The sequence below is a fragment of the Pannonibacter sp. CBAS1226 genome (assembly GCF_055685825.1).
The window spans coordinates 280,347-338,017 of record NZ_JBVOUO010000001.1 but is presented as its reverse complement, the minus strand read 5'-3'; the positions used below and the strand labels follow the sequence as shown (position 1 = coordinate 338,017).

General features: G+C 63.6%; 49 protein-coding genes, 1 tRNA gene and 1 pseudogene (2 of these 51 cut by a window edge). 32 read left to right on the top strand and 19 right to left on the bottom strand.

The genetic code is table 11. From position 1 onward, the window contains the following. Both AC0CMF_RS01575 and AC0CMF_RS01570 read left to right on the top strand, forming a co-directional pair. Positions 1-625, top strand: partial view of a sigma-54-dependent transcriptional regulator gene (locus AC0CMF_RS01575; protein ID WP_374630287.1) — the end only. 800 nt of this gene lie to the left of the window's left edge; only the last 625 of its 1,425 coding nucleotides appear in the window; the start codon falls outside the window, past its left edge; it ends in the stop codon at positions 623-625. Further along, complete coding sequence (locus AC0CMF_RS01570) at positions 618-2,669, top strand: sensor histidine kinase (protein WP_374630288.1); 2,052 nt, start codon at positions 618-620, stop codon at positions 2,667-2,669. Before AC0CMF_RS01575 ends, AC0CMF_RS01570 begins: the two co-directional genes overlap by 8 nt. A 111-nt stretch (positions 2,670-2,780) precedes the next feature. Here the strand turns inward: AC0CMF_RS01570 and AC0CMF_RS01565 are convergent, their stop codons facing one another. Then, positions 2,781-3,248 carry a DUF4265 domain-containing protein gene (locus AC0CMF_RS01565; RefSeq protein ID WP_472480847.1) on the bottom strand — a complete coding sequence of 156 codons (468 nt, stop codon included), beginning with the start codon at positions 3,246-3,248 and terminating at the stop codon, positions 2,781-2,783. A 709-nt stretch (positions 3,249-3,957) separates the two neighbouring features. Between AC0CMF_RS01565 and AC0CMF_RS01560 the strand changes: the two genes are divergently transcribed. From AC0CMF_RS01560 to AC0CMF_RS01530, 7 genes are all read left to right on the top strand, one after another. Further along, positions 3,958-5,616 (top strand): OFA family MFS transporter, encoded by a 1,659-nt coding sequence (locus AC0CMF_RS01560; protein WP_374630290.1) that lies wholly within the window; start codon positions 3,958-3,960, stop codon positions 5,614-5,616. Positions 5,617-5,708: 92 nt separating this feature from the next. Beyond that, positions 5,709-6,653 carry a LysR family transcriptional regulator gene (locus AC0CMF_RS01555; RefSeq protein ID WP_123194454.1) on the top strand — a complete coding sequence of 315 codons (945 nt, stop codon included), beginning with the start codon at positions 5,709-5,711 and terminating at the stop codon, positions 6,651-6,653. Positions 6,654-6,709: 56 nt separating this feature from the next. Continuing rightward, complete coding sequence (locus tag AC0CMF_RS01550; protein ID WP_058899668.1) at positions 6,710-7,189, top strand: formate dehydrogenase subunit gamma; 480 nt, start codon at positions 6,710-6,712, stop codon at positions 7,187-7,189. After that, a complete protein-coding gene (locus AC0CMF_RS01545; protein ID WP_374630291.1) occupies positions 7,186-8,730 on the top strand; it encodes a formate dehydrogenase beta subunit in 1,545 nt (514 codons plus the stop codon). The genes AC0CMF_RS01550 and AC0CMF_RS01545 overlap by 4 nt, the downstream gene beginning before the upstream one ends. After that, positions 8,727-11,606 (top strand): formate dehydrogenase subunit alpha, encoded by a 2,880-nt coding sequence (fdhF, locus tag AC0CMF_RS01540; RefSeq protein WP_374630292.1) that lies wholly within the window; start codon positions 8,727-8,729, stop codon positions 11,604-11,606. Before AC0CMF_RS01545 ends, fdhF begins: the two co-directional genes overlap by 4 nt. After that, positions 11,603-12,421, top strand: coding sequence for a formate dehydrogenase accessory sulfurtransferase FdhD (gene fdhD, locus AC0CMF_RS01535; protein ID WP_374630293.1), 819 nt, complete (start codon positions 11,603-11,605; stop codon positions 12,419-12,421). The genes fdhF and fdhD overlap by 4 nt, the downstream gene beginning before the upstream one ends. Then, complete coding sequence (locus tag AC0CMF_RS01530; RefSeq protein WP_374630294.1) at positions 12,411-12,626, top strand: formate dehydrogenase subunit delta; 216 nt, start codon at positions 12,411-12,413, stop codon at positions 12,624-12,626. The genes fdhD and AC0CMF_RS01530 overlap by 11 nt, the downstream gene beginning before the upstream one ends. A gap of 399 nt (positions 12,627-13,025) precedes the next feature. Here AC0CMF_RS01530 and AC0CMF_RS01525 read toward each other — a convergent pair whose 3' ends face one another. Next, positions 13,026-14,150 (bottom strand): AI-2E family transporter, encoded by a 1,125-nt coding sequence (locus AC0CMF_RS01525; protein WP_050473155.1) that lies wholly within the window; start codon positions 14,148-14,150, stop codon positions 13,026-13,028. Positions 14,151-14,540: 390 nt separating this feature from the next. Between AC0CMF_RS01525 and AC0CMF_RS01520 the strand changes: the two genes are divergently transcribed. The 8 genes from AC0CMF_RS01520 to mgtA all read left to right on the top strand — a co-directional run bounded on the left by AC0CMF_RS01520 (position 14,541) and on the right by mgtA (position 24,657). Continuing rightward, positions 14,541-15,371 (top strand): bifunctional allantoicase/(S)-ureidoglycine aminohydrolase, encoded by an 831-nt coding sequence (locus tag AC0CMF_RS01520; protein WP_374630295.1) that lies wholly within the window; start codon positions 14,541-14,543, stop codon positions 15,369-15,371. Continuing rightward, on the top strand, positions 15,368-15,892 hold the full coding sequence (locus AC0CMF_RS01515) for an ureidoglycolate lyase (protein WP_374630296.1): 525 nt from the start codon (positions 15,368-15,370) through the stop codon (positions 15,890-15,892). Before AC0CMF_RS01520 ends, AC0CMF_RS01515 begins: the two co-directional genes overlap by 4 nt. Before the next feature lie 418 nt (positions 15,893-16,310). Next, entirely contained in the window at positions 16,311-16,598 is a 288-nt protein-coding gene (locus AC0CMF_RS01510) for a hypothetical protein (protein WP_374630297.1), read from the top strand. 237 nt (positions 16,599-16,835) lie between these two features. Beyond that, positions 16,836-16,926 (top strand) — tRNA-Ser (locus AC0CMF_RS01505). A 227-nt stretch (positions 16,927-17,153) separates the two neighbouring features. After that, a complete protein-coding gene (locus tag AC0CMF_RS01500; protein WP_374630298.1) occupies positions 17,154-18,002 on the top strand; it encodes an alpha/beta fold hydrolase in 849 nt (282 codons plus the stop codon). Positions 18,003-18,487: 485 nt separating this feature from the next. After that, complete coding sequence (locus AC0CMF_RS01495) at positions 18,488-20,293, top strand: PHA/PHB synthase family protein (RefSeq protein ID WP_374630320.1); 1,806 nt, start codon at positions 18,488-18,490, stop codon at positions 20,291-20,293. Positions 20,294-20,325: 32 nt separating this feature from the next. Next, on the top strand, positions 20,326-21,942 hold the full coding sequence (locus AC0CMF_RS01490; RefSeq protein ID WP_374630299.1) for an MBL fold metallo-hydrolase: 1,617 nt from the start codon (positions 20,326-20,328) through the stop codon (positions 21,940-21,942). A gap of 192 nt (positions 21,943-22,134) precedes the next feature. Then, positions 22,135-24,657 (top strand): magnesium-translocating P-type ATPase, encoded by a 2,523-nt coding sequence (mgtA, locus tag AC0CMF_RS01485; protein WP_374630300.1) that lies wholly within the window; start codon positions 22,135-22,137, stop codon positions 24,655-24,657. 97 nt (positions 24,658-24,754) lie between these two features. On the opposite strand, the gene AC0CMF_RS01480 is transcribed toward mgtA, so the two are convergent. Both AC0CMF_RS01480 and AC0CMF_RS01475 read right to left on the bottom strand, forming a co-directional pair. Continuing rightward, the gene (locus AC0CMF_RS01480) at positions 24,755-26,098 is read right to left on the bottom strand and encodes a sensor histidine kinase (protein ID WP_374630301.1); all 1,344 of its coding nucleotides are present in this window, start codon (positions 26,096-26,098) and stop codon (positions 24,755-24,757) included. Then, positions 26,095-26,754: a response regulator transcription factor gene (locus tag AC0CMF_RS01475; protein ID WP_374630302.1), complete on the bottom strand. Its 660-nt coding sequence runs from the start codon at positions 26,752-26,754 to the stop codon at positions 26,095-26,097. The genes AC0CMF_RS01480 and AC0CMF_RS01475 overlap by 4 nt, the downstream gene beginning before the upstream one ends. A 140-nt stretch (positions 26,755-26,894) precedes the next feature. Here AC0CMF_RS01475 and AC0CMF_RS01470 point away from each other — a divergent pair, with 140 nt between their 5' ends. The 8 genes and pseudogenes from AC0CMF_RS01470 to AC0CMF_RS01435 all read left to right on the top strand — a co-directional run. Beyond that, entirely contained in the window at positions 26,895-27,287 is a 393-nt protein-coding gene (locus AC0CMF_RS01470) for a PepSY domain-containing protein (RefSeq protein ID WP_374630303.1), read from the top strand. Positions 27,288-27,394: 107 nt separating this feature from the next. Next, on the top strand, positions 27,395-28,567 hold the full coding sequence (locus tag AC0CMF_RS01465; protein WP_374630304.1) for a ferredoxin reductase family protein: 1,173 nt from the start codon (positions 27,395-27,397) through the stop codon (positions 28,565-28,567). Positions 28,568-28,672: 105 nt separating this feature from the next. Continuing rightward, entirely contained in the window at positions 28,673-29,017 is a 345-nt protein-coding gene (locus tag AC0CMF_RS01460) for a hypothetical protein (RefSeq protein ID WP_122520266.1), read from the top strand. Positions 29,018-29,080: 63 nt separating this feature from the next. Then, positions 29,081-29,551, top strand: a complete 471-nt coding sequence (locus AC0CMF_RS01455; protein WP_122520267.1) for a DUF2271 domain-containing protein — start codon at positions 29,081-29,083, stop codon at positions 29,549-29,551. Positions 29,552-29,564: 13 nt separating this feature from the next. Next, positions 29,565-31,772, top strand: coding sequence for a PepSY domain-containing protein (locus AC0CMF_RS01450; RefSeq protein ID WP_374630305.1), 2,208 nt, complete (start codon positions 29,565-29,567; stop codon positions 31,770-31,772). Further along, positions 31,753-32,733: an FAD:protein FMN transferase gene (locus AC0CMF_RS01445; RefSeq protein WP_374630306.1), complete on the top strand. Its 981-nt coding sequence runs from the start codon at positions 31,753-31,755 to the stop codon at positions 32,731-32,733. Before AC0CMF_RS01450 ends, AC0CMF_RS01445 begins: the two co-directional genes overlap by 20 nt. A 4-nt stretch (positions 32,734-32,737) precedes the next feature. Continuing rightward, a complete protein-coding gene (locus AC0CMF_RS01440; protein WP_374630307.1) occupies positions 32,738-34,618 on the top strand; it encodes a heavy metal translocating P-type ATPase in 1,881 nt (626 codons plus the stop codon). After that, positions 34,615-34,713: pseudogene (locus AC0CMF_RS01435) on the top strand (VIT1/CCC1 transporter family protein); the annotation flags it as partial. The gene AC0CMF_RS01440 and the pseudogene AC0CMF_RS01435, both read left to right, overlap by 4 nt. A 124-nt stretch (positions 34,714-34,837) precedes the next feature. Here AC0CMF_RS01435 and AC0CMF_RS01430 read toward each other — a convergent pair. The 11 genes from AC0CMF_RS01430 to AC0CMF_RS01380 all read right to left on the bottom strand — a co-directional run bounded on the left by AC0CMF_RS01430 (position 34,838) and on the right by AC0CMF_RS01380 (position 46,998). Further along, the gene (locus AC0CMF_RS01430) at positions 34,838-36,217 is read right to left on the bottom strand and encodes a GntP family permease (RefSeq protein WP_374630308.1); all 1,380 of its coding nucleotides are present in this window, start codon (positions 36,215-36,217) and stop codon (positions 34,838-34,840) included. A gap of 296 nt (positions 36,218-36,513) precedes the next feature. Next, a complete protein-coding gene (locus AC0CMF_RS01425) occupies positions 36,514-37,635 on the bottom strand; it encodes a baeRF11 domain-containing protein (RefSeq protein WP_058899605.1) in 1,122 nt (373 codons plus the stop codon). Between the two features lie 322 nt (positions 37,636-37,957). Continuing rightward, complete coding sequence (locus AC0CMF_RS01420) at positions 37,958-38,992, bottom strand: hypothetical protein (RefSeq protein WP_374630309.1); 1,035 nt, start codon at positions 38,990-38,992, stop codon at positions 37,958-37,960. Positions 38,993-39,176: 184 nt separating this feature from the next. Next, positions 39,177-40,115 (bottom strand): ornithine cyclodeaminase family protein, encoded by a 939-nt coding sequence (locus AC0CMF_RS01415; protein ID WP_374630310.1) that lies wholly within the window; start codon positions 40,113-40,115, stop codon positions 39,177-39,179. A 73-nt stretch (positions 40,116-40,188) separates the two neighbouring features. Then, entirely contained in the window at positions 40,189-40,923 is a 735-nt protein-coding gene (gene arsH, locus AC0CMF_RS01410) for an arsenical resistance protein ArsH (RefSeq protein ID WP_374630311.1), read from the bottom strand. 214 nt (positions 40,924-41,137) lie between these two features. Continuing rightward, positions 41,138-42,361: an NADH:ubiquinone reductase (Na(+)-transporting) subunit F gene (gene nqrF, locus AC0CMF_RS01405; RefSeq protein WP_050472833.1), complete on the bottom strand. Its 1,224-nt coding sequence runs from the start codon at positions 42,359-42,361 to the stop codon at positions 41,138-41,140. A gap of 10 nt (positions 42,362-42,371) precedes the next feature. After that, on the bottom strand, positions 42,372-42,980 hold the full coding sequence (nqrE, locus tag AC0CMF_RS01400) for an NADH:ubiquinone reductase (Na(+)-transporting) subunit E (RefSeq protein ID WP_050472832.1): 609 nt from the start codon (positions 42,978-42,980) through the stop codon (positions 42,372-42,374). Next, positions 42,980-43,633: an NADH:ubiquinone reductase (Na(+)-transporting) subunit D gene (locus AC0CMF_RS01395; RefSeq protein ID WP_058899600.1), complete on the bottom strand. Its 654-nt coding sequence runs from the start codon at positions 43,631-43,633 to the stop codon at positions 42,980-42,982. Before AC0CMF_RS01395 ends, nqrE begins: the two co-directional genes overlap by 1 nt. Continuing rightward, positions 43,633-44,457, bottom strand: coding sequence for a Na(+)-translocating NADH-quinone reductase subunit C (locus tag AC0CMF_RS01390; RefSeq protein WP_058899599.1), 825 nt, complete (start codon positions 44,455-44,457; stop codon positions 43,633-43,635). The genes AC0CMF_RS01395 and AC0CMF_RS01390 overlap by 1 nt, the downstream gene beginning before the upstream one ends. Then, the gene (locus AC0CMF_RS01385; RefSeq protein WP_050472829.1) at positions 44,454-45,650 is read right to left on the bottom strand and encodes an NADH:ubiquinone reductase (Na(+)-transporting) subunit B; all 1,197 of its coding nucleotides are present in this window, start codon (positions 45,648-45,650) and stop codon (positions 44,454-44,456) included. Before AC0CMF_RS01385 ends, AC0CMF_RS01390 begins: the two co-directional genes overlap by 4 nt. Before the next feature lie 4 nt (positions 45,651-45,654). After that, complete coding sequence (locus tag AC0CMF_RS01380) at positions 45,655-46,998, bottom strand: Na(+)-translocating NADH-quinone reductase subunit A (protein ID WP_374630312.1); 1,344 nt, start codon at positions 46,996-46,998, stop codon at positions 45,655-45,657. 189 nt (positions 46,999-47,187) lie between these two features. Between AC0CMF_RS01380 and AC0CMF_RS01375 the strand changes: the two genes are divergently transcribed. Further along, positions 47,188-48,207, top strand: a complete 1,020-nt coding sequence (locus tag AC0CMF_RS01375; RefSeq protein ID WP_374630313.1) for an FAD:protein FMN transferase — start codon at positions 47,188-47,190, stop codon at positions 48,205-48,207. A gap of 19 nt (positions 48,208-48,226) precedes the next feature. Then, positions 48,227-48,463, top strand: a complete 237-nt coding sequence (gene nqrM, locus AC0CMF_RS01370; RefSeq protein ID WP_050472827.1) for a (Na+)-NQR maturation NqrM — start codon at positions 48,227-48,229, stop codon at positions 48,461-48,463. Between the two features lie 73 nt (positions 48,464-48,536). Here nqrM and AC0CMF_RS01365 read toward each other — a convergent pair whose 3' ends face one another. Beyond that, the gene (locus AC0CMF_RS01365) at positions 48,537-48,722 is read right to left on the bottom strand and encodes a hypothetical protein (protein WP_019964767.1); all 186 of its coding nucleotides are present in this window, start codon (positions 48,720-48,722) and stop codon (positions 48,537-48,539) included. Positions 48,723-49,092: 370 nt separating this feature from the next. On the opposite strand from AC0CMF_RS01365, the gene AC0CMF_RS01360 reads away from it, so the two are divergent. Continuing rightward, positions 49,093-50,925 (top strand): SLC13 family permease, encoded by a 1,833-nt coding sequence (locus tag AC0CMF_RS01360; protein WP_374630314.1) that lies wholly within the window; start codon positions 49,093-49,095, stop codon positions 50,923-50,925. Positions 50,926-51,006: 81 nt separating this feature from the next. Here the strand turns inward: AC0CMF_RS01360 and AC0CMF_RS01355 are convergent, their stop codons facing one another. Beyond that, complete coding sequence (locus AC0CMF_RS01355) at positions 51,007-51,759, bottom strand: TetR/AcrR family transcriptional regulator (RefSeq protein ID WP_050472824.1); 753 nt, start codon at positions 51,757-51,759, stop codon at positions 51,007-51,009. A 218-nt stretch (positions 51,760-51,977) separates the two neighbouring features. Between AC0CMF_RS01355 and AC0CMF_RS01350 the strand changes: the two genes are divergently transcribed. The 4 genes from AC0CMF_RS01350 to AC0CMF_RS01335 are packed head-to-tail and all read left to right on the top strand — an operon-like array spanning position 51,978 to position 56,395. Next, positions 51,978-53,426: an aldehyde dehydrogenase gene (locus AC0CMF_RS01350; protein WP_374630315.1), complete on the top strand. Its 1,449-nt coding sequence runs from the start codon at positions 51,978-51,980 to the stop codon at positions 53,424-53,426. Between the two features lie 51 nt (positions 53,427-53,477). Continuing rightward, positions 53,478-55,064 carry a phytoene desaturase family protein gene (locus tag AC0CMF_RS01345; RefSeq protein ID WP_374630316.1) on the top strand — a complete coding sequence of 529 codons (1,587 nt, stop codon included), beginning with the start codon at positions 53,478-53,480 and terminating at the stop codon, positions 55,062-55,064. A gap of 10 nt (positions 55,065-55,074) precedes the next feature. Beyond that, positions 55,075-55,278, top strand: coding sequence for a hypothetical protein (locus AC0CMF_RS01340; protein WP_152967523.1), 204 nt, complete (start codon positions 55,075-55,077; stop codon positions 55,276-55,278). A gap of 1 nt (position 55,279) precedes the next feature. Then, entirely contained in the window at positions 55,280-56,395 is a 1,116-nt protein-coding gene (locus AC0CMF_RS01335) for an iron-containing alcohol dehydrogenase (protein ID WP_374630317.1), read from the top strand. A gap of 146 nt (positions 56,396-56,541) precedes the next feature. On the opposite strand, the gene AC0CMF_RS01330 is transcribed toward AC0CMF_RS01335, so the two are convergent. Beyond that, positions 56,542-57,507, bottom strand: a complete 966-nt coding sequence (locus AC0CMF_RS01330; protein ID WP_050472904.1) for an amidohydrolase family protein — start codon at positions 57,505-57,507, stop codon at positions 56,542-56,544. 8 nt (positions 57,508-57,515) lie between these two features. Further along, positions 57,516-57,671, bottom strand: the 3' portion of a protein-coding gene (locus AC0CMF_RS01325) for a M24 family metallopeptidase (protein ID WP_374630318.1). Its footprint extends 1,011 nt past the window's final position; only the last 156 of its 1,167 coding nucleotides appear in the window; its start codon lies off the right edge, out of view — the gene reads right to left on this strand; the stop codon is at positions 57,516-57,518.

Here is a 57,671-nt window from a genome sequence, read left to right as displayed (position 1 = left end):
GATCGGCGATCTGCCGCTTCCGACCCAAGGCAAGCTGCTGCGTGTGCTGGAAGACCGCAAGGTGCGCCCCGTCGGCGCCGAACGCGAGCTGCCGGTCGATCTGCGCTTTGTCTTTGCCACCAATGTGGATCTGGAGAAAGCGGTGGCGGAAGGGCGCTTCCGGGCCGACCTCTTCTTCCGCATCAACATCGTCAGTCTGCACATGCCGCCCCTGAAGGAGCGCGGACGCGATGCGCTCGATCTGGCGGACCTGTTCATGCAGAAGCTGTCGCTGCAGCTCGGCACCCCGCCGCTGCCGCTCACCGAAGAGGTGCGCCGGGCGATTGCCGCCTATGACTGGCCGGGCAATGTGCGCGAGCTGCGCAATTTCATCGAGCGCAGCCTGATCCTTGGCCGCTTTCCACCGGATTTCCTGCGCACCGCGCCAACGCCCTCCATGGCCGGACAGCCTTCAGGCTCCGGCCCTGCCCCGGAAGCAATTGGCGCCCTGACGCTGGCAGACATGGAGCGCAGCCACATTCTGGGCACGCTGGAGCGCTGCGGCGGCGACCGGGATGCGGCCGCAAACCTTCTCGGCATCTCGCGCAAGACCATCGACCGGCGGCTCAGGGACTGGAATGTCTGAGCCAGCCGCCCCACTGGAGCGCGTACGCCCGTCCCGCTCCGTCCGTTTCCGCCTGCTGGCGATTGCGCTTCTGCCCATGCTGGTCATCGTGCCGCTGGTGGCCGGCGGCATCATGCTGCGCTGGAACACCAAGTTCAGCGAAGTCTTGATCAACAAGGTGAGCGCCGACCTCACCATCGCCCGGCAATATCTCGCAAGGCTGATGGAAACCAACGGCGAGCGGCTGACCGCCATCGCCCAGTCCGCCCGCTTCCAGAGCGCCGCCTCTGGTCCTGCACTGGCGGATCTGCTGGCGCAGGAAAAGACCACCCTCGGCCTCGACTATCTCTATCTCACCGACGCCTCGGGCGCGCTGATTGCCGCCAGCAGCCCGGAACTCCGGCTGCCGCAACAACCGTCCCCGGTCATCGCCAGCGCGCTGGAAGGCACCGCCCGCACCGGCATCACCATTCTCTCCGGCCCGGATCTTGAACGGCTGTCGCCGGAGCTTGCGGCGCGCGCAAAGCTTGACATCGTGCCCACCGCCAACGCCGCCCCCAGCCCGCGCAAGACCGAAGATAGGGGCATGGTCATTCTGGCCGCCACCCCGGTCACGCTTGCCGATGGCCGCAAGGCCGCGCTCACCGGAGGCCTGCTCCTCAACCAGAACCTCGTCTTCATCGACACGATCAATGATCTCGTCTACCGGCAGGGCAGCCTGCCGGAAGGCAGCGAGGGCACGGCGACCCTGTTTCTCGATGACGTGCGCATCAGCACCAATGTGCGCCTGTTCGAGGGCAAGCGCGCGCTGGGCACGCGGGTGTCGGATGCCGTGCGCAAGACCGTGCTGGACGATGGCATCACCTGGCGGGCCAGCGCCTTCGTCGTCAACGACTGGTACATCTCCGCCTATGAGCCGATCCTCGACAGCGAGGGCCAGCGCGCCGGCATGCTCTATGTGGGCTTTCTGGAAACGCCCTTCACGCAGGCGCGGCAGCAGACGGTGCTGCTGGTCGTCCTTGCACTTCTGGCCATCGGCACAATCACCGTTCCCATTTTCCTGCGCTGGGCGCGGGCGATCTTCCGGCCGCTGGAGAAGATGGCCGGCACCATTTCCCGTGTCGAGGCAGGCGACATGGGCGCCCGCACCCACGCCCCCCAGCCGCAGGGCGGCGGGGCCGGTCAGGACGAGATCACCCGCGTGGCGCATCTGCTCGACCACCTGCTGGATCTCGTGCAGGAGCGGGACGCGGCCCTGCGCCAATGGAACGAACAGCTCAACGCCCGCGTCGCCGAGCGCACCCGCGAGCTGGAACAATCCAACCTGCAGCTGGAAGCCGCCACCCGCCAGCTCATCGTTTCGGAAAAACTCGCCGCCATCGGCGAGATCACCGCAGGCGTCGCCCATGAGATCAACAATCCGGTGGCCGTCATCCAGGGCAATCTCGATGTGCTGCGGCAGGTGATGGGTGACCGGGCGGTGGAAGCTGCCACCGAGTTCCGCCTGCTGGACGAGCAGGTGCACCGCATCCACCTCATCGTCACCCGCCTCCTGCAGTTTGCAAGGCCGGAGGAATTCGCCGGCTGGACCGAGCGCACAGATCCCGCCGAAGCCCTCGAAGGCTGCCTGCCGCTGGTGCAGCATCTTCTGAAAAAGGCCGGTGTCAGCGTCACGCTGGAGCCCTTCTCCACCCGGCAGGTGCTGATCAATCGCACCGAGCTTCAGCAGGTGCTGATCAATCTCATCGTCAACGCCGTCCACGCCATGCCCGGTGGCGGACGGCTGCGGCTCGCATGCGAGGACGCCGAAGAAGCCGGCCATTCCGGCGTACGCTTCACGGTGGCAGACACCGGCACCGGCATGAGCGCCGAAGTGCAGGCCCGCATCTTCGAGCCCTTCTTCACCACCCGCCCCGCTCCCGGCTCCGGTTCCAGCGCCACCGGCTCCGGCCTTGGCCTGTCCATCTGCCAGAAACTGGTCGAACGCCAGAACGGCCGCATCACCGTCCAGAGCATCCCCGGCGAAGGAACGACGTTCACGATCTTCTTGCCGGAGGCGGTGTGAGGGGGGGAGGAAGACGGACCTCTTCGAATTCTCCGACACGCTAGATATTTTGAACTTCATTGACGTGAATTATATTATATTCGGAGTTATTATGCCGACTTCTATGAGCTTTCAACTGCGACCGGTTTCATACCGAAGGAGGCCATGCTGCTCCTGTAAATGAAGGTAATCTGCAACCTCCTGAGCGCCGTCGTGAAAAACGCTTAATGCAAGCAAGTTTTCAGAATAAAACTCCATCAATATCTTCATATCTTCAACCTCTCGTAAAATAATTTCTCGATTATTCACCCATCCATCCCCGAACCATACTCGAAATGTTACTTGACCGGATCGCTGAATTACCCGTTGCAATACGAAGTTTTCGTCTATCTCAACTTCATCACCCAGAGACACATCATGTACAAAGAACGGAATGCAGCACACCAGACATCGTGTAGGTGTAATCTCTGCCCCCCATAGCTGCTCCCATTCATTCTTCCCATCCTTTGTACCGTGATGGGCTGCAAAGACAAGGTTTGCTCGTTCACGCCAAATAGGCGTTAAATGTACGGCCATGTATCCACCAGCTTTGTATTTCATGTTTTCTCCCCGTGTGTTGGCGAGTACAGATACGGCATTCCACTGACAGCGCAGCGTTTTGAGGCAGGCTCAAGCGGCACGGATTACTGGTTACATTGAAGCCTGTTCTGGTTTGGTTGTCAGCATCTCTCCTTTCGTTTTTCCGGTGACATGCTGGGCTCTTTTCGGACCGTCGATGCGGTCCTTGATGGGTATCCGCCCGCCCATTTTGTGGGCCTGTTCGGGACATCTTGTGTTGTAGACGGCGAGGCAGTCATCGGAAATTGCATCCCCCCAGCCCCCCAAGACCCTCTGTCCGGACAAGCTGTCCTTGGGCCTCCCAAGTTGTCCGGCGTCAAGGGCGAATGCTGCGGGTGGCGAAGTAACAGGTGCAGGAAAGCAAGGTGCCCTGCGCTGGCATCAGACATTGTGACGGCTCGCGCCACAACACCACCCAATCATATTAGTCACATTATTTCAGATAGTTAACCGGAATATCACGCATTCCGCCATCTCGACAAAACCTGATGCAAACCCCGCCTGCCCTTCAATTCCCTCCCGGCTCCGGCAACTGGCACGCTTCTGGCTAAGTACTTCTGCGGGGAGAGGCGGCCTTCGGGGAGGAACCGGGGCTGAGGTCCGGAAAACGGCTTGCAGAAGCCACCGGTCCGCCATGCGAAGGCGCCCTCCAAGGTCCCCCTGTGCAAGGGGCTCTCGGGAGGAGACAGGAATGACCACAACCACCGGCGTCGAGGGCGGGTACTCCGAAGGAGGACTGCTCGACCGGGAACGCATCATTGCAAAACCCGGCTTCAACCGCTGGCTCGTGCCGCCAGCAGCGCTTGCCATCCATCTGTGCATCGGCATGGCCTATGGCTTCAGCGTGTTCTGGCTGCCGCTGTCGCGCGCCATCGGCATCCAGCAATCCGTCACCTGCGAGGGCATGAGCCTCGTCACCGCGCTCTTCACCGCCTCCTGCGACTGGCGCGTGGCGGATCTGGGCTGGATCTACACCCTCTTCTTCGTCTTCCTCGGCTGCTCGGCGGCCATCTGGGGCGGCTGGCTGGAAAAGGCCGGGCCGCGCAAGGCGGGCGTCGTCTCCACCTTCTGCTGGTGCGGCGGCATTGCCGTGGCGGCGGTGGGCGTGATGACCCATCAGCTCTGGCTCATGTGGCTGGGCGCTGGCGTCATCGGCGGCATCGGCCTTGGGCTTGGCTACATTTCGCCCGTCTCCACCCTGATCAAGTGGTTCCCGGACCGGCGCGGCATGGCAACCGGCATGGCCATCATGGGCTTTGGCGGCGGCGCCATGATCGGCGCGCCGCTGGCCGACCGGCTGATGAGCTACTTCGCAACGCCCACCAGCGTCGGCGTGTGGGAGACCTTCCTCGTCATGGCGGCGATCTACTTCGTCTTCATGCTGGGCGGCGCCTTCGGCTACCGTCTGCCGCCGGCCGGCTGGCGTCCGGAGGGCTGGACCCCGCCGCAGTCGAAGGCCACCACCATGATCACCCAGCACCATGTGCACCTGAACAATGCGCACAAGACGCCGCAGTTCTGGATGATCTGGATCGTGCTCTGCATGAACGTCTCTGCCGGCATCGGCGTGATCGGCATGGCCTCGCCCATGCTGCAGGAAATCTTCTCCGGCAAGCTGATCGGCCTGCCCGAACTCACCTTCAACGACCTGTCGGGCGAACAGAAGGCCGCGATTGCAGCCATTGCCGCAGGCTTCACCGGGCTCCTGTCCCTGTTCAACATCGCAGGCCGCTTCTTCTGGGCCTCGCTATCGGACCGGATCGGGCGGAAGAACACCTATTACACCTTCTTCCTGCTCGGCATCGTGCTCTATGCCCTCGCCCCGACGGCGGCGCAGCTTGGCAACCAGCTGCTGTTCGTCGCCATCTTCGCGGTGATCCTGTCCATGTATGGCGGCGGCTTTGCCACCGTGCCGGCCTATCTCGCCGACATCTTCGGCACCCAGTTCGTCGGGGCCATCCATGGCCGCCTGCTGACGGCCTGGGCAACGGCGGGCATCCTCGGCCCCGTGGTGGTGAACTACATCCGTGAAGCGCAGATCAATGCCGGCATCCCCCGGGCACAGGTCTATGACTTCACCATGTACATCCTCTGCGGCATGCTGCTGATCGGCCTCATTGCCAATGCGCTCGTCCGGCCGCTGGACAAGAAATGGTACATGTCCGACGCGGAAGTCGCGGCCCTGCAGGCCAAGGCCCGCACGGCGGATTCCAGCATTACCCATGGCTCCTTCGGCATCGGCAAGGGCGGGCTGGACGCCAAGGCGGCGCTCGCCTGGGCCGTGATGATCATCCCGATCCTCTGGGGCGTCTGGATCACGCTGGAAAAGACTGCCGCCCTCTTCGGCTGAGGCTTTTTCCTGCTAGAACAGGCTGGCCGGGCGCTCTCTGCCCGGCCGGTTCCCGGAAATGGAACTGCAGTGACCCTGCCGGTAGCGGACCCATGATCGACAAGCTGGAAATGTTCATCGCCCTTGCCAACGAGCAGCACTTTGGCCGCGCCGCCGAAGTGATCGGCGTGACGCAGCCAACCCTTTCATCTGCCATGAAGCAGCTGGAAGATCAGCTGGGCGTTCAGCTTATCCATCGTGGTTCCCGGTATCAGGGGCTGACGCCGGAAGGCGAAAAGGCGCTGGAATGGGCGCTGCGCATCGTCGCCGATGCGAGGGCACTGAAGGCGGACATGCGGCAGGCGCGATCGGTCCTGTCGGGCAACCTGCGCATCGGCGTCATCCCCACGGCGCTGCCGATGGTGACGGACCTGTCAGTGCCCTTCACCGAGCGCCACCCCAATGTGCGCGTCTCCATCCTGTCGCGCACCTCCGCCGAAATCCTCGAACAGCTGGAGCGGCTGGAGCTGGATGCCGGCATCACCTATCTCGACCCGCCGCCCGCCCGCCGCCTGACGGTGACGCCGCTCTACCGCGAGACCTACCGGCTGCTGTGCCGCGCCAGTTCGCAGGTTGCGCGCCGGGGCTCGCTGACCTGGGCGGAGGTCGGCACCCTGCCCCTCTGCCTTCTGTCCGGCGACATGCAGAACCGGCGCATCGTGGACCGCTACCTGCAGGAGGCGGGCATCAGTTCCATGCCGATGGTGGAATCCAATTCCATCATCGTGCTCGCCTCGCATGTGATGACCGGGCGCTGGGTTTCCGTGGTGCCGGAAAAGCTGGCCGTGCATTTTCTGGACCGCAAGGACCTTGCCGCCGTGCCCATCACCGCAGACCTGCCGGAAGACACGATGCCGGGGCAGGATGTGGGTCTCGTCATCGCGCACCGCGAGCCGCTGACGCCCATGCTGGCGGCTCTGCTCGATCTTGCCCGCAAGTACAACGCGGCCCTGGGAGAAGGCCGCAACGATAGAAGGTTTCAATCAGCTGACGAATAGCCGGAATTGAAGTGGGAGAAATTCCGCCTAACATGCGGAATTGAGAGGAAAAACACATGACGGCACATCTGTCTGCCGCCACGATTCGCTCCCTGACGCAGGAGATCGTGACGGCTCATTCGGCTCTTGAAGGGCCGCTTTTACCCATTCTCCATGCTGTGCAGGAGGCCTTCGGCTACGTGCCGCAGGACGCCCTGCCCGTGATTGCAGACGGTCTCAACCTGTCGCGCGCGGAAGTTCACGGCGTGATGAGCTTTTACCACGACTTCCGCCCGGAACCTGCGGGCCGCCACGTGCTGAAGGTCTGCAGGGCCGAGGCCTGCCAGTCCATGGGCACCGATGCACTGGCCGAAAAGCTGAAACAAAGGCTCGGTATAGACTGGCACGGCACCACGAAGGACGGTGATGTGACGCTGGAGCCGGTCTACTGCCTCGGCCTTTGCGCCCAGAGCCCGGCAGCCATGCTGGACGGCGAGCTGTTTGCCCGGCTCGATGACGAAGGCATCGACGAAATGCTGGGAGGGATCGGCAAATGAGCGTCACCGTTTTCGTCCCCCGCGATGCTGCTGCGCTGGCTGTTGGCGCGGACAAGGTCGCCACCGCCATTGAACGGGAAGCCGCTGCCCGCAATCTCGATGTGACCATCATCCGCAACGGCTCGCGCGGCATGCTGTGGCTGGAAGTGCTGGTCGAGGTGCGAACAGAAAAGGGCCGCATGGCCTATGGTCCGGTGAAGGCCTCGGATGTGCCGTCCCTGTTCGATGCCGGGTTCCTGACCGGCGGCACCCACCGGCTCGCCCATGGCCTCACCTCGGAAATCCCCTTCCTCAAGGGCCAGACACGCCTCACCTTCGCCCGCTGCGGCGTCACCGATCCGCTGTCGCTGGATGACTACCGCCACTACAAGGGTCTGAAGGGCCTTGAGGCGGCCGTTGCCATGTCGCCAGCCGATATCGTGAAGCAGGTCACTGACAGCGGCCTGCGCGGCCGCGGCGGCGCAGGTTTTCCGACCGGCATCAAGTGGAAGACCGTTGCGGACGCGAAGGCAGACCAGAAATACATCGTCTGCAACGCCGATGAAGGCGACAGCGGCACCTTTGCCGACCGGATGATCATGGAGGGGGATCCCTTCGTGCTTATCGAGGGCATGGCGATTGCCGCCATCGCCGTGGGTGCCACCAAGGGCTATATCTACACCCGCTCCGAATATCCGCATGCCATCGCGGTGATGCAGGAGGCGATCGAAATTGCCCGGCGCGAGGGCATTCTGGGCGCATCGGTGCTGGGCTCGCCGCATGCTTTCGACATGGAAGTGCGCGTCGGCGCAGGCGCTTACGTCTGCGGCGAGGAAACCTCGCTGCTGAACAGCCTCGAAGGCAAGCGCGGCATCGTCCGCGCCAAACCGCCGCTGCCCGCGCTGGAGGGCCTGTTCGGTAAGCCGACGGTCGTCAACAACGTCATGTCGCTCGCCTCCATCCCGGTCATCATGGACCGCGGCGCCCAGTTTTACCGCGACTTCGGCGTCGGCCGCTCCCATGGCACCATCCCGATCCAGCTGGCCGGCAACCTGAAGCACGGCGGCCTTTACGAGACCGCCTTCGGCCTGACGCTGGGCGAACTGGTGAATGAGATCGGCGGCGGTACGATCACCGGCCGCCCGGTGAAGGCGGTGCAGGTGGGCGGCCCGCTTGGCGCCTATTTCCCGCAGGACCTCTTCGACACCATCTTCGACTACGAGGCCTTTGCTGCTGCCGGCGGGCTCATCGGCCATGCGGGCATTGTCGTCTTCGATGACACGGTGGACATGCTGGCGCAGGCGCGCTTTGCCATGGAATTCTGCGCCATCGAATCCTGCGGCAAATGCACCCCCTGCCGCATCGGCGCGGTGCGCGGTGTGGAGACGGTGGACCGGATCGCCCGGGGCGATGCCGCCGCCATTCCGCTGCTCGAAAGCCTGTGCAGCACCATGAAGGCCGGATCGCTCTGCGCCCTGGGCGGCTTCACGCCCTACCCCGTCATGAGCGCCCTGACCCATTTCCCCGCAGATTTTGACAGGATGAAGGAGGCCGCGGAATGAAGGACTCCCGTTTGCTCGACCGTGACTTCGGCACCCCCGCCGCCCGGTCCGAAAAGATGATCACCCTGACCGTCGATGGCTTCGAGGTCAGCGTGCCGGAAGGCACCTCCGTCATGCGTGCCGCATCCGAAGCGGGCATTTCGGTGCCCAAGCTCTGCGCCACCGACATGCTGGATGCCTTTGGCTCCTGCCGCCTCTGCCTTGTCGAGATCGAGGGCCGCGCCGGAACGCCGGCCTCCTGTACCACGCCGGTGGCGCCGGGCATGGTGGTCCACACCCAGACTGGCAAGCTGAAAGATCTGCGCAAGGGGGTGATGGAGCTTTACATCTCCGACCACCCGCTCGACTGCCTGACCTGCGCGGCCAATGGCGACTGCGAGCTGCAGGATATGGCCGGTGCTGTAGGCCTGCGCGATGTGCGCTATGAGGCCGTGGACACCCATTTCCGCGCCCGCAGTGCCGGGGGCGATGTCAATCCGCAGTGGCTGGCCAAGGACGAGAGCAACCCCTATTTCACCTACGATCCGTCCAAATGCATCGTCTGCTCGCGCTGCGTGCGGGCCTGCGAGGAAGTTCAGGGCACCTTCGCGCTGACCATCGAGGGCCGTGGCTTCGACAGCCGCGTCTCGGCGGGCATGATGAGCGACACGTTCCTCTCCTCCGACTGCGTCTCCTGCGGCGCCTGCGTACAGGCCTGCCCGACGGCAACGCTGCAGGAAAAGAGCGTGATCGAGATCGGCACGCCCGAGCGGGCCGTGGTCACCACCTGCGCCTATTGCGGCGTCGGCTGCTCCTTCAAGGCGGAAATGCGCGGCGACGAGCTGGTGCGCATGGTGCCTTACAAGGACGGCAAGGCCAACCGTGGCCACAGCTGCGTCAAGGGCCGCTTTGCCTGGGGCTATGCCCAGCATCAGGACCGCATCCTCAAGCCGATGATCCGCGAGGCGATCAGCGATCCCTGGCGCGAAGTCTCCTGGGATGAGGCGCTGGGCTTCGCCGCTGACCGGATGAAGGCGATCCAGGCCAAGCATGGCCGCCAATCTGTCGGCGTCATCACCTCCTCCCGCTGCACCAATGAGGAAACCTATCTGGTGCAGAAGCTGACGCGCGCCGTGTTCCTCAACAACAACACGGACACCTGCGCCCGCGTCTGCCACTCGCCGACCGGCTATGGCCTCGGCCAGACGTTCGGAACCTCTGCGGGCACGCAGGACTTCGACAGCGTCGAGGACACGGATGTGGTCATCGTCATGGGGGCCAACCCGACGGATGGACACCCGGTCTTCGCCAGCCGCCTGAAGAAGCGCCTGCGCAAAGGTGCAAAGCTGATCGTCATCGATCCGCGCCGCATCGATCTGGTGAAGTCGCCGCATATCAAGGCCGCGCATCACCTGCAGCTGAAGCCCGGCACCAACGTGGCCGTGGTTTCGGCTATCGCCCACACCATCGTCACCGAAGGCCTGTTCGACGAGGCCTTCATCCGCGAGCGCTGCGACTGGGACGAGTTCCAGGACTATGCCGAGTTCATCTCCGATCCGCGCCACAGCCCGGAGGCAACGGCGGCCCTGACCGGCGTTCCGGCGGAAGAACTGCGCGCTGCCGCAAGGCTTTATGCCCGCGGCGGCAACGGGGCGATCTATTACGGCCTCGGCGTCACCGAACACTCGCAGGGCTCCACCACGGTCATCGGCATCGCCAACCTTGCGATGATGACCGGCAACATCGGCCGCAAGGGCGTGGGCGTGAACCCGCTGCGCGGGCAGAACAATGTGCAGGGCTCCTGTGACATGGGCTCCTTCCCGCATGAGCTGCCCGGCTACCGCCATGTGAAGAACGACCACGTGCGCGAGATCTTCGAGAGCCTGTGGGGCGTGGAACTGGACAAGGAACCGGGCCTGCGCATTCCCAACATGCTGGATGCCGCCGTCGATGGCACCTTCAAGGGCCTCTACTGCCAGGGCGAGGACATTCTCCAGTCCGACCCGGACACCAAACACGTGGCCGCCGGCCTTGCCGCCATGGACTGCGTCATCGTGCATGACCTGTTCCTGAACGAGACGGCCAATTACGCCCATGTGTTCCTGCCCGGCTCGACCTTCCTGGAAAAGGACGGCACCTTCACCAATGCCGAGCGCCGCATCAACCGCGTGCGCAAGGTGATGGCCCCGAAGAACGGCTACGCCGACTGGGAGATCACCCAGATGCTGGCCAATGCCATGGGCGCCAACTGGAATTACACCCACCCCTCGCAGATCATGGCGGAAATCTCGCTGACGACGCCGTCCTTCGCAGGCGTCACCTACGAGAAGCTGGAGGAACTTGGCTCGGTGCAGTGGCCCTGCAACGAGAAGGCCCCGGAAGGCACGCCCTTGATGCATATCGACGGCTTCGTGCGCGGCAAGGGCAAGTTCATCCGCACTGAATATGTGGCAACGGACGAGCGCACCGGCCCGCGCTTCCCGCTGCTGCTGACCACGGGCCGCATCCTCAGCCAGTATAACGTGGGTGCCCAGACCCGGCGCACCGCCAACACGGTCTGGCACGCGGAGGATCTCCTGGAGATCCACCCGCATGATGCGGAAAACCGGGGCCTCAAGGATGGCGACTGGGTGCGCCTTGCCAGCCGCTCGGGCGAGACGACCCTGCGCGCCAAGGTGACGGACCGGGTGTCGCCGGGCGTGGTCTACACCACGTTCCACCATCCGGACACGCAGGCCAACGTCATCACCACCGACTTCTCGGACTGGGCCACCAACTGCCCCGAGTACAAGGTGACGGCGGTGCAGATCAGCCCGTCCAACGGCCCCTCCACCTGGCAGGAGGACTACGCCGCGCAGGCTGCCCAGTCCCGCCGCATTCTTCCGGCGGCCGAATGAGCAGGACCAGTGCCAGCATCCCGCGGCTGCGCATTTCGCGCGGCCGCAGCGGCCAGGGGGAGCGCAGGCTGCCGGCGGAAGTGCCGGTGGCCCTGTCCTACAATGGCTCCACCCATGCCGTGATGATGGCAACCCCTGCGGATCTGGAAGACTTCGCCTATGGCTTTTCGCTGAATGAAGGCATCGCCGAACCGGACGAAATCCGCGAGCTTGAGATCGCGGAAACGGAAGACGGCATCGACCTGCGCATCTGGCTGAGCGAAAGCGCAGGCACCCGCCACACTGACCGGCGGCGCACGGTCACCGGGCCGGTGGGTTGCGGGCTCTGCGGGCTCGACAGCCTGAAGGCCGCCCGCCGCCCCCTGCCCCCGGTGCCGGACACCGGCTTTGCCATGAGCGAAGCGGAGGTGCTTGCCGCCGCCGCGAGCCTTACCGCACATCAGCCGCTGCAGGACGAAACCCGCGCTGTTCATGCCGCCGCTTTCTGGCAGCGCGGACAGATCATCGCTGCGCGTGAGGACGTTGGCCGCCACAATGCGCTGGACAAGCTGACCGGCGCGCTGCTGCGGCAGGACGCCGGCCGGAGCCGCGCCGGAGCCTTCATCATCACCTCGCGCATTTCCATCGACATGGTGCAGAAATGCGCGAGTTTCGGCGCGCCCGTGCTCATCGCCGTCTCCGCCCCGACGCTGGCCGCCGTGGACCTCGCGGAAGGCTGCGGCATCACGCTGGTGGGGCTGGTGCGGGCGGACAGTTTCGAGATTTTCACCCATCCCGACCGGATCAAGCTGCAAGAGGACGCCCATGTCGCCTGACAAGCTCGTCTACATGGCCAACCAGATCGCCAAATTCATGGAAACCAAGCCCCACGCCGAAGGTGTCGAGGGCGTTGCGTCCCATATCAACGACTTCTGGGAACCGCGCATGCGCCGCCAGTTCTTCGAAATCATCGACACCGGCGGCGAAGGCCTGCGCCCGCTGGTGCTTGAAGCTTCAGAAAAGATCAGAAGGCCGCAGTAACACCAACTCCCGATGAGCCTGACTGCGGGAGCTGGTCAAGTCCGCGCGGCGCACGAGCAATGTCGAGGCGTGATGCGTCAGCATCGAAAGCCTTGGTATAAGGAAACTGCAGTTCCTGACGAGGCAGGCTGACCGGGAGATCAACTGCCTGATCCCCCTTCCATCGTCATACCGGACGAAGCGAAGCGGAGATCCGGTACCGGTGAATCAAAGACTATCAGTTGGAATTCGTCGAACCGACACGCACCCCGGCTCACCAGTCCCGGCTCGCGCTGCGCTTGGCCGGGATGACGAGAGTGAGGTTACCGGTTGGTCACCAGTTCGCTCCGGTACCACGCCCAGCTAAAGGAGGCTGATGCGCTCCGCCGAAAGACAGCAAGACATCAACCTCCGCCCCTCTCACCTCACCCGTGACGACACATCAATCTCCCGCTGCCATTCGCGCCACATGGCGACCAGCAGGGCCATGAGCACCGGGCCGACGAAAAGGCCGACGATGCCCATGGTCTTCACCCCGCCGATGAGGCCGAAGAAGGTGGGCAGGAACGGCAGTTTCACCGGGCCGCCGACGAGCAGCGGGCGGATCGTCTTGTCGACGATGAAAAGCTCCGTCGTGCCCCAGATGAACAGGGCAACGCCGGCAACCGTGGATCCGCTGGCCACCAGATAGACAGAGACCAGTGAGAAGGCCAAGGGCGCGCCGCCGGGGATGAGGGCCATGAAGCCGGTGATGACGCCAAGCGTCACCGGTGACGGCACCCCGGCGATGGCATAGGCAATGCCGAGAACGATGCCCTCGCCGATAGCGATCAGCGTCATGCCGGTGACGGTGGAACTGATGGTGGCGGGCACGACGCGGGACAGCCGGTCCCAGCGCTCCGGCAGGATACGCTGGCCCACCCGGTCGATCTGCGCAGCGATCTTTTCCCCGTCCCGGTAGAGGATGAAGAGGGCGATCAGCATGAAAACCAGCGTCAGCGCCAGATGAAACGCCATGGTGCCGGCAGTCAGAATGCCCCGGTAGATGGTGCCGATATTGGCGCCGCTGACGAGCTGGATGAGTTCACCGATGGCGCCCGGATGGCCGATATACTTGTCCCACTGGATGGTGAGCCAGGGCCCCACCTGCGGCAGGTTGGCAATCCAACCCGGCACCGCCTCCCCCTGCTGGTTCACCGCGATGGCCCAGCTGATCCAGGACTGGGATTCGCCCACCGCATAGACCATGGCATAGGTGACCGGCGCGACGATGAAGCCGATGATCATCAGCACCATCAGGCTTGCGGCCAGTATGCGCCCGCAAGCAAGGCGCCGCTCGATCAGCCGCAGCAGCGGCCAGCTGGCAAAGGCAATCACGGTCGCCGCCAGCACCGGCACGATGAAGCCGTGGAAGAACCAGATGGAGGCCCCGAGCACGAACAGCAGCAGCCACCGTGCGGCGGCCATGTCTGTAATCAACGGGCGGCGCACACGGACAGTCACATCCTGTGTGACTGGCACGTTTTCCTTCACTGAATGATCCATGACGGAATCGGGTCCGATCTCTTCCTGCTCCGGCGTCCCGGCCGCCCATTGCGGGCCTCGCTGCGGGCCGTTTTCCCCGCCTGCGCAATCTGCCGCCGCCTCGTGCCGGAAACATGGCAAATCGCGGTGCCGATTGCCACCGCCATCACCCGATCGGGCCAAAAAAATCCAGGGAGTGCAAATGACTGGTCAACGTGCCGCAGACAGACCCGCCGCATAGGCCGCTCCAGCCCGTCCTTCCGCTGGGCAGCCTGCCGCCTTTTTGCGCTGAACCAGCCTTTGAATGAGGCGCCGGGGGCTCGCCAGCCTTCAGCTTTCCGGTCTAAGGTGGCGCGAAAGGCCCGCCAGGGGTCTGCCCATCTTTCATAAAACCCACCTTCGAGAGACATCATGTCCGGTTATCATGTGCCCCAGGGCGGCCTTCCGTCCCAGACGACCCTTCACACGGGCCGCGCCCTCTTCACGTCTGCCTATGCCGTCATTCCCAAAGGCGTGTTTTCCGACATCGTGACGTCGTACCTTCCCGGCTGGACGGGCCTGCGCTGCTGGATCATTGCCCGGCCGATGAGCGGATTTTCCGAAACCTTCAGCCAGTATGTGATGGAACTGCAGCCGGGCGGCGGCTCTTCCGCGCCGGAGCCGGACGCGCAGGCGCAGGGCGTGCTGTTCGTCACCGAAGGCACGCTCAGCCTCACCGTCGATGGCACCACCCACATCATGGAGCCGGGCGGCTTTGCCTATCTGCCACCGGAAAGCGGCTGGACACTGACCAACCCCGGCAGCACGGCGGCCCATTTCCACTGGGTGCGCAAGGCCTATGAGGATGCCCCCGGCATTGCCCGGCCCAGGGCTTTCGTCACCAATGAAAAGCTGATCGAGCCAGTCGCCATGCCCGGCACCAATGGCGCCTGGGCGACCACCCGTTTTGTCGATCCGTCAGACCTTTCCCACGACATGCATGTCAATGTGGTCACCTTCCAGCCGGGCGGGCTGATCCCCTTTGAAGAGACCCATGTCATGGAACACGGGCTCTACGTGCTGGAGGGCAAGGCCGTCTACAAGCTCAATCAGGACTGGGTGGAAGTGGAATCGGGCGACTTCATGTGGCTGCGCGCCTTCTGCCCGCAGGCCTGTTATGCGGGCGGGCCCGGCCGTTTCCGCTACCTGCTCTACAAGGACGTGAACCGCCACGCCAAGCTCTCCGGAGTGCTGGGCCGATGACACGGGCCGCGGAAACGGCATCCGGGGCCACCCTGCCCCGGATCGTCACCGAGCCGCTGACGGCAGAGGCCTTCCGTCCCTTCGGCGATGTGCTGGAGGCGGAGGGCGCGCCGGACCGGCTGATCAATCAGGGCCTGTGCGGCCGCTTTCATGACCGGGCGCGGCTTGATTTCGGACCGGACGGGCGGGCGGGGCTTTCCCTCTTCAAGGCCGAACCGCGCACCCTGCCCTACCGGCTGGAGATGCTGGAGCGCCATCCGGACGGCAGCCAGGCCTTTGTGCCGATGAGCCTCACGTCCTTTCTCGTCATCACCGCAGAGGACCAGAATGGCCGCCCCGGCACGCCCCGCGCTTTCCTCACGCAGCCCGGCCAGGCCATCAACCTTTTGCGCGGCACGTGGCACGGGGTGCTGACACCGCTGGAGGCGCCGGGCCTCTTTGCCGTCATCGACCGCATCGGCAGCAGCGCCAATCTGGAAGAGCACTGGCTCGGCACGGCTTTCGAGGTCACGCGCGGCTGAGCAGATACCGTCCGGCCGCCAAATCTGCCCCAAGCGTTTTCCAGTCTTTTCATGTCTTTCCCCGCTGCCTTCTTCCACCGTGGTGAATAAAGCGTCACCACGGTCCGGAGAAGTGTAAGCAATGGAAGCTGATTCCAAACTGCTTTCAGCCGATTCCTGCTTAAGCGGATGTAAATTTTACATCTGGTTAGAGTCTTGTTTGAATTGCATTAAGTTAAAGTTTTAACGGCCCTTTCAGCCCGCCCGGGCAGTATTTCCCTCAAGGACGCAGGCAATCTCCGCAAAGACGGAGCCGCTTCCAGACCAAGGCACACAGAAGCCTCAAAGAGCGCCGGGCCGAAGTCATCAACAGGGACGACGACAAAACACTGCAAGGGCAGGACCTCCGCAAGGCGGGGTTTGAAGACAGGGACCGCAAATGGCACGTTTTGAAATGCATCAGGCCGACATGGCCATCATGGGCGGCACCACCGCCTGCACCACCGCCTGCACTCCGGCCAGCATCCTCTTCCAGATGGGCCTTGATTGCGCCGCCGGCCGCACCGGCACCGCCGATCTCGTCAGCGCCCACAAGTGGTTCAATCTCGCCGCCATGAAAGGCAACACGGAAGCTGCCCGCTACCGGAAGGAAATCTCCGGCGAAATGTCCGCCGCAGACATCGCCACGGCCCAGCGCCTCGCCCGCGAATGGCTGCGCCTGCAGTGACACAGCGCACCGGACAGCGCCCTCCGGCCAAAGCGACCGGCGCACCGGCAAAGCATGATCACTCAGGTTCAAGGTGACGGGCTGACCGCCAGTTCCGCGTCAGCCCGCCCTTTTCCGCCGCTCTTGCCCCCGCAAGACACGAGTTTTCCCCAACCCGCTGAACCGCCTTCCAGAATCCACAGCCCCTTGCGCAAATCACTTGCATTCAGCGCAAGATCCTTTATCAGGGTCTCCACCGGAGAGGTGGCCGAGTGGTCGAAGGCGCTCCCCTGCTAAGGGAGTAGGCGTCAAAAGCGTCTCGTGGGTTCGAATCCCATCCTCTCCGCCACTCCCCTCCCGATTGCCCTCAATAGCGCGATATTGCCGTCAGGCGTTTCCTATTACCGCTCACTCTCCGCAGCCTGATAGAGTTTGAAGAGCGGCGGCACTGGCAGGCTGCCTCATTGTGGAAATGCGCGGGTGCAGCCGGAAGATCTGCTTCGGGCTCCATTGCGGCGGCTGACCTTGATGCATGGTGTTGGTAGCCTGACTTTGGTAGCAGGGATGGTAATCGATATGCGTGTAGCCGAACATCAGGGTATCAGGCTGGCGACGGAAGTCTTTGGCGATCCGAATGATCCGGCAGTGTTGCTGGTCATGGGTGCCACCGCATCCATGCTTGGCTGGCCCGACGAATTTTGCGCCGCGCTGGCCGGGCGCGGACTCTACGTCATCCGTTTCGATCATCGCGACACCGGGCAATCGACGGCATTCCCGCCGGGGGAAGCCACATATGCGGTGGAGGATATGGCTGGCGATGCCGTGGCCGTTCTCGACACCTACGGGATCGACAAGGCGCATCTGGCCGGCATGTCCCTCGGCGGATACATCGCACAGATGCTGGCGGTCACGCAGCCGGAGCGCACGGCCTCGCTGACCCTGATCGCGTCCGAGCCGCTCGGTTGGGATGGCGCGGAGTTGCCGCATATCTCGCAGGCATTTCTGGACCACTTCGGTACGCTTGGTACGCTCGACTGGTCGGATCGCGGGGCTGTGGCGGATTTCCTGGTCGAGAGCGAAAGACTGTGTGCCGGAACCGGGGCGCCCTTCGATGAGGATCGTGAAAGGACGCGCGTCGAGCGAGTGATGTCACGAACCGGGAGCCTGCCAAGCATGTTCAACCACGGTGCGCTTGCCACCCGCGAGGACTGGACCGGTCGTTTTCGGGAGGTCAGTTGCCCCGTTCTGGTCATTCATGGCGCCGAGGATCCGATCCTGCCCATCGAGAACGGGAGAGCTATTGCCGACGGCATACCCGGCGCGTCGCTGACGGTTCTTGCCGGGACCGGCCATGAGATACCCCTTTCACGCATCCCCGATATTGCCGATCAGATCGCGCTTCACGTGCGAGGCCTGCAGGCCTGACGCTTGCGGTGCGCGAGTGACGGTTTCGCCCAACATGGCTGCCGTGGCAAGGCTGGCGCCGAGAACGGCGCTGTAGCAGCCGCACCTGACAGGCGCCTTGCTGAGCCATGCGGACCCGCCTGTTCCGGTTCGTCCGTTTTCCCCTGCCTTTCAAACGGCCCGAGTTTCCCGCCCGCCCAAACGTCGCCCCCGTCATCCGGGAAAACGGCAGGCGTTCGCGGCTCACGTCATTCCAGCTCGATTTTCAAGGAGATCGCTGGCGCCATCACACGCAGAACCGAAACCTGCAGCCTCTCCTTTGCTCTGGATCAACGTCCGGCCAGACAGCATGGGCTATCTTGTTTGAACCAGAGCCGGATCGTCCCGCGCAGAAGCGAAACCTGAACGTCACTGCACAGCGGGAGGGCGGATTGCTCATTGTCCCCGTGGATGGCTTCCTGATGACCGATAGGCCTGTACCAACACCACCGGCATCCCTGGCACCGATGCCGCCATACCCTGCCCCGGCTGCCCATGTTGCTGCCCCTGCCGTTGCCCGTGCCGCTGCCCCTGCCCTGCGGCATGGCGCCGGGACGCCAGAGCACCCGCATCAGAACCTGGACCGGGGCGTGCGGGCCGCATTTGCCCGGCTGAGCGCAGGCGTTTCGCTGCATGCCTTCATCGAGGCCAGCACCGACTGGGCGTTTCACATGAGCGAGTCGCCGGGCCGGCAGCTGGAACTGGCCGAACGTGCCATGCAGAACGCCATGAAGCTCATGACCCTTGCATCCAAGGCGGGTCTTGGCAGCCCGCACCCCTTTGTGCCGAAACCTTACGATCACCGCTTCAGGCATCCCGGATGGCAGGCTCCGCCGTTCCTTCTCTGGCAGCAGGGTTTCCTTGCCATTCAGGACTGGTGGGACCACGCGACGGATCATCTGCGCGGCCTCCGGCCCGAAAATGCCGACCGCACCCGGTTCATGGCGCGTCAGATACTGGACACAATGTCCCCGTCGAATTTTCCGGCCCTGAACCCGGAGATCATCGAGGCCTTTCTGGCCAGCGGAGGGCGCAACCTGACCGATGGCGCCGGGCATTTCCTGCGGGACATGGTGAAGACCCTGACACAAACACATGATCCAGCGCCGGAAGGTTTCCGGATCGGAGAGGATCTGGCCTGCACACCGGGCAAGGTGGTGTTCCGCAATGATCTTTTCGAACTGATCCAGTATGACGCGCAGACGGCAGAAACAATGGCCGAGCCTATCCTGATCGTGCCGGCCTGGATCATGAAATATTACATCCTCGATCTGTCGCCCCACAATTCGATGGTCAACTATCTTGTCCGGCAGGGCTTTACCGTCTTCATCATCTCGTGGTGCAACCCGACCGCAGAACAGGCCGGTCTTTCGCTTGAAGATTACCGGACGGCGGGTGTCATGGCGGCGCTGGATGCCGTGGGCCGGATCGTGCCCGGCAGCAAGATCCATGCAGCCGGCTACTGCCTGGGCGGAACGATGCTGGCCATCGCCGCAGCAACGATGGCCCGCAATGGCGATGACCGGCTGGCAAGCATCACACTGATGGCCGCACAGGTCGACTTCGCCGAGGCAGGCGAGCTGCTGCTTTTCGCGGATGAAAGTCAGGTGGCTTTCCTTGAGGACATGATGTGGGATCAAGGCTATCTCGACCGGCCGCAGATGGCCCGGACCTTTTCCACCATCCGGTCCGAGGACCTGATCTGGTCGAGAGCCGTGCGGCGCTACTTCCTGGGTCAGGAGGAACTGCCCACCGACATGGGCGTCTGGGTGGCCGACACGACAAGGATGCCTGCGAAAATGCACGGGCAGTATCTGCGTGGCCTGTTTCTGGAGAACCGGCTGACGGCCGGGCGCTTTGCTGTCGAGGGCCGGGTGATCGCCCTGAAGGACATTTCCACCCCGATGTTTGCCGTTGCGACAGAGACCGACCACATCGCCCCCTGGAAATCCGTTTACAAGACAAAGCTGTTCACCGATTGCGACCTGGTCTTCGTACTGGCCAGCGGCGGCCACAACAGCGGCATTGTCAACGAGCCCAGTGACCGCCGCAGTCACTACCGCCTGACCCACCGCCCGGCCGGGGGCCTTTACACCGGGCCTGACGACTGGATCGCCGATGCCTCCCCTGAGGATGGCTCATGGTGGCCGGCATGGAAGGACTGGCTGCGGGAAAAGAGCAGCGGTTCACGGCAGGCGCCTGCCACCGGCGCACCGGCACATGGCCTGCCGCCGCTTGACCCGGCACCGGGCCGGTATGTCTTGCAGACATGACAGTGCCCGCAGAAGCAGGAAAGGAACGTCCGATGAACCCTCCCCGCCTGACCTTCCACGGTGCCGCCGGGAGTGTCACCGGATCGTGCTTCCGGCTTGAAACGGACCACGGCCAGATCCTGATCGACTGTGGCATGTTTCAGGGATCGAAAACGGAAAAGGAGCTGAACTACCGCCCCTTCCCCTTCGCTCCGGAGCGCATTGCAGCCGTGATCCTCAGCCATGCCCATATCGACCATTCGGGCCTGCTGCCGAAACTGGTGCGCCATGGCTTTACCGGTTCCATCCACGCAACACCTGCAACGATCGGCCTCGCCGGTGTCATGCTGCCTGACAGTGCGCATATCCAGGAGATGGAGGTCGAGCAGTTCAATCGCAGGGCCGCACGCCGGAACCGGGGCCGGATCAAGCCGATTTACGACAACAGTGATGCCGAGGCATGCCTCCGCCTGTTTCAGCCGCATCGATTGAACGAATGGTTCCCGGTCATCTCCGGCCTGCGTGCGAGACTATGGAACGCGGGGCATCTTCTCGGCTCGGCATCGGTGGAGGTCGAAATCGGCGGGGACAATGGCAGTCCGCCGCTGAAAATTCTGATCTCGGGCGATATCGGGCCGGATTGCAAGCTGATGCATGCCGACCCGGAGGGACCGGCTGGCGTGGATTACCTGATCTGCGAATCCACCTATGGCGATGAAGACCGGCCCGAAGCCACACCTGCGTCCCGGCGCCTCCTGCTGCGGGACGAGGTGCGTGCCGCAATGCATCCGGATGGGGTACTGCTGATCCCCTCCTTCGCCGTGGAGCGCACGCAGGAACTCATCAGCGACATCGGGCGGCTGATCGCCGAAGGCGAGCTTCCGGACATTCCGGTCTTTGTGGACAGCCCTCTTGCAAGCAAGGCAACACGGATATTTGCCAATCATCACCGCGAACTCGAAGAAGGAGCGGACCTGATGCGCGGCCTGAGGGCCGCCAACCTGCATTTCACGGAAACCCGCGAAGAAAGCATGGCGCTGGATGGTGTCCGGGGCTTTCACATCATCATCGCCGCCTCCGGCATGTGCGAGGCCGGACGCATCCGCCACCGGCTGAAGAACTGGCTCTGGCGAAGCACCGCAACAGTCCTGTTTACCGGCTATCAGGCGGAAGGCACGCTGGGGCGTATTCTCCAGAGCGGGGCACAGGTGGTCCGCATCCAGGGCGAGGAATTCAGTGTACATGCCCGCATCCGGTCGCTCGACCTCTACTCCGGGCACGCAGACCGCACGGAACTGGTGGACTGGATCAAGGCGCGGCTGCCGCTGACCCATGACCTGTTTCTTGTCCATGGCGAGCCGGAGGCCCGCGAAAGCCTCGCAGAGGGCCTGAACGGGATCGTCAGCCCCGGCAGAATCCTGCGGCCCGAACTGGACGAAGCCTTCGACCTGACGGGCACGGGCGCACACCGGGCCGCAAGCCCCGGCCATCCGCGGCTGCCGGCCGGAAAGGTGGCAAGGCTGGACTGGCACAATGATGTCTCGCGCCTGATCCTTGATATCAACGATGCATTGGCCGCAAGCCCGAGCGAGAAGCAGAGAGCCGTCATGATCCGGCGGCTGCGCTCCGCACTCGAGGGCCCGGACAAAAAACCGCACACCGGAGCGTGAAGGCGCATCAAAGCAGATCCTGATGGGCGTCCCTTAAACCTCAGCCAGCAAGAGGCCGGGCAATGTGACCCCATTGCCTATCCCTTGACGCCGCCGTCAGGCGGGACGACCCTGCTTCACAGCGCAGTGATGGGGTTGGTGTTCCGCTGACGACCGAAAGCGAACCGGGAACAAGGCATTGGGGGCTGCGGGATGGATCAGGATAACGCGCGTGACAACGCCTGGTGGGCCAGCGATACCGGCAGGGTTTCACAGACAGTCGGCTCAAGCCCTGCGGGACTGACGGCCTCGGAGGCCAGTGCGCGCCTGCAGCAATACGGCAGCAACGAACTGGCTCGAGCAGGGTCTCCACGCCTCGTCTCTTTGGCGTGGCGGCAAATCAGCTCGCCGGTGGTGCTTATCCTCATCGGCGCCGCGGTTCTCTCTTTCGCCATGCATGATGCGACCGACGGGATCATCATCCTGACTATTGTGCTTATCAGCGCCTTGCTGGGATTCTGGCAGGAGTTTCAGGCTGCATCCGCAGTGGCCAGCCTGCAGAAGCTGGTGGCGGTTCGGGCTGACGTCCTGCGGGATGGCACAGTCGCACAGGTCGCACTTGCCGATGTGGTGCCGGGTGACGTTGTCCTGCTTGCAGCCGGTTCCAGCATTCCCGCCGACGGTGTGCTGATCGAGGCCCGTGACCTGTTCGTCAATGAAGCAACCCTGACCGGAGAGACATTCCCGGTCGAGAAGTCCCCCGCTGCGGCGCCGGCAGACGCACCGTTGGCGCGCCGCACCAATGCCATGTTCCAGGGAACGCATGTCGTGAGTGGCGTTGGCCGGATGCTGGTCGTGAAAACCGGGCGAGCAACACAGTTCGGCGCCATTGCCGGCCGGCTTCAGTTGCGTCCCGCAGAGACATCCTTCGAGCGCGGAACGCGGCAGTTCGGGATGCTGCTTGTCCGGGTGACGTTGATCATGGTGGTCCTGATCTTTGCGTTCAACGTGTTACTGCATCGCCCGGTTCTCGACTCCTTCCTGTTTGCCCTGGCTCTTGCGGTGGGACTGACGCCCGAACTTTTGCCGGCCATCATCAGCGTCAATCTTGCACGCGGGGCCAAGCGCATGGCAGAGCGCAAGGTTATCGTCAAGAGACTGGTATCGATTGAGAATTTCGGAAGCATGACCGTGCTTTGCTCGGACAAGACGGGCACCTTGACGGAAGGCAAGGTCAAGCTGGACGGTGCGATGGACACAGGCGGGCAGGCAAGCGCGCGCGCCCTGTTTCTTGCCAATCTGAACGCTGCCTTCCAGACTGGGTTCAACAGCCCGATCGATGCCGCCATCGTCGCGGCCGCCGGCCAGCCTCCGCAGGACACGCAGCGGCTGGATGAGATCCCCTACGATTTCACCCGCAAACGCCTCAGCGTGCTGGCGGAAGTTCAGGGGCATCCGGTAATGATCACCAAGGGTGCCCTCGCCCAGATCCTGGCCGTTTGTACTGAAATCGAATTGCCCAACGGCGATACCGTACCGTTCGACGACGCCCGGCGAGCGGCTATTCTGGCGCAGTTTGCCGCATTCAGTGCCCGAGGGATCCGCACCCTTGGGCTCGCGATCAGAAACCTGCCCGGCCGCACGACTATCGCCCGGGAAGACGAGACCGGCATGACCCTGGCGGGTTTCCTGCTTGTCTCCGACCCGCCAAAGCAAGGCATCGCGCAGACCATAAGTGAATTGCGCAGCCTTGGAGTCGCGCTCAAGATCATCACCGGAGACAACGCTCTGGTGGCGCGTGCCGTCGCCAGTCAGGTCGGTCTTGCCAATGCGAAGATCATCACCGGGCAAGACTTGCGGCAGGTGAGCGATGATGCGCTGCCCCAACTCGCGGCCCGGACAGATATCTTCGCCGAGGTGGAGCCGAACCAGAAGGAGAGCATCATCCGTGCCTTGCAGAAAGCGGGCAAGGTTGTCGGCTACATGGGTGATGGGATCAACGACGGGCCTGCTCTGCACGCCGCCGATGTCGGTCTGGCCGTGCAAGGTGCGGCCGATGTGGCCCAGCAGGCCGCCGATATCGTGCTCCTGGAGCCGGAGCTATCTGTGTTGATCGACGGCGTCCGGGAAGGCCGGACGACCTTTGCCAACACTCAGAAATACATCTTCATGGCCACCAGTGCCAATTTCGGCAATATGTTCAGCATGGCGGCAGCGTCACTCGTCCTGCCCTTTCTGCCTCTGCTGCCCAAGCAGATCCTGCTGACGAACCTCTTGACCGACCTGCCAGAAATGACCATCGCGACCGATCGTGTGGACGAGTCGGCCATTGAGGCCCCTCAGAAATGGGAACTTGGCTTCATCCGCCGTTTCATGATCTGGTTCGGCCTGCTGAGCTCGGTGTTCGATCTGCTGACATTCGCAGTCCTCTTTCTTGTCCTGCGGGCCTCGCCCGAACTGTTTCGAACCGGCTGGTTCGTGGAGTCAGTTGTTTCTGCCGCCCTTGTCGTTCTTGTCGTCCGAACGCGCGGCCCATTCTGGAAAAGCCGTCCATCCCGCCCCCTGACACTTGCGACACTCGGTGTCGTTGGTGCGGTGATTGCCCTTCCGTACACGGCACTGGGCCCGGTCCTTGGCTTTGCACCGCTGCCTTGGCTGTTCCTGCTGGCCATGGGGCTGATCGTGGCGGGCTATCTCACCTCTGCGGAACTTCTCAAGCGCGCGTTCTGGCGGTGAGCCCCCCTGGTGCCGGATCGATCTGGACCGGAAACTCGCGTTCCGGCGCGGCCACACTCTGGGCGGTGGATTTGGGCACCCATCGTTTCTAAGGAGATCAAGCTTGGCCGGGATGGACCACGGGCAGTGCGATCGCCGCCTCGAACCCTCCACTGCGGCCTGAGCGGGGCGACCTGATGACAAGCCGGCTGCCGATCCTGTCACCAATGGTCGAGACGATGGCCAGGCCAAGACCACTGCCGTCGAGCCGCAGTCCGGCTCGCTCGAAACGGTGCGAGAGACGTGTCAGGACGGCGGGCGGAAGTACGGCCCCATCGTTTGCTACGGAGAACGTGCCATCCGGCTCGAGCCTGACTTCGACGGGCGCATCTTCAGCCCCATGGCGCAGCGCATTCTCGACAAGATTGCGGAACAGGATCGCAAAAGCGTCGGGGTCGAGATCCGACATCACCGGGATTTCCGGCAAGGAAAGTTGGATGCGCCCGTGCCCTGTCAACCGTGCCATCTCCCCGGCAAGCATACGAGCCAGGGGGCAGAGGTCCGCAGTCTCGGCGCACCTCATGCGCCCGCCTTCAGCGCGGGCCAGTTGCATAAGCCGTTCCGCGACGCGGGTCAGGCGCTTCAGCGTAACTTCGATCTCGCCCGCACGCGCCTTGGCATCGCCGTCCCGCGTCTCCGCCTGCAGCCGCTGAGCCTGAGCGATGGCCCCGGCCAGCGGTGTACGCAATTCATGCGCAACGTTTGCGGCAAAGCTCCGTTCCGCCTCGAAAGCCGCATCCAGCCGGGCCAGCAGCCGGTTCGTCGTGTGAGCCAACGGCGCGATCTCGCTCGGTAGATCGGCGCTGGCGACCGGGCTGAGATCCCGCGCGCCGCGGGCCGAAAGGCGGTCGCGGAACTCCCGCAATGGCGCGAGGCTGGCGCGCACAGCCAGTACGATGGCCAAGAGCGTAACGGGCAGTACAACCAGAAGCGGCAGGGCAAGCCCGATCAGGAGTTCACGCGCGACGCTGGCCCGGTGCTCCAACGGTTCGGCCACTGTGATACGGATGCTGCCGCGAACCGCGTCGTCGCTGTAGAGCCTGTGCGTCCCGGTCATGTGGAACCCTCGGCCATCCCGGGCGGGAAACACCGATGGATCCGCCGCATGGGATTGCAGCAGGATGCGGTTCTGATCATCCCTCACGATATAGGTGAAGTACTCGTCATGCTCACGGATCGCGACAAGGCGTTCTGTAATCCCCTGTTCATCCCGATTCAGAATGCCAACAACGGCCAGCGGCAGAATGCGTTGCGCCGTCTCCTGTAAGGCGGAATCGAAAACTTCTTCGATCTCTCCTCGCGCAATCAGGGCGGTCACGCTGGCCGTAAAGATCCAGAGCCCGGTCATTGCCACGCCCAGCCAGAGCCCAAGGCGGCCCTGAAGGCTGCGCTGCGCCCTCATAGGCGGCCCAGGCGGTAGCCAAGGCCCCGCTCGGTCTCTATCACCCCGGCGCCCAGCTTCTTGCGCAGGCGGCTGACATGGACCTCGATCGTGTTGCTTTCGATCTCCGTCCCGAAGGCATAGAGCTTTTCCTCGAGCTGTGCCTTGGACAGAAGCTGTCCGGGACGGGACAGAAATGCCTCGAACAGCGCCCATTCGCGCGCGGTCAGGGAGACGGGACGGCCATCGCTGTGAATGCTGCGGGCGGCGAGGTCGATCTCCAGCGGTCCGTGGGTGACGATGGGGTTGGGGTTGCCCGCATAGCGTCGCGCCACCGACCCTATCCGGGCTGAAAGTTCGGCAAGGTCAAAAGGTTTCACAAGATAATCGTCGGCCCCGGCATTCAACCCCTCGATCCGGTCGCTGATCTGGTCAAGCGCGGTCAGGATGATGACGGGGGTCACATCGCCCCTCGCCCTGTGACGGCGCAGGAAAGGAATGCCCCGGCCGTCGGGCAACATCAGGTCGAGAAGCACAAGGTCGAACCCCACGCCTGCCATCGCATCGCCGGCGGCATCAAGGCGCGGCACCCAGTCGACCGAATGGCCATCAGCGGCAATCTGGTCACGCACCGCCGCGCCAAGCACAAGATCATCTTCAATCAGCAGGATCCGCATGGAATGTCCTTCGGTCTCGGCGTGTATATCGCGCGCGAAGCTGACGGGAAACTGAAGACGATACCTTAGCACCTTCAGGAAGACGTCAGGTGGCAGGCGCACATTTTTTCATCAGAGCCATGGAATCAGAGGAGCTCACAATGAAACGCGCCATCCCGTTTGCCCTGATCGTGTCGCTCGGCGCGGCAGGCATGGCCTTCGCCGATGACGATTGCCGGGGTCCAATGGATCAATGGCAATCGCGCGAAGCCGCCACCACCCATGTTCAGCGACTTGGGATCAGCCCTGACCGGGTCCGCATCGACGATGGCTGTTACGAGGTTCGCGGCCGCGATAGCGACGGCAACCGGGTCGAACTCAAGCTCGACCCGGTTTCGCTTGCGGTCAGAGAACTTGAAGTCCGGTTCCGCCCGGGGGCCACCCCCACTCGCTATCTTCCAGGCGCGCAGGGCCAAGACGGCATCCGCAGCTCCGTGCCGCCGGCAAATCCCCTCCTGACGCCGGGCACCATGCCTCAGGTTGGCGGAAACTGAAGGTTGTTGACATGCTGTATTCCGGTCCGGCATTCGCCGCCCTGACCGTTCTGGCCGCCGCTGTCCTCGGCGCGCAAACCTATGCATCTTTCGGCTTTGAGAGCGCCATGAGCATCGCCGCAGGGTCCTCGGCCATTGCAGCAATGGGAATGGCACTGGTGCTGTCGGCCCGCCCGAGCTTGATCGAGCCATTCTTCGGCGGACTGGACCGCATGTATGTCGTCCACAAGTGGCTGGGGATTGCTGCACTGGGACTGATGATCCTCCACGACCTGCTAGAACCGGACATCGAGGATTTCGTTGCAGAAACCGGCCTTGGCGAATTCGCCGCCGACGTCGGCGAGATTGCCTTTTACGGATTCATTGCGCTGATCGCGGTCAGCTGGCTCAAGCGGCTTCCCTTCACAGTTCTGGAATTGCCCTGGCCATTGTGGCGCTTCTCGCACCGCTTCATGGGGCTGTTGTTCGCCATTGCCGCGTTTCACCAGCTGGCCATCGACAAGCCCGCAGAGGTTGACCCGGCGCTGGCGCTTTACCTGAACACCTTCAGTCTCGCGGGCCTGGTGGCCTGGGTGTTCACGCAGTTCATCAACCCCTTCCTGCGGCCGCGGGACTATACAGTCGACAGGGTCATGCAACACGGCGCTGCAACCGAGATCGCCTTACGTCCGGCAGGCCGCGGATTGCGCTGGCGCCCAGGCCAGTTCGCCTTCGTTTCGATCCCCGGGCCGGGCTTCGACGAGGCGCACCCGTTCACGATCGCCTCAGCCCCGCATGCCGATGGCAGCCTGCGCTTCGGGATCAAGCCCCTGGGGGACTGGACGCGGCGCCTGCCGGAACGGCTCGTTCCGGGTCAGCGGCTGCGCATCGAAGGACCCTATGGCCGGTTCCTGTTCCGGCGCCGGGTGCTGCGTCAGGTCTGGCTGGCGGGCGGGATCGGCATCACCCCCTTCCTTGCATGGGCAGAGGCACTGGCCGGGACAGATCGCCAGCAGATCGCGCTGATCTGGACCGTGAACACCCCGGACGAAGCGTTTGCCTCTGGCCGTCTGCAGGCCATCGCCGCGCGCCATCCTGGCCTGACCGTCCAGATCGTGGCAAGCCGCACGGAGGGCCGTCTGACCGCCGAACGCCTGGTCGCAATGGTGCCCTTCGGGATCGCACAGTCCGAGCTGTTCTTCTGCGGGCCCTGCGGGTTACGCGACAGCATCCTGGCCGGGTTGAAGACGATCGGCCACGCCCCGCGGCACATTCATTCCGAAGCGTTCGAATTTCGCTGAGAGACACTTTACCTGACGCCGGGCTTAAGCAGAAACCACCCCCGCGTCAGCAAGGCTTCAGCAAAGCCCGGCAGTGTCGGTTCATCCAATCAAGGAGCCACGCCCATGAAATCCACAATTCTTGTCCTCCTTGCAACGGTCGCCGTCGCCGGTGTGCTTGGCGCCCCCGCCCTGACAGCCCTTGGCCACGCGCCTGGCAATGCTGCTGCGACCATCACGGCAACGCTGCCGGGCAGCACAGCAACCCTGCTGGCGGATGCTGATGAAACGGCGCACCAGGCATCGCGCCGGGCATCGCGCCAGAGCAACGATGACGAAGAGGACTGTGACGATGACGATGAAGGCGGTTGCCGGCGGCCCAGACCTGCTGCCACGCCCTCAGCGCCCATTACCCCGCCTGCAAACGGATTGTTCAGCCCGGGCGCCACACCGCAAGTCCGCACCAACTGATCCGGATGCCCCCGGCAACAATGCCCGGATGCTACCGCACGAATGCCGGAACGGAGAACGACCATGAAATCCACACTCGCCCTTCTGGCGCTGACGACTGCCCTGACCCTCCCCGCCCTTGCCTTGGCGCGTCCGGTGACGCTGACCACGACGCTGAGCAACTACGGCGGCAATGGCGCCTATCTGGTGCTCTATGTCACCGATGCCGCGGGCGCATATGCCGGAACGCTCTGGATGGCGGGCGGAAAGTCGAAATATTACGAGCATCTGAGCGATTGGTATCGAGCGACCGGTGGCGACCCCGCGCAGATCAACGGGATTACCGGCGCCAGCGTCGGTGCCGGGCGGACGCTCGAGATCACGCTCGACCTGCGGGACGCCCTGTTCGATGCGGGCTACACCCTGCACATCGATGCCGCTGTCGAGGACATGCGCGACAGCCCACGCGAAGTCTCCATCCCGTTGACAGCTCAAGGAGCAGGCCAGCCGGTAGGCGGCCGGCGCTATATCGCCAGCGCGTCTTACGGGTTCTGAGAGGGGAAACGTCATGACGCGCGCCCTGCACCGCTGGCCGGGTCTGATCCTTGCCGCCCTTCTCATCGTAACCACGCTGAGCGGCGCCGCATTGTCACTGTTTCCCGCCATCGAGGCCGCTCAATCCCCCGCCGCCGAGGCTGGTCTGAGCGTGGCGGAGTTGGCAGCGCGGGTCCGCTCGGTGCATGCGGGCGTCGAGCAGATCAAGCGCGCACCGTCGGGACAGATCACTGCGTGGTGGTTCGAGGGCGGACAGCCCGGCTCTGGTGTGATCGATCCGGCCACTGGACGGGACCTTGCTCCGGCGGATCCCCGCCCAGTGCTGCGCTGGCTGACCAGCTTGCATCGCTCGTTGCTTCTGGATGATGCGGGCAGGCCCGTAACCGCCGGTGGGGCGCTGGCGATGCTGATCCTTGCAGCGTCCGGCGCCGTGCTGATCGCGCGGCGGACAGGCGGGTGGAGGCGCTGGTTCGCCCCATTGCGCGGCCCTCTTGCCGGCCGGCTGCACTCCGAAATCGCGCGCATCGCGGTCCTGGGGCTGGTCCTGTCCTCTGCCACCGCCCTCTGGATGGCAGCCGAAACTTTCGATGTCATCACGATCGACCGTTTGCGCCTTGCGGTACCTGCCGCGGTCAGCCGCGAAACCGGATTTGCACCCGGCCGCATCGAAGCATTGCGCGCCATTCCGGTGACGCAACTGCGCAGCCTGAATTTCCCCGCCGAGGGCGACCCGGATGATGTCTATACGCTGCGCACGGATCAGGGGCTGGGCTATGCCGATCAAGGGACAGGTGCCTTGCTGGCATGGCGGGACCAAAGCCGCTGGCTGGCCGTTTCGGAAACGATCTACATGTTACACACGGGCCAAGGGCTTGCCCTTGTGGGCTTGGCCCTCGGGCTGATGGCGCTGTCCGTTCCGGTCATGGCAGTCACCGGCGCTCTTGTCTGGCTTGCGGGGCAGCGAAGCCACCCGGCACTTCGGGACAATGCCCCGGCTGCCCGGGCTCAGACAGTTATCCTGGTGGGGTCCGAAGGGGGCAGCACCTGGGGCTTTGCCGCCACACTGGCGCAAGCCCTTCGGGAAGTGAAACAAGCGGTGCATATCGCACCGATGTCAGCCTTCGATCCGGCCCGCCACCCGCACGCAGAGCAGTATCTGATCCTGGCCGCGACTTATGGCGATGGCGACGCGCCCGCCTCAGCCAAGGGATTCCTCGGGCGGCTGGCCCGTCTGACCAAGGCGCCGACCGCCCCGCTGGCCGTTCTGGGCTTTGGCGACCGCAGCTTCCCGGCCTTCTGCGCCTTTGCGGCAGAGGTGGAGAACGCCGCCCGCGCCAAGGGATGGGCCACTTCTTTACCCATGGACACGGTGGACCGCCAGTCGCCGCAGGATTTTGCCCGCTGGGGTCAAGCGCTTGGCAAGGTTATGGGCGTTGCTCTGAGCTTGCAGCATCAACCTGTCATGCCGAGCGCGCAAACGCTGACGTTGCTGTCCCGGCGCGTTTATGGCGCAGACGTTCAGGTCCCTATGGCTATCCTGCGCTTTGCACTGCCTAAAATTCCGCTGTGGCAGCGTCTGTCGGGTCAGGGATTTGCGGGTTTCGCTGCGGGTGATCTTCTGGGCATCCTGCCGGAAGGCTCGTCGATGCCAAGGCTTTATTCACTCGCCTCCGGCGCCCGGGACGGCTTCGTCGAAATCGTCGTGCGCAAGCATCCCGGCGGCCTTGCCTCGGGCCAGCTTCTGGCGATGAAGCACGGTGATCGGGTGCAGGCGTTCCTGCGCCGCAATCCGGGGTTCCATCCCGGACGGGGCCGTACGCCCCTCATCCTGATCGGAGCAGGGACCGGCATCGGGCCGCTGGCCGGATTCATCCGCGCCAACGGCCGCCGCCGCCCGGTGCATCTGTTCTTCGGCATGCGGAATCCGGACAGCGATTTCCTCTATGGTGACGATCTGGCAGGGTGGCAGGCCGAGGGGCGGCTGTCACGCCTCTCCACGGCCGTCTCGCGCGGAGCACAGCCGCGCCATGTGCAGGATGCGCTGCGGGCCGAGGCGGCGCAGGTGGCGGATGCGATCCGGCAGGGCGCAAAGGTCATGGTCTGTGGCGGGCGTGACATGGCGCAAGGCGTTAACGGTGCTTTGGAGGACATCCTTGCGCCGATGGGCCTGACGCCCGCGATGCTGAAGGCAGGAGGGCGCTATGTCGAAGATGTCTACTGACCTGATCCGCCACGCGCTGAACGGCCCGGTCATGGGCACAAGGTGGAGCGCGCTGTTCTTTGCAGAGCCGGACTTCGATCCCGCCCCGGTGCGGGCCGCTCTTCAGGCGGCGGTGGAGGTGGTCGATGCGCAAATGTCCACCTGGAAGCCCGGCAGCGACCTGATGCGCCTGAACGCAGCACCCGTTGGGGAATGGCAGGACATCCCTTCCGACCTGGCGCAGGTGCTGGATCTGGGCCTGGCGATCGGCCGCGCCTCGGGCGGGGCCTTCGACATCGGGATGGGGGACGCGGTGCGGGCCTGGGGCTTCGGCCCCGCTACCGCCGATCCGCAGGCGATCCGCACCGCCATGCAGGCGCCCCGCCGCCCGGCCCATGAGGTGCTGGACCTCGACGGCAACAGGCTGCGGAAGACTGCACCCATCGTGCTGGACCTGAACGGCATCGCCAAGGGCTATGGCGTCGACCGGCTGGCCGAGGTTCTGTATGACCACGGCATCCGCAATGCGCTGGCCGGCATCGACGGTGAGATGCGCGCCATGGGTCTGCGCCCCGGCGGTACCCCCTGGACCATCGCGGTCGAGGCGCCGGACCGCGACCGCCGTGCGCCTCATTCCATCCTGACGCTTCAGAATGCGGCAGTGGCCACTTCCGGCGACTATCGCCACTGGGTCACGGTCGAGGGCCGAAATCTGTCACACACCATGGACCCACGGCGCGGCACACCGCTTCTCGCCTCCCCCGCATCGGTGAGCGTGATCGCGCCCATCTGCGCCATGGCCGATGCCTGGGCGACGGCGCTGATGGTGAGGGGTGCCGATGCGGGTGCGGATCTCGCCCGGACGTCCAGCCTCGGCGCCCTGTTCCTCATGCGCGATGACGCAGGCGGCGTGCAAAGTCTTGGCTTTGGATGCCTTTTTTCGGACGAGGCTGCGGCCACTGCCCCGGCCCTTGGAGATTGACCCCTTGGATCACGCACGAACAGACCGGCTGAAGAGCCTTCTCCTTGGCATCGCCCTTGCGGGTCTCATGGCCGGGCTGGGGTTGCACTTCGGCAAACGCGCAGACCTTGCGCAGGCCCTCTGGTTCGCAGGCGTGGTGCCGGTTCTGGCGGCTCTTGTGCTGGAAATCCTGCGCAGCCTTGCGCGCGGCGAGGTGGGCCTCGATATCGTGGCCGCCCTGTCGATGTCGGCGGCGCTGACCTTTGGCGAGACCCTGGCGGCTGCCGTCGTCGCCGTCATGTATTCGGGCGGCACCTTCCTTGAAAGCTTTGCAGAGGGGCGCGCCCGCCGCGAGATGCGCGACCTCTTGTCCCGCGTGCCACGCACCGCGGCGCGCCACCGCAATGGCGGGCTGGAGGAGGTGCCGCTCACCGGTATCGTCCCCGGCGACCGGCTGCTGATCCGTCAGGGCGATGTCGTGCCGGTGGACGGGCGGATCGCGTCTGCCTCGGCCTTCCTCGACACATCGGCGCTGACTGGGGAGTCCCTGCCCGTCCGGCTGGACCGCGGCGCCGAGGCGATGAGCGGATCGACCAACGCGGGCGACGCCTTCGACCTCGAGGCCACGCGCGAGGCGAAGGACAGCACCTATGCCGGGATCGTCCGGCTGGTCGAGGAAGCGCAAGCATCCAAGGCGCCGATGGCGCGGCTCGCCGACCGCTGGTCGCTGGGATTTCTGGCTGTCACCATCGCCATCGCCTCCGCCGCCTGGTGGTTCACGGGCGACCCGATCCGCGCCGTTGCGGTACTGGTGGTGGCCACGCCCTGCCCGCTGATCCTCGCCGTGCCGGTGGCGCTGGTGGCGGGCCTGTCGCGCGCCGCGCATTTCGGGGTGCTGGTGAAGGGCGCAAAACCGCTGGAGGCGATGGCCCGCATCCGCACCCTGATCCTGGACAAGACCGGAACCCTGACCGACGGGCGCCCGCAGATCGTCAGCATCGACAGTCATGGCGGGATGGGCGCGGATGATATCCTGCGCTTTGCCGCAGCACTCGATCAGGCGTCGAAGCATCCCGTCGCGCAAGCCATCGTGGCGGCGGCAAAGGATAGGGGCATGCCCCTGCCCATCCCCGAGGACGTGGCCGAAATACCGGGCGAAGGCGTCATCGGCTTTATCGATGGCCGCCAGGTGATTGTGGGGGGTGAGGGCTTTGTCGCAGGCCGCGTGGGCCGGATATCGGGTGACCACCCGGAACTGGCGGCTGGATCGGTCATGGTGGCCGTGGCCGTCGATGGCCGCATGGCCGGACATCTGGTGATGTCCGACCCCTTGCGCGAAGGTACCGCCGCAATGCTGGCGGGCCTGCGGCGGCAGGGCGTGGCGCGCATTCTGCTCGCCACCGGCGACCGGGCCGAGGTCGCGGTACGGGTGACGGATGGACTTGGCCTTGACGGCATCCGCGCGGGCCTGACACCCGATGAAAAAGTGCTCCTGGTCCTGAGCGAGCGCAAGAACGGCCCCGTGATGATGGTGGGAGACGGCGTGAACGATGCTCCAGCGCTTGCCGCCGCCGATGTCGGTATCGCCATGGGCGCGCGTGGCGCAGCAGCCAGTGCCGAGGCGGCCGATGCCGTCCTGCTGGTGGACCGCGTGGACCGCATCGCCCCGGGGATCGAGATTGCCCGCCGGTCACGCCGCATTGCACTGGAAAGCGTTGTCGCGGGCATCGGCCTGTCGGTCCTTGGCATGGTTGCGGCCGCCTGCGGCTATCTCACTCCGGTGCAAGGAGCACTGCTGCAGGAGGCGATAGACGTCGCCGTCATCCTGAACGCGCTCCGCGCCTTGCGTATCTCACCGGCAGGCCTCGCCGCACAGCAAACCCGACCTGAAGGTGCACCTGCATGAGCCGCCTGTCCCACTGCGAAATCCACATGGTGCATCGCACCGGCTGGCTGCGCGCGGTGGTGCAGGGAGCGAATGACGGGATCGTCTCAACCTCCAGGTAACCGTGTGACGCCACCCGGCACCACCGGGATGTCATGCAGGTCCTGCGGACGTTCGGGCCAGCCTGAAAGGCTGAGGACGAAGCATCTGCCACAACAGTGCTTCCCTCATGCCTCTCCGTCAGAAACTGCCGAACACCGTGCCAATGGCCACCAGCACCACAAGGGCCAGCACGGGGATGGCGACCGCGACCATGAAAATGTCCCGGTAGGCTTCCCGGTGCGTCAGCCCGCAGATGGTCAGCAGGGAGATGACGGCGCCGTTGTGCGGCAGCGCATCCAGTCCGCCTGTCGCCACCGCCGTCACCCGGTGCAAGAGCTCGGGAGACACCCCCGCCGCCTGCCCCATGGCCAGATAGGTCTCACCCAGCGTCGACAGCGCAATCGACATGCCGCCCGAGGCCGACCCCGTTATCCCCGCCAGAAGGCTTGTGCCGGCCGCCAGCGAGATCAGCGGGTTGTCCCCGCCAAGCGTGACCACCCAGTCACGGATCAGCCCGAACGCCGGAAGGGAGGCGATCACGGCGCCAAAGCCGACGAGGCTTGCCGTGTTGAAGATCGGCATCAGCGCGTCCTTGGCGCCTTCGTCCAGCGTCCCGGACAGGCCCTTGACGAGCCGCTGCCAGTTCAGGGCCACCAGAGCCAGCGACGCAAGGGTCAGCGCCGCGATGATCGACCAGACCCCGCGCAGCGCGCCCACATCGGTTGCGCCAAACTCGGGCTGCGCCAGATAGCCCGTATCCATCGCCGGGATCACCAGGAAGGTGAAGCCGAGATTGAGCGCCAGCACGAGCACCAGCGGCGCGGCGGCCACCAGCAGTGCGGGCGAGGCACCCGCATCTGGCCCGCCTGCATCAGTGTCCGGCTCTCCGTAGCCCGGGCCAAGGGCGCGTGTGCGGTATTCCAGCCAGGCCCAGCCCAGCCCCAGCATCAGCGCCCCGCAGATCAGCCCCAGTCCGGGCGCTGCAAAGGGCGTGGTGCCGAAATAGGGCATCGGGATCGCGTTCTGGATCGCAGGCGTGCCGGGCAGCGCCGTCATGGTGAAGGTGAAGGCCCCGAGGGCGATGGTCGCCGGGATCAGCACCTTGGGCAGGTTCGCCTCCCGGAACAGCGCGGAGGCAATGGGCCAGACGGCAAAGGCCACGACAAACAGCGACACCCCGCCATAGGTCATTGCAGCACAGGACAGGATCACCGCCAGAATGGCCCGGCTTGGCCCCAGCCCGCGAATGATGCCATCGGCCAGAACCCGCGCCGAGCCGGAGGCCTCCATCAGCTTGCCGAACACCGCCCCCAGCAGGAACAGCGGGAAATACTGGATGATGAAACGGCCGGTGGCCTGCATGAAGATCTGCGTGTAGCTGGCCAGGAGCGGGCCACCCTCGGCAAGGAACACCGCCAGCACCGCCATGGCCGGGGCCAGCAGCAGCAGGCTCACCCCGCGATAGGCCAGAAAGATCAGGACAGCGAGGGTCAGCAGGATGACAAGGATACCCGTCATGGCCTAAAACCCCCTGCCCTGAGGCGTCAGTTTCATCTTCTTGCAAGTCTCGGCGTTGCCCATGTCATCCTCATGCTGCATCGCAGCAACATATCCGGACGGGCACGGCGGCAATACCCGGAGTTTTACCGATCCAGGCCTGTAACACCAAGGCTTTCGATGCTGGCGCATCACGCCTTGAAAAGGCTCTGACAGCGCAAGGGTCTCACCCGGTTCCTGCCGAAGACCGGAAAGGGCCGGAGTTTCCCCGGCCCTGCCTGTTCATTCATTTTGCCCGGTGCCTCAAGGCGGCAGCGTCAGATGGCATAGCGCAGGATTGCGGCCAGTTCCCCCCCTTCCGGGATATCCTCCCTGCGGGCGGCCAGCACCCGGCCGCCATTGGCAAGCACGCGTCCGGCAATTTCGTCGATCACATCATAGCTGGCGGCGCTGTCCGTCTTTTCGAGCGAGATGGCTCCGGTTGTCTCGTCGACAAGGCCCGGAACCACGCTGTCCATGTCCACAAGAAGGGTATCAACCGCGCCAAAAGTTGCCGCACGCGCGGCGCGGCCCACATCCGAAACAGCCCGGTTCTCCGCCCCTCTTTCACTGAAGAGCGTGCCGAACCCGGCGATAGCCGCCGCATTCAGTTCATCCATGATGGCGCGCGCCTGGCTTCCAAGCTCATGGGCCGGCAGGTTGACCGGGCTCGTCTCGATTGCCGGGCCGGCGAGATGGCCGTAGCTGTTGACCGAACGGTACATCGAAAGCAGCGGCTGAGTCGCGGCAAGGATAAGAGGCTCGGACCGTCCGGACAGCAAGCCCCTGAGGGCGGCATCAATCTGACGGCAATACTGGCGCAGATGGTGCTTCTGGCCCTCGCCTCCCCCCAGGCGGCCTGAATAGCTGCGGGAATTCACATTGGCGGTACCGGCAACCGAAGCGGCATCCTTCGGGAGATTGGGCACACGGATCTCCTGCGCGGGCTGGTCACCCAGCAGCTCGATCACGCGCACCTCGTTTTCGGCCAGCGCCAGAATGAACGCATGCTGCGGCAGCGAGACGGCGCGCAGAAGGGGCTTCAGATGAAAGCGGTCAGCCACCTGAACGGTTTCGCTCAAGTGGTTCGGCAGCCGGTAGCTGCGCAACCAGTCCGGGGTCACAAACACCGCGAGGCTGTTGGCCTGAAGGCGCCAGAATTCGTCATCATCCATCAGATCATGCAGCTGTTCTTCGATGGGCCAGATTGTCCGCTTGGCAACGCCTGCCGCCTCAAGCTGGGCAACCGCATCTGCGGCCAGCTGCTTGAGACGTGTCCGTGCCGCGTCAATGTGCTGGGTCTCAGCTGTGGTTTTTACGTAGATACTGACCAGAGCCTCCCCGCGCTCGGCAACAAGTTTTGTGATCTCGGAGTGCGTTGGAATATCGACATAGAGCATATGGACGTTCTCTTTTGCGAGTTGCAGTGACTTTACGCTCGAGCCTCTGGCTCACGCGCCCGGAATACATTTCGCGCAACCGCTCCGCCGCATGGATGTCATACCGCAAGCAATCACGCTCCTTTTGTATCTATGCACTGCGGCGGGAAATATAAGAGTTGAAGGGCGAAAAAGAGGTCGCAGATGCAGTGCCGTTCATCGCCAGGCCTGCATGCCAGCCGAGGCTGCATGATGTGCCTCGCCGGAGCTTGCAGCGTCTACCCGCACCGCAAGGGAGGTGCCAAAACCCAGATGGACCGGTCTTGGTTACCCGCACGAGTTCTCAAAGATTGGCCTGTGCCTTAAGAAAGAAGGCCACACGCTCGCGTACGCCCATGTTTGAATCGTTTTCCAGCCTGCGGGCGGTTTGCTCCAAATGCGGACGAAGATCTGGATCATTGCGCAAGAGGACGAGGCCGTCAGCAGCCCGTTTGCGAATGATTGCCATCCTGTCCCTCGCAGCTTCTGCAATCAGCGCAAGCCGATCAGGCCGTACGGTGACGTCCCTCGACAGGAAGACCGGCTCGATCCTGTAGCGGTCCAAAGACCGGTCGATCCAGACACGCCGGGTTTCATGTGATGGCAAGGTCACCTTGCCGCAGAGCAGTGCCCCCAGTGCCATGGCACGAATGTGAGGCAAACGTGCCTCGCGCCACACACGCTCCAACTGCGGGTCGATTGACTGGGAGCGGCTCAATTCGCGGAAGACAAGGCCGAGTTTCGGCTCACGGCTGGAGATGACGGTGGCAAGCAGAGCTTCGGCAACATCTGCCCTCCTCAGAACAGCACCGAAAATCTCCCGCCCACTCTCCTCCCACCGCAGCCAACTGGACACACCCGGCAACAAAGACTTGAGCGCCGGAACGATGACACTCGCGCTTGTCTCAGGCAAGGAGCGCAGGGCAGCGTCACGGGCAGCATTGCGCACCTGAGGCACCCAATCGTTCAGGCGCCTCAGAACAGCAAAGACGTTTGCCGGAGACGGCAACGGCCCGCCGAGATTGCGCAGAGCGTGTTCCCGGATTCGGCCGTCACCATGAAACATGAAAACAAATGCAAGATCTGGAACAAGCTCGACAGCTGCCAACTCCTTACCCAGTGAAAGCTCCGCATCGCGGTAGCCCATCCAGCGATGATGGAGCATGAATTCTGCGCGGATGCGCTTTTCCGCCTCGCCGAAATCATCCGGCAGCGCCATGCGATTCAGGATTTCCAGACCACGGTCACGGATTTCATCGAAATGCTTTCTCTCCTGAACGCTTATCCGACTACCTTTATCAGGAACCGGCTTTCGTCCAGCGAAATAACGCAAAATCACGATCTCGTCCTCTTAATGCAAAGCCAATTTCACCGTAGCACCGCGCCTTAATTTTCTTAGATTCCCACCATCTATATTCAGATCATCGCAGCGATCAAAATGAACCCGAGAGCCTGATTTTTGCACTTATGTCGCCTTTCGTCAGGTCCACCTGCTGGTGCCCCTCCTGCAAGACTGAACGCTCTCAACCCGGCACGCCGTCGAGCAAATCATGGATCAGCTGCGCCGTGATCAGATCGAGGTGGGCGCCGCCGCCGTTCTTGTAGAGGGTGATCTCGGTGTCTGCGCCCCGCCCGGCGCGCCCTGCCACGAGGTCGAAGAGGTCGCCCGCCACGTCACCGGCGGTGATGAGCCCGTTGCGGATCGGGATCAGCAGCTCGCCGATCTCGGCCACAGTGGTATCGCGGCAATCGACAAAGAGGCGTGAGCGCTGAAGCGCGGTATCATCCGCCTCCCGCATGTCCGGGCGGTAGGCGCCAACGAGGTCAAGGTGGCAGCCTTCCGGCAGCGCATCACCCGGAATGAAGGGCGTCTGCGCCATCGTGGCGCTGCTGATCACATCCGCCTGCGCCATGGCCGCGCGCAGATCACTGCAGACCTTCACCTCCGCCGGCAGAGTGGCGAGCCTGCCGGCCAGCGCTTCCGCCCCTTCCCGGCTGCGGTTCCACACAAGAACGGTGCTGTAGGGCCGCACCGACAGATGCGCCCGGATCAGGGGTTCGGCCATGGCACCGGCCCCGATCATCAGCAGAACCCTTGCATCCTGCCGGGCGAGAAGATCCGCACCCAGAGCCGAATCTGCGGCGGTCTTCCATGCGGTAATGGCCGCGCCGTCGATGACGGCCACCGGCGCGCCGCTGTCTCCGTCGAAGAGGATGAAGCTGCCCTGCACGGCCGGTCGCGGCGGCGTTGCGCGCGGATTGTCCGCAAACACCGTGACGGCCTTGACGCCCAGCATCCTGCCCGGGAACCAGGCGGAACGGACCAGCAGATTGCCGGTGCCTGACGCAAGATGCATGTCCTTGACCGCAGGCTCCGCCAACCGGTGCGCCGCACGCATGGCCTCCACAAGCGCCGGCCATGTGAGCGCCTTGTTGACCTCTTCGGCCCCAATCAGCTTCATTTTCATCTCCCGGCCCTCTTGTCTTCAGGCTCCGGCTTGAACCTGCGTGGCGCCCGGCGTGAGGCTGTTCACGTCATGTGGCGGCGGACTGGTTGACGCGCTTCATCAGAGCCTCGGCGCTTTCCTTGCGCTCGGAGTAGCGGTCGACCAGATAGTCCGACCGGCCGCGGGTCAGGAGCGTGAACTTCACCAGTTCCTCCATCACATCGACAATCCGGTCGAAGAAGGGCGACGGGCGCATCCGTCCCTCGTCGTCGAATTCCTGGAAGGCTTTCGGAATGGAAGACTGGTTGGGGATCGTCAGCATCCGCATCCAGCGGCCGAGGATGCGCATCTGGTTGACCGCGTTGAAGCTCTGCGAACCGCCCGAAACCTGCATCAGGGCGAGGGTCTTGCCCTGTGTCGGCCGCACGGCGCCATCCGACAGCGGGATCCAGTCGATCTGCGTCTTCATCAGGCCGGTCATGGCGCCATGGCGCTCCGGGCTAGACCAGACCATGCCCTCCGACCAGGCCACCAGATCGCGCAGCTCACGCACCTTCGGATGGCTGGCATCCACCCCATCATCCACCAGCGGCAGGCCCGAAGGGTTGAAGAACCGCACCTCGGCGCCAAACCGCGTCAGGATGCGCCCGGCCTCCTCGGCCGACAGCCGGCTGAAGGAGCGTGGCCTGAGCGAGCCATAAAGCACCAGGATCCGTGCCGGATGGGTGCTGACGGGTGCGGAAAACAGCCGGTCCTCGTCGATGGCTGCAAAGCACGTCTCATCGATCTGCGGAGTGGAATGGGGGGCAGCAGGGTCAGACACTCGAGTTTCCTTATCGCCTCGATGATTGTTCATGGCCAATGCCAGGGCCTGATAGCAAGGCTTTCGATGCTGACGCATCACGCCTTGAAATTTCCCAGGCGCCGCATCGCGCTTTACCAGCTTGACCGTCAGGCAAGCCCATCTGGAGCCGGCATAAAACCCTGCCATAGAAAAAGCCGCCGGGCGCTTAGTGGCCCGGCGGCTCTTGTCAGGATCAGCCGCCGAAATCGTCCAGCATGATGTCTTCGCGGTCGACGCCCAGATCGAGCAGCATCTTGATCACCGACTGGTTCATGATCGGGGGACCGCACATGTAATATTCGCAGTCCTCAGGCGCGGGATGGTTCTTGAGGTACTGCTCGTACAGCACATTGTGGATGAAGCCGGTGTAGCCCTTCCAGTCATCCTCCGGCAGCGCGTCGGACAGGGCGACATGCCATTCGAAGTTCGGGAATTCGGCAGCAAGGCCGTCGAAATCCTCGACATAGAACATTTCGCGCTTGGAGCGGGCGCCGTACCAGAAGGTGATCTTGCGGTCCCGGTTCTTCAGGCGCTTCAACTGGTCGAAGATGTGGCTGCGCATCGGCGCCATGCCCGCACCGCCGCCGATGAAGATCATTTCCTTCTTGGTGTCGCGGGCGAAGAATTCGCCGAACGGACCCGAGATGGTGACCTTGTCGCCCGGCTTCAGATTGAAGATGAAGGACGACATCTTGCCCGGCGGCACACCTTCGGCGCGCGGCGGGGGCGAGGCAATGCGGACGTTGAGCATGATGATGCCCTTCTCGTCCGGATAGTTGGCCATCGAATAGGCGCGCTCAAGCCCCTCGTCCACGCGCGATTCATAGCGCCAGAGATTGAACTTGTCCCAATCCTCGCGGTACTCCTCGGCCACATCAAAGTCGCTGTACTTGACCACATGCGCCGGAGCCTCGATCTGGATGTAGCCGCCGGCGCGGAAGTTCACATCCTCGCCTTCGGGCAGTTCCAGAACCAGTTCCTTGATGAAGGTCGCAACATTGTTGTTGGAGCGGACGGTGCATTCCCACTTCTTGACGCCGAAGACCTCGTCATGGACCTCGATCTTCATGTCCTGCTTGACCGCGACCTGACAGGACAGGCGGTCGCCGCAGGCTGCTTCGCGCTTGGTGATGTGGGAGGTTTCGGTCGGCAGGATCGAGCCGCCGCCTTCCAGCACCCGCACGCGGCACTGCGCGCAGGTGCCGCCGCCGCCGCAGGCAGAGGGGACGAACAGCTTTTCAGCCGCAAGGGTCTGCAGAAGCTTTCCGCCTGCGGGAACCGAAATCGTCCGCTCCCCGTTGATGGTGATGTTGACATTGCCTGAAGACACCAGCCGCGCACGCGCGAAGATGATGAGCGTGACCAGCGCCAGCACGATCAGGGTGAAGAAAAGAACGCCGAGGGTGAAAGTCTGCATCTGTCCAGCCTCAGAGGTTCACGCCCGAGAAGGACATGAATGCCAGAGCCATCAGCCCGGCTGTGATGAACGTGATCCCAAGGCCCTGCAGGCCATCGGGAACGTCGGAATATTTCAGCTTTTCACGCACGCCTGCCATGGCGGCAATGGCCAGTGCCCATCCAAAGCCGGAGGACACACCATAGACCATGGACTCGGGAAAACTGTAGTTGCGTTCGACCATGAACAGGGAGCCGCCGAGGATGGCGCAGTTCACCGTGATGAGCGGCAGGAAGATCCCCAGCGCGTTGTAGAGCGGCGGGAAATACTTATCGAGCGTCATTTCCAGGATCTGCACCATGGCCGCGATAACGCCAATATAGGCAATCAGGCCAAGGAAGCTGAGATCAACATCCGGGAACCCGGCCCATGCCAGGGCGCCGGGCCCCAGAATGTAGGTGAGCAGCAGGTTGTTGGCCGGGATCGTGATGGTCTGCACGACCATCACGGAAATGCCCAGGCCCAGAGCCGTGGCGATTTTCTTGGACACAGCCAGGAAGGTGCACATGCCGAGGAAGAACGACAGGGCCAGGTTCTCAACGAAAACCGCCTTCACCGCGAGGGATAAGAGTTGCTCCATCAGTGCTGCTCCACGACCTGAATGCGGTATTCGCGTTTCTCGACCTGCTTCGGCTTCCAGCTGCGGAAGGCCCAGATGATCAGTCCGATGACGAAGAAGGCGGAAGGCGGCAGAAGCAGCAGGCCGTTGGGCACATACCAGCCGCCGTTGTTCACGGTCTGGAACACGGTCACGCCGAACAGCGTTCCTGACCCGAACAGTTCACGAATGAAGGCCACCATCATCAGGATCAGGCCGTAGCCCATGCCGTTGCCGACACCGTCGATGAAGGAAGCCACCGGCGGGTTCTTCATGGCAAAGGCCTCGGCCCGGCCCATGACGATGCAGTTGGTGATGATCAGGCCGACGAACACCGACAGCGTCTGTGAGATCTCGAAGGCATAGGCCTTGAGCACCTGATCCACCACGATCACCAGACTGGCGATCACGACCATCTGCACGATGATGCGGATCGATGTCGGGATCTGGTTGCGCATCACCGAAATGAACATCGAGGAAAACGATGTCACGAAGGTCACCGCCAGCGCCATCACCAGGGAAAGCTGCAGCGAGGTCGTCACCGCCAGTGCCGAACAGATGCCAAGAACCTGCAAGGTGATCGGATTGTTGTCGACCAGCGGGTCGACCAGCATGGACTTGCGTGATTGCGCCATCAGATTTCTCCTGCGCGAACATTGGCGAGGAAGGGAGCATAGCCCCTATCGCCCATCCAGAAGCGGACGAGATTCTCAACACCGCGGCCAGTCAGCGTGGCACCGGAAATCGCATCAATGTGATGCTCCTGCCCCCGGGGAGGAGCCATGCGCGAAATCGTGATCGCCACATCTCCGGCGTCATTGTAGATCGACTTGCCGCTCCACTGGGCACGCCAGCGCGGGTTGTCGACTTCGCCGCCAAGGCCCGGCGTTTCCGCGTGCTGATAGAACTGCAGGCCATAGATCGTGCTGCCATCCGCCTCGATGGCAACATAGCCGTACAGCGTGGACCACAGGCCATAGCCATGGATGGGCAGAATCACCTTGTCCACGGCGCCATTGGCATCGCGAAGAATATAGACAGACACGAACCGGGCCTGACGCACGATCGAAGCCGGGTCATCGGTCAGGGCAACGGAGAGTTCCGGATCCTTCGCTGCAGCGCGGTTATCGAAGGTGGCCGGGTCAAACTTGTCAGTCAGCCGCCCGGTCTCCAGCTCAAGAACTCCGGGCTCGAACACGGCAAAGGCCTTGGCAACGTCCTGGCCGGGCTCATAAAGGCCGGCCACCTGCAGAATGTTGATCTGCTGGTTGCGCAGGGCATTCTGCTGCTGCAGCGGCCTCAGGCTGACAGCCGCCAGAGACACCACCATCGAGGCAACGAGGCAGAGGACGACCGCCACAAAGATCGTCTTCGGCGTTGAATCGGCAGGCAGGGCGAGGAAGCGGCCAATCGGCCCCTTCTGTGTGTTTGCCGTGAGCGTTTCGCGTTGGTCACTCATAGACGCCGCGCCCTCCGCTTGATGTTGGCCTTGACGACGAAATGATCGATCAAGGGCGCGAAAACATTTCCGAACAGGATCGCCAGCATCATGCCTTCGGGGAAAGCCGGATTGATCACGCGGATCATCACGACCATCACGCCGATCAGCGCCCCATAGACATAGCGGCCGGCGTTCGTATGGGATCCCGAAACGGGCTCCGTCACCATGAAGGCGAGGCCAAAGGCAAAGCCGCCCGTCACGAGGTGCCAGTACCAGGGCATGGCAAAGGCCGGATTGCTGTCGGATCCGATGAAGTTGAGCAGGGCCGAGAAGCCGATCATCCCTGCCATGCAGCCCAGCACCATCCGGTAGTTGGCAATGCGGGTGACAAGCAGGAAGGCGAGGCCGATGAGGCAGGCGAGCGTCGACGTCTCGCCCAGGCTGCCCTGAATGGTGCCGATGAAGGCGTCCATCCACGTGATGCCATAGGTGACGAGCTGCTGATGGCCCTCGGCGGCAACGACGGCCAGCGCCGTGGCGCCGGAGAACCCGTCAACGGGCGTCCAGACCGAGTCTCCCGACATCTGTGCCGGGAAGGCGAAATACAGGAACGCACGGCCGACCAGCGCCGGATTGAGGAAGTTCTTGCCCGTACCGCCGAACACTTCCTTGCCGATCACCACACCAAACGAGATGCCGAGCGCAACCTGCCACAGCGGCGTCGAAGCCGGCAGGATAAGAGTATAAAGCATCGAGGTGACGAGGAAGCCCTCGTTCACTTCGTGACGGCGGACGGTGGCGAAGAGGACTTCCCAGACGCCGCCGACGGCGAGCGTGACGATATAGATCGGCAGGAAGTACAACAGGCCATGCAGCATGTTGGCCAGAGGGTTGGCGGCATCGAAGCCGATCCCCAGAGCCTCGATGATGGACGCGCGCCAGCCGCTCGCGCCATGGCTGGCAATGGCCAGATTGACCTGCAGCCCCGTGTTGTAAAGCGCCATCAGGATGCAAGGGATGGTCGCGATCACCACATAGGTCATGATCCGCTTCATGTCGATGTAGGACCGTGCATGCGGTGCCACAGTCGTCACTGTGCGGGGGGTGTAGAGGAAGCTTTCCACCATTTCATAAAGCGGGAAGAACCGCTCATAGCGGCCTCCCTTGGTGAAATGCGGCTCGATCCGGTCGAAGAAACTGCGCAAACCCACGCGATCAGCCCTCTCTTTCGATCTTCGTCAGGCAATCGCGCAGGGCAATGCCGTATTCATATTTGGCAGGACAGGCAAACCCGACCAGGCCGAGGTCCTCCTCGTCCAGCTCCAGCGCCCCGAGTGCCTGCGCCTCGTCGGTGTCCATCACCAGAAGCGCGCGCAACAGCTGCGTCGGCAGATAGTCCTGCGGCATCAGCTGCTCGAAGGTTCCGATCGGAACCATGGCGCGCCGGCCGCCGTTCAGATTGGTGGTCAGCGCATAAAGCTTCTTCGTGAAGGCCGAGCCCAGCACCGGCTGCACGGCGAATTTGGAAGCCATCGGCCGGATCCAGCCGAGCGGGATCTGCTTGTGATCCTCTTCGATCAGCGTGACCTGCCGCGCATAACGGCCGAGATAGGCCTCGGCGCCGGCACCGGCCCGGCCGCTCAGCACCGATCCGGAGATGAGGCGCACCGGCACGCCGGCCGGGTTCTCACCGTCCGTAAGTTCGGCCATCGACGCGCCGGCAATGGTGCGCACCAGACGCGGATTGGCCGCCAGCGGCCCGCAGATGGCCACAACGCGGGAGCTGTCCAGATAGCCGGTCAGCAGCAGCTGCCCGATGGCGATGACATCGGCATAGCCAATGCTCCAGACGGTCCGTGCAGCACTTGGCGGCGCCAGAAAATGCATGTGGGTTCCGGCAAGGCCTGCAGGGTGCGGCCCGCTGAACTGCGCTACCTCGACACCGGGCACCGATGCGCCCGGCAGGCTCGCGCCGTCCTCGTGACACAGGAAAGTCTTTCCCTCCGTCAGCATGGCGACTGCCTGCAAGCCGCGCTCGAAGGCTTCGGCGCGGGCGGTAATCACAGGCACCGGATCTGCCGCAAGAGGCTCGGTGTCCATCGCCGTGACAAAAATCGCAGCAGGCCGGGATTCGGGCGAAGGCACCTTGGAATAGGGACGGGTGCGGAAAGATGTCCACAAGCCGCTGGCACAAAGCCGCTCCACCAAACCTTCCGGGGTGCTGATGTCTCCGGTCTGCCCGAAGTTCACAGGCTCGGCGGCCGCCGGATCAACCGTAATCTCGACGCTGATCAGCTTGCGCTGCGCGCCGCGGTTGATGGCTTTGATTCGCCCGCTCACAGGCGAGGTGACCATCACCTCGGGCGTGTCTTTATGCGTGAGGATGGGGGCCCCTGCCCCGACTGCATCGCCCTCAGCGACCAGAAGCCGTGGCTTTAGACCAATATAATCCGCGCCCAGGATGGCGACGGTGCTGACAGCCGGTCCGTCCTGCTCACCCGCGCTTGGGGCACCGAGGATCGGAAGCTGGAGACCTTTGCGAAGCGAAAATTTCTGCACCTGAATCTCTACCCAGTGATTTTATCCCCTTATGCCTTCCCTTCTTCGAAAACGGAACCTTTTCCGGGACATGTCCTGTTTTTTTTTGCCCCATTACGGTTTCAGTTGCAGAGACTGGCATCACGACGTATTCACGACCAAACTCTTGGCGCTTTGTGCCCCCTGTTTTCATAAGATGGAGAAACTCCAGTGTCTGGTCTGACCTCGATTTCCCGGCGATCCTTCCTGATCATGACGGCCGCACTTGCTGCCTGCAAGCCGGGGTCTGAGCTGCTGAAGCTGTCCGGCCAGACCATGGGTACAACCTGGAATATCACGGCTGTCAGCAACGGGCAGAACGTGGACGCAAAGGATCTGAGTGCAAAAGTTCAGACGGCGCTGGCCGATGTGACCCGTGCCATGTCGAACTGGGACAAGAACTCGGATCTGTCGCGCATCAACGCCGCCGCAGCCGGCGAGCCGCTGAACCTGTCGCCCGGAATGAACACCGTGCTCAGCGCCGCGCAATCCGTGCATCAGGCCAGCGAAGGCCGGTTCGACATCACCTCCGGCCCGCTGATCGACCTCTGGGGATTTGGCGCGGCACAGGTGCAGCAGCGCGCGCTGCAGGATGCCGAAATCGCCGCCGTGATGGATTCGGTGGGCCAGTCCCGCATGCTGACGCTGGCCAATGGCTCACTCGTCAAGTCGGCTTCCGGCACCAGCATCTATCTCTCGGCCATCGGCAAGGGATATGGCGCCGACCAGGTGGCAGAGGTGCTGCGCACGGCCGGCCTGACCGACTTCATGATCGAGATTGGCGGCGACCTTTACGCATCGGGCCACAATGGCGCCGGCATGCCGTGGCAGATCGGTATCGAGGTTCCGCTCGCCGGCGAAGCCGGGGTGCATCGCAAGATCGGCGTGTCCGGGCTTGGCATGGCCACGTCGGGCGACTACCGCAACTATTTCGAAGCTGACGGCAAGCGCTACTCGCATATCATCGACCCCACCACGGGCCGTCCGATCACCCACGCGACCGTGTCTGCGACCGTTCTGGCCGAAAACGCAATGCTGGCGGACGCCTGGGCGACGGCCATGCTGGTGCTGGGCCGTGAGCGCGGGCTGGAAATCGCCGAGACGCAGGGCCTTGCGGTCATGTTCATCGAGACGTCCGGCGCCAAGCTCATCACCAGCGAAAGCAGCCGTCTGGCATCCCTGACGGCCTGAACAGGCAAGGACAGCACCCATGGCAACCCTGGCGATCGCTTTTGTTCTGTTCCTGATTGTGGTGCTGGGCATGGCGATCGGGGTGATCGTGTCGGGGCGCACCATCAAGGGTAGTTGCGGCGGACTGAACGCGATTTCCGGTGCCGATCATTGCCTTGTGTGCAAGCGCGAGATCGATCCGAACAGCCCGCTGCATGAGCGCATGGCCTGCCCGCGCAAGCGCCAGAAGATGGCGGAGGCCAATCAGGCCTCCTGACCTTCCTGCTGCCTCACCAGGCTTTGCCGGTGCCAAATACCTCAGCGCCCCGGCATCTCAGCACCCCATCACCTTAGCGGCCTGGCACCAGAGGCACGAAAGCCAGAACCAGCAGCGTTGTTGCGGCCAGCAATCCGTAGAGCCAGAGCTGCCACCTGGGGCCTTCTGCCTTCCACACACGCCTGTAGCTGTAGCCTGCAAGACAGGCCACGATGAACAGTACCGTTGCAACAGCTGGCGTGAGATGGATATCGGGCAAACTCGGGCACTCCTCGGGCGGCTGCAGGTTTCCGGACGTGAAGCTCTAAGCAAGTTTGTGCCGCTTGGCCACAGCCTTTGTCCATTGCGCAGAGTGCGGCCCGAAAATCCGGCCGGGAGCCCGCAAGCGCATCTGCGCTCGCAGGCACCGCTCTTCCTTTCACCACCCTCGCCATCACGGCTTCCAAAGCAGTATAATATCTTCCTGCAAAGCCATGAAATCACACAGGCGCCCGGACAATGGGCCGCCCGTCTCACACGGGCACAACAAGGCTCTGGGAGGTTCCGGCGGTTGCCAGTCTGCCCCTGTTCGGGGATGATGCCCTCGTCATCCCCGCGCCCTGCCCCCTGCCGCCAACGAGGTTCTGCCCATGTCTGCGCTTGCTCAGGTTCTTGCCCTCCTTGGCGCTGCGGTGATCATGTTTGCGGTCAACCGGCCGCGCATGGATGTGGTGGCGGTAATCATGATGACGGCCTTGCCGCTGACAGGCGTGATCAGCATGCAGGAGGCGCTGGCCGGGCTGTCCGACCCGAATATCGTGCTGATTGCGGCGCTTTTCGTCATTGGCGAAGCGCTGGTGCGCACGGGCGTGGCGCAGCGGCTGGGCGACTGGCTCACCCTCAGGGCAGGCGCCAGCGAGGCGCGGCTGATTTTTCTGCTGATGCTGATCGTGGCCGGTGTCGGCTCCTTCATGTCCTCCACCGGGGTGGTGGCCATTTTCATTCCCATCGTGCTGCGCATCGCCCGCAAGGCCCGCATTCCGGCGGGCCGGCTGATGATGCCCCTGTCCATGGCGGCGCTGATCAGCGGCATGATGACCCTCGTCGCCACCGCGCCGAACCTTGTCATCCACGCCGAACTGATCCGGCAGGGGCATGAGGGCTTCAGCTTCTTTGCCTTCACCCCCTTTGGCGTGCCCGTGCTGCTGCTGGCAGTGCTCTACATGCTGGCGGCGCGGCGGTTTCTCTCTCCCGGCGAAACGGCGGAAGTCTCAGGTCGTGCAGCCCTCAGAAGCTGGGTGGAGGATTATGCCATCGGCGGCCGCGAGCACCGGCTGCAGGTGATGCCCGGCTCAGGACTTTCCGGCCAGCGGCTCGACACGCTGGACCTGCGCGCCAGTGCCGGCATCAACATCATCGCCATCGAACGGGGCAATCTGTTCCGCCGCAAGCTGATCTCGCCCCAGGCAGCCACCGTGCTGGAGGCCGGTGACATCCTGATGATCGACCAGCGGGTCAGCAGCGAAAAATCCGGCTTTGACTTTGCCAGTTTTGCCCGGACCCATGGCCTTGCGGAACTGCCGGTGACGGAGCAATGGCTTGCCGACACCACGCAGGAAATCGGCATGGCGCAGATCCTTGTGCCGCCGGGCTCCCGCCTGACCGGAAAGACGCTGATGAGCGCGAAGTTCCGTTCGGTCTATGGCCTGTCGGTCATTGGCATGAAGCACGGCACGGAGCCGGTGCCCGAAGCTGTCACCGCCGAAGTCCTGCAGGCAGGCGACACCCTGCTGGCTGCCGGTCCCTGGCGGTCGATCCGCAATCTGGCGGACGAGCGGCGCGATCTGGTGCTGCTGGACCTGCCGGCCGAATCCGAAAATGCCGTCCATGCCCGCCACCGGGCCCCGCGGACGCTGGCCGTGCTGGCGCTGGTGATCGCGCTGATGGTGTCCGGCATCGTGCCGAATGTTCAGGCAGCGCTGTTCGGATGCCTCTTGCTCGGGCTGTTCCGCTGCATCGGCATGGCAGAAGCCTACCGCTCGATCCACTGGCAGAGCCTCATCCTGATCGTCGGCATGCTGCCCTTCTCGCTGGCGCTGCAGCGCACCGGCGGGGTCGATATTGCCGCCAGCCTGCTGCTGGACATTCTGGGAGAGGCAAGCCCGCATCTGGTTCTGGCCGCGCTCTTCGCCACAACCTCCGTACTGGGCCTTTTCATCTCCAACACGGCAACTGCCGTGCTGATGGCGCCGGTGGCTCTGGCGGTGGCGCAGGAGATGAACACCTCGCCCTACCCTTTTGCCATGACCGTGGCCCTGGCCGCCTCCGCCGCCTTCATGACGCCCGTATCCTCGCCGGTGAACACGCTGGTCGTCGGACCAGGAAACTACCGCTTCGGCGACTTCATGAAGATCGGCGTGCCCTTCACGCTGATCACCCTTCTCACCAGCGTGCTGCTGGTGCCGCTGATCCTGCCGTTCTGACGCCATCTCTTCATGGGTTTACCCGTGCAGCACCCGGTTATGTCCTCCGGGGAACGTCCATGGGCATGATGTATCAGCCTCTCAAGTTCTGGCATCCGCACTGGATTCCTGACTATCCAGCATCTCGTTCAGAAGCGGCGGCATGATCGTGGCGAGGGACTTCTGGATTTCGTCCGGGTTGTGCCACACCTTGCCGGAATATTTCCGCATCACTTCTCCAGGCAGGGTTCTCGCCGTTTCACTCGGGGTTGCCAGCATCAGCAGGACCAGTTCGGCCGCCTGCGGGGCGATCGTCCGGTCATCGGGGAACTGAAGCCGGGCGCGAACGGCAGCGCCGACGACAGCCAGCAATCCGCTGAATAGAAAATCCGTCGGCCCGGTCCTGAAGTCACCACTGCGGAAGCCGACCAGCACGTCCTTGCGGATCCCCCGTGAGATATGTTCGTAGAACACACCCATGTTCGTCAGCGCATCACTGACCAGCCGCCCCCAGTCCGGGATTGCCGAGGCCATCTCGATGAAGATCTGGGTGGCCAGCGCCACCCGCTCGGGCCCGGTCTCGACCTCGCGGATATCCTGATCGACGATGGTGACGAATGTGGCGGCAACTGCCCGGCCCACCGCCTCCATGATCTCGTCCATGTTGGCAAAGTGATAATAGAACGTGCCGCGCGAAACCTGAGCCTTGGTCACGACGTCATCGACCGAGGTCTGCGCCAGCCCCTTTGCGGCAAATTCCGCAATTGCACAGTCCATCAACAGCGCGCGGGTCCGCACCCGTTTCTCCCGGTCGCTCGCTGCGCTGCGGAAGCTGGCAGGATTGGGAATCGTCATGGCTTCACTCCCCGGTCACTCCCCTTCATCACCTTACCGGGCGGTGAAGGCAAGCCGCCTCCATCACCCCGCATGAATTATTGACACAAGTGTCGAAAAATGAATAACTGACACATGTGTCAGAAATTGAAGAGGAGCGGTTGCTGACACCCGGACCTTACAGCCGGTCATCTGCCGGCCAGCCGTCCAGAGGCTGGCCTTCTGCCGGGAGGAGCAAAATGCAGTCTGAACTGATCATCGATAACCGCCCTACCGCCGCGAGCGGAGGGGCGACCGCCGTACGGCATGATCCGGTGACGGGAGAGCCCGTGACCACCTTTGCCGCAGCAACGCCGGAAGATGCCATTGCGGCCGTCAAGTCCGCAGCAAGGGCCCTGCCTGCATGGGCGAAGACCGGCCCGTACTACCGCCGCGATATCCTGCTCAAGGCGGCAGACCTGCTTCAGGAACGGGCCAGCCAGTTCGAGAAGATGATGATCAGCGAAACCGGGGCCTCGCTGCCCTGGGTGCGCTTCAACGTGCGCCTGGCCGCCGGGATGCTGCGCGAGGCAGCCTCGCTGACCACCCACATCAAGGGTGAGATCATTCCCGCCGACAAGCCGGGTGCCCATGCCTTTGCCTTCCGCCGGCCGGTGGGCGTCGTGCTGTCGATCGTGCCCTGGAACGCCCCCATCATCCTTGCCGTCCGCGCCTTTGGCACGGCGCTGGCCTGCGGCAACACGGTGGTGCTGAAGGCCTCGGAGAACAGCCCAGGCACGCAATATCTGCTGGCGCAGGTGCTCATTGATGCCGGCTTGCCTGCCGGAGCGATGAATTTCATCACTCACACCCGCGAAGACGCGCCGAAGGTGGTCGAGGCAATGATCGCCTGTCACGAGGTGCGGCGGGTGAACTTCACCGGCTCAACGGCCACCGGGCGCGTCATTGCCCAGATGGGGGCAAGACATCTCAAGCCTGTGCTGCTGGAGCTGGGCGGCAAGGCCCCGCTGCTGGTGCTGGACGACGCTGACATCGACAACGCCGTACGCGCTGCTGCCTTCGGTGCCTACATGCATCAGGGACAGATCTGCATGTCAACGGAACGGGTCGTCCTCGACACCCGGATCGCCGATGAATTCGCCCGCAAGATGAAGATCAAGGTCGAGAGCCTTGCTGCCGACAACCCTCATTCATCGAACGCTCCACTGGGCGGTCTGATCAGCCCGGATGCTGCCGCACGGGTGGAAGCCCTGATTGCCGATGCGGTTGACAAGGGCGCCGTGGCGCTGGTGCGCGGCACCCATGACGGGGCTGTGATGCAGCCGAGCCTGCTCGATCACGTCACGCCGCAGATGCGGATCTACTACGAGGAATCCTTCGGTCCCGTGACCTGTCTTGTCCGTGTCAATGATGCCGGGGAAGCCATCACCGTTGCCAACGATACGGAATACGGGCTGAAGGCCGCGATCTTCTCAAGCAACATCACCCGTGCGCTGGACATCGCCAACCAGCTGGAATTCGGCTGCTGCCACATCAATGGCCCCACCGTCTACGACGAGGCGCAGATGCCGCTCGGCGGCATGAAGGCATCCGGGTACGGCCGGTTCGGCGGCCATGCCGGGATCAACGAATTCACGGAAATCCACTGGGTCACCGTCGAAGACCCGAACCAGCACTATCCGATCTGAGTGCAGCGGTCAGCAAAGACGTAAAACCTGATACCTCAAGGAGTGACCACAGTGGCCTCGACCTATGACTTCATCGTCATCGGCTCCGGACATAACGGGCTGACGGCTGCATGTTACCTTGCCAAGGCAGGCAAGAAGATCCTCGTCCTCGAACGCAACGACTGGTACGGCGGCGGTGTCGTTACCAAGGAAATCATTGCGCCGGGCTTCAAGTTCGACCTGCACTCTTCGCTGCACGTCAACATTCAGGCGAACCCGCTGATCATCAATGACGAGTTGAAGCTGCAATCGAAATACGGGCTGAAATACATCTATCCGGACGGCGTCTATTCGACGATGTTCGATGATGGCACCGCCCTTGTGACCTACAAGGACGTTGAGCGAACGTGCCAGTCCATCGCCCAGTTCAGCGAGCGGGATGCAGAAGCCTATCGCAAGTTCGCGGCGATGAGCATGAAGATCCTGCCGATGGTGACGCAGAGCCTCTTCGTGCCTGCACTGCCCCAAGGCCCGTTCTACGCCCTGCTGGATCAAAGCCTTGAAGGGCAGGAGATGATGCGCGCGCTCCAGATGTCCAAGCTCGACATCTGCCGCGAGTTCTTCGAAAGCGACAAGTTGATCATCCATCTGCTGAAATTTGCCGCCGAGACACTGACCGCGCCGGAGGAAATGGGCACGGGCTTCGTCATCTACACGATGCCCGGCATGGTGCACCGGCACCCGATCGGCGTTCCGGTGGGCGGCTCGGGCGCGCTTGTCGATGCGCTGATCGCCTGCCTTGAGGACCACGGCGGTGAATTGCGCGGCCGCACCCATGTGGAGAAGGTGATCACCGAGGGCGGCAAGGCTGTAGGCGTGCGGCTTGAGGGCGGCGAGGTGATCCGCGCCCGCGACGGCATCATCGGGCAGATCCACCCTCACCTGCTGGGAGACATGGTGGACGGCCTCGATCCCGGTGTCGTGCAGCGGGCCAAACGGACCCAGAGCGGTGCATTCTCGATCATGCCGCAGCATTACGCGCTGCACGAAACGCCGAAGTTCAAGGCCGGGGACGAGGCCGGACGGGTCGTCCTGCAGAACTACACCCCCTCAACGCTGGAACGCTTCCTGCGGGTCTTCGACAACTACCGATATGGTGACATGTGGGCTGAGGGCTCCAACGACACGATCCTGGCCTCGCACATGCAGTGCCAGTTTGATCCCACCCAGGTGCCGGAAGGCAAATGCGCCATCACCGTCTATGGCTTCGGCCCGTTCGACCTGCGCGGGGGCGGCTCGTCCGAGTGGGACCGCCGCAATCAGGAAATGGCCGACTGGCTGCTGGAGCGCTTCCGCGACTACACCACCAACATGAGTGACAGCAACATCATCGGCCGGCGGTTCGACAGCCCGCTGGAGGTGTCGCGCCACTCGCCGATGTTCCAGCGCGGCGATGTGTCGGGCATCGGCGAGTACCTGCACCAGATCGGAGGACAGCGCCCGACGCCGGAGCTTGCCAAGCTGAAGGTTCCGGGACTGTCGAACCTCTATCTCACCGGAACGGCCATCAACGTGTCCTCGGTCAGCGGCGCAGGCCGCGCAACCGCGATCAAGGTCTGTCAGGACATGAAGATCAACTTCGACAAGCTCTGCGGGTGAAGCCATGAAAATGCAAGGACCTGACGGGTCGGAACTGATTGAAGTTCTTGACGTTCAGCCCCACGAAAACGGGCTTTTGCTCAGCGGCCAGATCATGGGCGCCATGCCGATGAAGGCCGTGCTGCGGCCCAGCCAGCTCCGTGCGGGCCTGAGGTTCGTATCGGTCAGGCTGGTGTTCCGCCTGATCGCAATGCTGTTCCGGCGGGATGGCTGAGATGGACTTCGCACTTTCCTTTCCCCGGATCGTCTTCGGTCCGGGGAGTGTCTCGCGCTTGCCGGAAGAACTGGCTGCGCTCGGCATCCGGCGCCCGCTGCTGGTCAGTGACCCCGGCCTTGTGCGGCTAGGCCATGTAAACCGCGTTGCGGACTTGCTGGGCCCGCAATGCACGGTCTTCGCGGAGACTCCCGAAAATCCGACTTCAGCCGGCGTCATGGCTGCGGTGGCCAGATACCGGGAGGGGCAATGCGATGCCGTGGTGGCACTGGGCGGAGGCTCGGCGATCGACACGGCAAAGCTCGCTGCCGTCATCGCAGGACAAGGCGGGGAGCCGGCCACCTATCTCGGCCATCCCGAGCGGGTGGAAATGGCAGCCCGGCCTGTCGCCGTGGTGCCAACCACCGCCGGAACGGGGTCGGACAGTTCACCCGATGCAGGCATTCATCCTGATGCACAGTCCATCTCCGCCGGCATCACTTCACGTTTCGCCGTCCCGCGCCTTGCGCTGTGCGATCCGGAGCTGACCGTCACCCTGCCTGCTGGACTGACCGCGGCTACCGGGCTCGATGCCATTTCGCATTGCGTGGAAGGCTATCTCGCCAAGGGAGACAACCCGCTGGCAGACACGCTGGCACTGGACGGGCTGGCCCGCGCCTGGCGCTGGGTAGAGGTGGCAACGGCGGACGGGCAGAACATCGAGGCCCGGGGCCAGATGTTGCTGGCGGCATGGGAGGGCGGCACCGCCATCGCCAAGGGACTGGGGCCGGCCCATGCCATCGCCATCAGCTGCGGCGATCAGGGGCTCCACCACGGACGGCTGAGTGCATTGGGCGTGCTTGCCATGCTCGGCCTGATGCGGGAAAAGCTGCCGGAACGGGTCGCTGCGCTGAGCCGGGCAGCAGGCCTTTCCCCCTCGGCTGATTTCGGCGCCGCCCTGAAAGCGCTGATGCAGCGGCTGTCCCTGCCGGTAACGCTGGCGCAAGCCGGCTACCGCATGGGAGACATGGATGCCCTCGCCCATGCCTGCGCGGCAAGCCATTTCAACGTCACCGCAGGCTACCGGCCCGGCGCTGCGGAATACCGGATGATGCTTGAGGTGATCAGCGGACAGTGACGCCAGAGCACAAGCGTCATTTCCCAGCCCTCCCTATCAGCACTGCCAGAAACGAAAGCCCCCAACAAAAGCCCCCAACAAAAGCCCCCGGTGAGCCAAACTCACCGGGGGCTGTTTCGTTTCCCCTGCCCTCAACCTGCCGAAGCTCAGAGCTTCAGCAGGGAGGCCGCATTGTCATGGCAGACGGCACGGCGCTCGATATCCGAGATTGGCGCTGCCTCGATCCATTCGCCCGCCTCGCGCGCGCTTTCGAACGGATAATCTGCCGAGAACAGCACCCGGTCTGCTCCCAGCATGTCCAGCGCGCAGCGCAGCGGCGCGTCGGAGCACATGCCCGAAGTGGTGACCCAGATATTGTTGCGGAAGTAGCGGGAGGGCGCATGCTCAAGCCGCATCGCTCCCCGGTTGGAGATTTCCCAGCGACTGTCGAGACGCCACAGCAGATAGGGCAGCGTTTCGCCCAGATGCCCCAGGATCAGGCGGGCATTGGGGAAGCGGTCAAAGGTGCCCGAAAACACCAGCCGTAGCGCATGGGTGGCGGTTTCCACCGTCCACGACCAGACCGGGCCGAAAAGCTCCGGGTGGCCGCTGTACATATGCACCGTTTCCGGCGGGTTGTTGGGGTGGATATAGACCGGCACCGCCAGATCCGACACCCTTTCCCAAAACACCGAATAGCGGTCATCATCCAGATAGGTGCCGCCGGTCTGGCCATTGATCATGGCCCCCTGCATGCCAAGGTCACGCACGCAGCGTTCCAGTTCATCGGCAGCCGCCGCCGGATCCTGCATGGCCAGATGGGCGAAGCCACCGTAACGGGCGGGCTGCTTCGCCATTTCTGCGGCCAGATGATCATTCACCTGACGGGCGAGTTTCACCGCCGTGTCCATGCGCTTTTCGGCCTGAACGCCGGGCCCTGCAAGAGAAAGGACCGCCTTTGTGATCCCGGCTTCATCCATCGCCGTCAGCCGCCGCTCGCCGAAGTCCAGCAGGGCTTCACGCGCCTTGCCGAACAGGTCCGGGCTGATGTTGATGGCAGTCGTGCCGAAATAGTCGAAGAAGTCCGGATGCATGAAATGCTCTTCGAGAGCGATCTTCGCAGTCTGGGTCATCATGGTTCTCACAGTTCAAAGATGCGCTTTTCGGTGCGGTGCAGGCACTCGCCGGGACCGTCAGCCTCGATCAGGTAATTGTCGCAGATCACCGCAAAGACCCGGCCATCGTCATAGCCAGGATGAACGGCAAGGCACATCCCCTTGGCCAACGGCATGGTCTC

What these genes read in the sequence shown, in the direction of transcription:
- AC0CMF_RS01360 (WP_374630314.1), top strand. Translation starts at nt 49,093, where the DNA reads ATGTCTGCGCTTGCTCAGGTTCTTGCCCTCCTTGGCGCTGCGGTGATC.
- AC0CMF_RS01415 (WP_374630310.1), bottom strand. Translation starts at nt 40,115, where the DNA reads ATGAAGCTGATTGGGGCCGAAGAGGTCAACAAGGCGCTCACATGGCCG.
- AC0CMF_RS01470 (WP_374630303.1), top strand. Translation starts at nt 26,895, where the DNA reads ATGAAACGCGCCATCCCGTTTGCCCTGATCGTGTCGCTCGGCGCGGCA.
- AC0CMF_RS01350 (WP_374630315.1), top strand. Translation starts at nt 51,978, where the DNA reads ATGCAGTCTGAACTGATCATCGATAACCGCCCTACCGCCGCGAGCGGA.
- AC0CMF_RS01465 (WP_374630304.1), top strand. Translation starts at nt 27,395, where the DNA reads ATGAGCATCGCCGCAGGGTCCTCGGCCATTGCAGCAATGGGAATGGCA.
- AC0CMF_RS01355 (WP_050472824.1), bottom strand. Translation starts at nt 51,759, where the DNA reads ATGACGATTCCCAATCCTGCCAGCTTCCGCAGCGCAGCGAGCGACCGG.
- nqrF (WP_050472833.1), bottom strand. Translation starts at nt 42,361, where the DNA reads ATGCAGACTTTCACCCTCGGCGTTCTTTTCTTCACCCTGATCGTGCTG.
- AC0CMF_RS01445 (WP_374630306.1), top strand. Translation starts at nt 31,753, where the DNA reads ATGTCGAAGATGTCTACTGACCTGATCCGCCACGCGCTGAACGGCCCG.
- AC0CMF_RS01560 (WP_374630290.1), top strand. Translation starts at nt 3,958, where the DNA reads ATGACCACAACCACCGGCGTCGAGGGCGGGTACTCCGAAGGAGGACTG.
- AC0CMF_RS01395 (WP_058899600.1), bottom strand. Translation starts at nt 43,633, where the DNA reads ATGGCGCAATCACGCAAGTCCATGCTGGTCGACCCGCTGGTCGACAAC.
- fdhF (WP_374630292.1), top strand. Translation starts at nt 8,727, where the DNA reads ATGAAGGACTCCCGTTTGCTCGACCGTGACTTCGGCACCCCCGCCGCC.
- AC0CMF_RS01330 (WP_050472904.1), bottom strand. Translation starts at nt 57,507, where the DNA reads ATGACCCAGACTGCGAAGATCGCTCTCGAAGAGCATTTCATGCATCCG.
- AC0CMF_RS01425 (WP_058899605.1), bottom strand. Translation starts at nt 37,635, where the DNA reads ATGCTCTATGTCGATATTCCAACGCACTCCGAGATCACAAAACTTGTT.
- AC0CMF_RS01550 (WP_058899668.1), top strand. Translation starts at nt 6,710, where the DNA reads ATGACGGCACATCTGTCTGCCGCCACGATTCGCTCCCTGACGCAGGAG.
- AC0CMF_RS01495 (WP_374630320.1), top strand. Translation starts at nt 18,488, where the DNA reads ATGCCGCCATACCCTGCCCCGGCTGCCCATGTTGCTGCCCCTGCCGTT.
- AC0CMF_RS01520 (WP_374630295.1), top strand. Translation starts at nt 14,541, where the DNA reads ATGTCCGGTTATCATGTGCCCCAGGGCGGCCTTCCGTCCCAGACGACC.
- AC0CMF_RS01500 (WP_374630298.1), top strand. Translation starts at nt 17,154, where the DNA reads ATGCGTGTAGCCGAACATCAGGGTATCAGGCTGGCGACGGAAGTCTTT.
- AC0CMF_RS01515 (WP_374630296.1), top strand. Translation starts at nt 15,368, where the DNA reads ATGACACGGGCCGCGGAAACGGCATCCGGGGCCACCCTGCCCCGGATC.
- AC0CMF_RS01450 (WP_374630305.1), top strand. Translation starts at nt 29,565, where the DNA reads ATGACGCGCGCCCTGCACCGCTGGCCGGGTCTGATCCTTGCCGCCCTT.
- AC0CMF_RS01390 (WP_058899599.1), bottom strand. Translation starts at nt 44,457, where the DNA reads ATGAGTGACCAACGCGAAACGCTCACGGCAAACACACAGAAGGGGCCG.
- nqrE (WP_050472832.1), bottom strand. Translation starts at nt 42,980, where the DNA reads ATGGAGCAACTCTTATCCCTCGCGGTGAAGGCGGTTTTCGTTGAGAAC.
- AC0CMF_RS01510 (WP_374630297.1), top strand. Translation starts at nt 16,311, where the DNA reads ATGGCACGTTTTGAAATGCATCAGGCCGACATGGCCATCATGGGCGGC.
- AC0CMF_RS01460 (WP_122520266.1), top strand. Translation starts at nt 28,673, where the DNA reads ATGAAATCCACAATTCTTGTCCTCCTTGCAACGGTCGCCGTCGCCGGT.
- nqrM (WP_050472827.1), top strand. Translation starts at nt 48,227, where the DNA reads ATGGCAACCCTGGCGATCGCTTTTGTTCTGTTCCTGATTGTGGTGCTG.
- mgtA (WP_374630300.1), top strand. Translation starts at nt 22,135, where the DNA reads ATGGATCAGGATAACGCGCGTGACAACGCCTGGTGGGCCAGCGATACC.
- AC0CMF_RS01335 (WP_374630317.1), top strand. Translation starts at nt 55,280, where the DNA reads ATGGACTTCGCACTTTCCTTTCCCCGGATCGTCTTCGGTCCGGGGAGT.
- AC0CMF_RS01455 (WP_122520267.1), top strand. Translation starts at nt 29,081, where the DNA reads ATGAAATCCACACTCGCCCTTCTGGCGCTGACGACTGCCCTGACCCTC.
- AC0CMF_RS01525 (WP_050473155.1), bottom strand. Translation starts at nt 14,150, where the DNA reads ATGGATCATTCAGTGAAGGAAAACGTGCCAGTCACACAGGATGTGACT.
- AC0CMF_RS01565 (WP_472480847.1), bottom strand. Translation starts at nt 3,248, where the DNA reads ATGAAATACAAAGCTGGTGGATACATGGCCGTACATTTAACGCCTATT.
- AC0CMF_RS01475 (WP_374630302.1), bottom strand. Translation starts at nt 26,754, where the DNA reads ATGCGGATCCTGCTGATTGAAGATGATCTTGTGCTTGGCGCGGCGGTG.
- AC0CMF_RS01555 (WP_123194454.1), top strand. Translation starts at nt 5,709, where the DNA reads ATGATCGACAAGCTGGAAATGTTCATCGCCCTTGCCAACGAGCAGCAC.
- AC0CMF_RS01340 (WP_152967523.1), top strand. Translation starts at nt 55,075, where the DNA reads ATGCAAGGACCTGACGGGTCGGAACTGATTGAAGTTCTTGACGTTCAG.
- fdhD (WP_374630293.1), top strand. Translation starts at nt 11,603, where the DNA reads ATGAGCAGGACCAGTGCCAGCATCCCGCGGCTGCGCATTTCGCGCGGC.
- AC0CMF_RS01530 (WP_374630294.1), top strand. Translation starts at nt 12,411, where the DNA reads ATGTCGCCTGACAAGCTCGTCTACATGGCCAACCAGATCGCCAAATTC.
- AC0CMF_RS01430 (WP_374630308.1), bottom strand. Translation starts at nt 36,217, where the DNA reads ATGACGGGTATCCTTGTCATCCTGCTGACCCTCGCTGTCCTGATCTTT.
- AC0CMF_RS01490 (WP_374630299.1), top strand. Translation starts at nt 20,326, where the DNA reads ATGAACCCTCCCCGCCTGACCTTCCACGGTGCCGCCGGGAGTGTCACC.
- AC0CMF_RS01570 (WP_374630288.1), top strand. Translation starts at nt 618, where the DNA reads ATGTCTGAGCCAGCCGCCCCACTGGAGCGCGTACGCCCGTCCCGCTCC.
- AC0CMF_RS01480 (WP_374630301.1), bottom strand. Translation starts at nt 26,098, where the DNA reads ATGAGGGCGCAGCGCAGCCTTCAGGGCCGCCTTGGGCTCTGGCTGGGC.
- AC0CMF_RS01545 (WP_374630291.1), top strand. Translation starts at nt 7,186, where the DNA reads ATGAGCGTCACCGTTTTCGTCCCCCGCGATGCTGCTGCGCTGGCTGTT.